The sequence below is a fragment of the Dactylosporangium sp. NPDC000244 genome (genome assembly GCF_040300725.1).
GTDB lineage: Bacteria > Actinomycetota > Actinomycetes > Mycobacteriales > Micromonosporaceae > Dactylosporangium.
In genome coordinates this window covers 110,104-165,699 of the sequence record NZ_JBEPEH010000027.1, presented here as the reverse complement: position 1 = coordinate 165,699, position 55,596 = coordinate 110,104, and the positions used below count along the sequence as shown (strand labels likewise).

The window sequence follows — 55,596 nt, the reverse complement described above, 5'->3', positions numbered from 1 at the left end:
CACGAACCGCCGCGGCCCGTAGTCGAGCACGAGCGTCCCGTTCGGGTCGAGGCCGAAGTCGGGCACCAGCCGGTCCGCGAGCTGCTCCGGCGAGAGGCCGAGGGCGTCGGCGACCTCGGCGATCTTCTCCTGCGCCCGCTCCTTCAGGCCGCGGAACTTCACCTTCTCCGCGATGCCGTGCAGGTGCATGAGCGCCACGTCGGAGCCGATCTCGGCGAGCACGTCGAGGCCGGCGACCGCGCGGGCATGGCCGCCCTCGCCGGGCCAGGCGCGGATCAGCGGCGCGAGCCGGCGCACGGTCTCGTCGTCGCCGAGGAACCCGAGCGCGTCGAGCACCCACGACTCCTTCGACGGGAACCCGGCGAGCTGCCAGCGCTGGAACAGCGACCAGGCGAACTCGGCGAGCGACTCGGCCGTGCACGTCCGGGTGACGACCGCCAGCCCCCCATACGGCTCGCCGAGGCGCGACATCGCCAGGATCGTCAGCACCGAGCCGGCGGCCGGGGCGGGCAGGCTGCCCGAGCCGTCGGCGAGCTCGATCGGCGTCAGCAGCGCGGGATCGGCCCACTCCGGCACCGCGGGCACCTTCGCCGGCAGCAGGTGCAGCGGGTCGGTCTCCAGCAGCGCCGCGATCCCCTCGGCGGCGGCCGGCCCGTAGTGCCCGGCCGCGGCCCGGATCGCGTCGGCGTGCCCCTCGCCGGCGAGGTAGTGCAGCGCCCGCTCCGCGTATCGCCGGGCGGTGCCCGCCTTGCCCAGCGCCGCCGGGACCAGTTCGCGCGCCGCGGCAGCCGGGTGCCGGCGCAGCCAGGCCGCCGCCGTGGGCCGCACCGACTTGAGCCGCCCGAACCACTCGGCCATCAGCGGCCCGACCGCCGGCCCGGTGAACGGCTGCAGCACCTGGACCATGGCCGCCGCGGCCGATGACGCTCCCGCGAGCGCGACCGGATACATCGCGGGCCCGTAGCGGGCGACCAGGCCCCGCAGCCAGTGCTCCGCGTTCCAGAACTCGCGCGGCCGCCACTGTTCCAGCAGCGGCAGCGTCAGGGCGTCCGGCGCCACCAGGAAGAACCCGGGCTCGTCGTAGGGGCGCGCCCGTCCCGTGCGAACCTCCTCGGCGAGGCGCTCGTAGTCGCGCCGGCCGTATGAGCGGTAGCCCTGCCCGGCCTTCTGCCAGGCCTCCTGCTCGCCCGCGACCCACTCCAGGGTCACGGGATCGGTGCACTGCAGCCCCGCGACCACGATCGGCTTGCGGGGCTTGCCGCCGGCGCTCCACGGCGGCGCGGCCAGCAGCGGCGGGACGGACTCGGCGGGGGCCTCGTGCACGGAGTCGAGCCGCGTGGTGATCGCGGTGATCCGGCGCGCGGCGACCTCGGGCAGCGTCGCGGCGACCTCGTCGGCCTCCGCCCGGTGCCGCACGACCTGCGTGCGCAGGAGCTCGCCGAGCACCACGCCGCGGGAGCCGGTCCAGGCCGCGGTGGCGAGCAGGCGGACGGCCCGGCGCGGGAAGCGGTCCGCGGCCTCGGTCAGGGCGAGGGATCCGGCCTTGGAGTCGGATCGTTCGAGCAGCGCGAGGAAGGCCTCGTCGGACGGCACCGCCGAGATCAGCGCCAGCAGCATGCGCAGGCCGTCGCCCCAGGATCCGTAGGTCGTCAGCAGGTCGAGGTAGACCGGCAGCCCGTCCGCGCCGAGGCCCTCGGCGACCGTGTAGAGGTGCTCCGGCGATCCCACGAGGTGGCTGGGCACGTAGCCGGTGAACAGCGTCCGCAGCCGGTCGGGCTTGGTGACGCAGGCGGTGAGCAGCAGCTTGGGCCACTCGTGCCCCTGCCGTCCCGTCAGCGCGCCCAAGTCACGGTTGACCCAGCCGTCCTCGGTCGCGACGAGGAAGGAGGCGACGGCGGCCTGATGCCACGCCAGCTCGCCGGCGCGCAGCTCGGCGAGGGCCGCCACCGCCGCCGCGAACTCCTCCTCGGGCGCCGCCGCGGCCGCGGCCCGGAGCCGGTGCAACAGCAGCGTCACGCCGTCGGCGTAGAAGTGCTGCGGGACGTCGTTGCGGCCGTATCGGGTGATCGGCGCAGGGCCGGCGTCCTGCCCGTAGCGCTGCTCGCGCTCGGCGATGAAGCGCAGCTCGACCAGCTCGACGGCGGCGCTGAGCGCGAACGCCAGCCCGCGCTCGCTGATCCACTGGTCGGCGATGGCCCGGCTCGTCTTCGCGTCGGTCTTCGGCTGCGGCCCGACCGCGAACACGGCGACGGCGGCGGCGCCGAGCGGTGTGCTGCCCGGCTCGCCGTCGAGATGGGCGAGGCCGGCCGCGGAAATGTCCGGCGGCGTTCTGGCGTGGGTGAGGCTCTCGCGGATGTCGGCCCGGCCCTGGGTGGCCTTGGCGACGACGGCCGCGGCGCCGGGTTCGGGCGCATACGGCACGGGCATCCCGCCCCGGCGCGGCAGCAGGTGCTTGCGCCACTCGGCCGGTGTGACGAACCGGTCCTCGCTCATCGCCTGTCGACCCCCTCGTGATCCGTCCCGACGGGCGACACACTAATGACCCCCACCGACATTTTTTCGCGGCGGTGCCCGCGACCTGCGGCAATGCGGATCCGGGCGGAGCGGTCCGACAAAGTCGCCAAATGGGGAAAATCGGATCCCGGGAAAAGTGTCGTACCGTCCTGTTACATCAGAGTCATGGGATTGCGGACCGTACGCGGGGTGAGCGTCGACGAGGCGCTACGGATGGTTCTCCTGTTGCCCGAGGTCGACCAGCGCCAGCACGGCAACCACCTCGGGTTCCGGATCCGGGACAAGGCGTTCGCGTACCTGTGCGCCGACGACCTGACCATGCTCGTGAAGGCGACCCGGGAGGAGCAGGCCGCGCTCGTGGAGGACGACCCGCGGGCGTACAAGAAGGCCCGCGCGTCCGGGCGGATCGGCTGGGTCCAGGTGCGGCTGCGCAAGGCCCACGAGGACGAGCTCGCCGACCTGATCACGGAGGCGTGGCGGATGACGGCGCCACGGCTCATCGTGGCGCGCGCCGACCTTCCGCTCTGCTGAACCCGCAGCCGCGGCCCTGAGCCGGTTCAGGTGGCGGAGACGATGGTCGTGATCAGGCCGGCGGCCAGAGCGGTGAGCAGGACGGCGGCCAGGGCGATGCGCCAGGTGAGGCGGATGGCCGCGCCGGCGTGAGCGGCGGTGTGCTTCATCCGCCGAGGGAAGCACGGCGGCCTGACGTCCGGCTGTGGTGAACCTGAAGTGCACCGATGGGAGCACTCAGATCCCCCGCGGGGCTGCCGAATCCGGCGGCGTGGACGTTCGGGTGCTCGGCACGATCGAGATCATCGACCCCGCGGACGCGGGCGCGCGGCGGCTGACCGGCGAGGATCTGCCCCGCCGGGCCCGGCAGGTGCTCGGGGTGCTCGCGGCGCGGCACGACCGGGTGCAGTCCAAGGACGCGCTCGCCGACGCGGTCTGGGGCGAGGAGCTGCCCGGCAACCACGCGGCGGCACTGGAGCACTACGTGTCGGTGCTGCGGCGGGCGCTGCAGCCCGGGGTGCCGACGTCGCGGTCGTTCATCGTGACGCGGGCGGGCGGATACGTGTTCGCCACCGACCGCGCCCGGCTGGACCTGGCCGAGCTGCGGGCGGCGGCGCGCACGGCCGAGGCCGAGCCGGACCGGACGGACGTGCGCGAGGAGATCGTGCGGCTCGCGCGGGATCTGCCGTTCGCCGAGGACGAGTACGCGGACTGGGCGGCCCCGGCCCGGGGCGAGGTCCGGGCCGCGCTCGTCGGGGCGCTGCTCGACCTGGCCGAACGGGGCGTCGACGGCGACCCCGGGCGGGCGCTGCGGCTGGGGCGGCAGGCGCTGGAGCTCGACCCCTATGCCGAGCGGGGCTACCGCGCGGTGATGCGGGCCGTGGCCGGGCAGGGGCGAAAGGACGAGGTGCTGCGATGGTACGAGCGGTGCGTCCGCGCGCTGACGGATGAGCTCGGGATCGCGCCCGCCGCCGCCACCACCGAGCTGCGGGACGCGCTCGTCGCCACGCTGGAGGGCGGGCCGCCGGCGTTCGACCGGCGGCGAGGGGACCGGCGGCGGGCGCCCCGCGACGCGACGGTGGCGCATGTACGGGAGCCGGCCGGGGATGGGCCGAGCGGGTTCGTCGGGCGCGTCGCCGAGCTCGAGGCGCTCGCGGCCGGGCCCGATGTCGTGCACGTCGCCGGGCCTGCCGGGGCCGGGAAGTCGGCGCTGCTCGGGCGGTTGCGGGAGCTGTACCCGGACGTGGTCGGGCTCGGGCGGGGCCCCGGGCCGGGCGGGGCGCTGCGGCTGGGGTGGCTGCGCACGGTGCTGCACCAGCTCGGGGCGCCCGCCGACGCGGTGCTCGACGCGGCCATGGCCGAGCGGCGCCACCTGCTGCCCGGCGAGCTCGACGAGATCGCCGGGCGGCTGCCGCGCGGAACCGTGCGGGCGGTCGTCGCCATCGACGACGCCGAGCACCTCGACGCCGACTCCGTCGCCGAGCTGCGGTGGCTGCGGGAGCGCGGGGTGCGGGTCGTGGTGTCGTACCGCTACCCGTCCGCGATCGCCGAGCGGCCGCTCGGGGCCCTCGACGCCGACCTCGTGCTGCGGCTGGCGCCGTTGACGGCGGCTGACCTGCCCTCCGACGTGCTCGAGGCCAGCGGGGGCATCCCGGGCCTGGTCACGGCGGCGCGGGAGCTCGGGCCGCAGCTGAGCGGCGAGGTCGCCATGCACCTGGCCCGGCAGCGGACCCGGTGGATGCCGCCGGCGGCGTGGGAGATCCTCCGGCTCACCGCGGCGCTCGGGTCGCTGCGGGTCGAGCAGGTGGCCGCGGCCGGCGGGCTGGAGCTCGACGACGTGCTCGGGGCCGTCGACCAGCTGGTGCACGCGCACCTGCTCGTCGAGGGGCCCGGCGGCCACGTCCGGCATCGCAGCGGGCTGGTGCGGACGGCGGTGGCCGCGCAGGTCTCCGCCGCCCGGGGCCAGCACCTGCGCGCCCGGCTGGCCTGAGCGGCGCAGCACCTGCGCGCCCGACTGGCCTGAACGGCGCAGCACCTGCGCGCCCGACTGGCCTGAACGGCGCAGCACCTGCGCGCCCGGCTGGCCTGAGCGGCGCAGCACCTGCGCGCCCGGCCGGCCTGCGCGCCCGGCCGGCCCCGTACAGTCGGGCTCGTGAGTCCGATCGAGCGATTCGGAGCGGCTACTCCGGACGCCAACCGGCCGATGCGGGCCGACGCCCGCCGGAACCGGGCTCGGGTGCTCGAGGCCGCCGAGTCCGTGTTCGCGGCCGAGGGCGTGGGAGCCCCCACCGAGGCGGTCGCGCGGCGGGCGGGCGTCGGCATCGGTACCGTCTTCCGGCACTTCCCCACCAAGGAAGCGCTGCTCGAGGCGGTGCTCGTCGAGCGGATGCGCACCCTGGCCGAGCACGCGCGGCGGGCGGCCGAGGACGACGACCCGCAAGCCGCGCTGTTCGGGTTCCTCGAGCACGTCGTGGAGCAGAGCGCCACGAAGCACGCGTTCGCCGACGCGCTCTCCGGGGCCGGGGTCGACGTCACCGAGGTCGTCCGGGACGTGCGCGCGGCGCTGCTCGCCGCCGTCGACGCGCTGGTCGCCCGGGCCCGCGCGGCCGGGGCGGTGCGGGCGGACGTCGGGGGCGCCGCGGTGGTCGCGGTGCTGGTCGGGGCCTCGCATGCGGCCATGTGGGCCCCGGACGAGCCGACGCGCGCCACCGCGATCAGGGTCATCCTGGACGGGCTGCGCAACGCGCCGTGACGCGGGAAATGCCGTGGCCCCCGCACGCAGGACGGCGCACAATCGGGTTCGATATGGAGTACCAGCAGTTAGTCAAGATCAGTAAGCGGATGTCCAAGGCACTCCGCCATGAGCCCGCACGGGTCGGGCTGACGCTCGACGCCGCCGGGTGGGTGCCCGTCGCCGAGTTCCTCGCCGCGATGCGCATCGATCGGGCCACCCTCGACGAGGTGGTCGACGGCAACGACAAGCAGCGCTTCGCCGTGGCCGTGGGCGAGGACGGCGTCGAACGCATCCGGGCCAACCAGGGGCACTCGGTCCCCGTCGAGCTGGGGCTGGCCGAGGCGGAACCGCCCGAAGTGCTGTTTCACGGTACCGGTGCCGCCGCCCTGGTCTCGATCCAGGCGACCGGACTCAACCGGGGCGGGCGTCACCACGTGCACCTGTCACCCGACACCGCGACCGCGCGCCGGGTCGGGGCCCGCCGCGGGGGCGCCATCGTGATCCTCACGGTGCTCGCCGGCGAGATGGCCCGGGCCGGGCACGTCTTCTACCGGTCGGACAACGGGGTGTGGCTGACGGACACGGTGCCGTCCGAATTCATCCGGACCGGCTGAGCAGCCGCTCCAGCAGCGCCGCCAGCGGCATCGACTCGCCGTCGCGCGCCCCCTCGCCCACGATGAGGCGCGGCGGCTGCGGGGTCGGGTCGGCCCCCACGAGCAGCGCCTTCGCCGACGACGGGACGAGCAGCGAGTAGTACTCCCCGTCCTGCGCGATCGCGATGGTGCGGGCGGGATTGAGGTACCACCCCCGCAGCGACGTGCGGTAGGACCGCCCGCTGTAGGAGCGCGCCCGCAGCGGCTCCGGCGCCGGGCCCGACGCGCGCGCGGCGGCCACGAACCCGGCGATCATGGCCCTGGCCTGCTCGGCCTCGGCCTCACGGCGGCGCTCGAGCTCGGCCCCGTGATGGGCCACCGCCCGCGCCCTCTGTTCCCGCCAATCGTCGGTCACGGCGAAACCCTATCCGGTCGCAGATCACACTCAGCGACCGCGCCACCGAGGGCCCCCGAGGCGTTTGGGATGCTAGAGGCGCCGCCTGCATTGCCTGAGTGAGGAGCACCCCGTGACCGCGACCTTCGATGATGAGGACGTGACCGGCTTCGGCGAGCTCGGGCTACGCGACGAGCTGCTCAAAGCGCTGGCCGGCCTCGGGTACGAGGAGCCGACCCCGATCCAGCGCGAGGCCATCCCGCCCATGCTCGCCGGAAGGGACCTGCTCGGCCAGGCCGCGACCGGCACGGGCAAGACCGCCGCGTTCGCCCTGCCGCTGCTGCAGCGCCTGCCCTCGCCCGGGGGCGACAACCCGTCCGCGCTGATCCTGGTGCCCACCCGCGAGCTGGCGGTCCAGGTGTCGGAGGCCATCCATCGGTACGGTCGCGACCTGGGCGTCCGCGTCCTGCCCATCTACGGCGGGCAGCCCATCGGCCGCCAGCTGCGCTCGCTCGAGTTCGGCGTCGACGTCGTGGTCGCGACCCCGGGCCGGGCGCTGGACCACATCGGCCGCGGCACGCTGCGCCTGCACGACCTGCACGTCGTGGTGCTCGACGAGGCCGACGAGATGCTCGACATGGGCTTCGCCGAGGACATCGAGGCGATTCTGGCCGAGACGCCCGAGGACCGGCAGACCGTGCTGTTCTCGGCCACGATGCCGCCGCGGATCGACGGGCTGGCCGCGAGCCACCTCAACGACCCGGTGCGCATCCAGATCGGCCGGGAGCCGACCCCCGCGGGTGAGGCGCCGCTCGTGCGCCAGGTGGCATATGTCGTACCGCGGGCGCACAAGCCGGCCGCCCTCGGACGCGTCCTGGACGTCGAGGCGCCCGGGGCGGCGATCGTCTTCTGCCGCACCCGCGACGAGGTCGACCAGCTGACGGAGACGCTCAACGGCCGCGGCTACCGGGCCGAGGCCCTGCACGGCGGCATGGGCCAGGAGCAGCGCGACCGCGTGATGGCCCGGCTGCGCAACGGCACCGCCGACCTGCTCGTGGCCACCGACGTCGCGGCCCGCGGGCTCGACGTGGAGCACCTCACGCACGTGGTGAACTACGACGTGCCGTCGGCGCCGGAGTCGTACGTGCACCGCATCGGCCGCGTCGGGCGCGCAGGCCGCGAGGGCGTCGCCATCACCCTCGCCGAGCCGCGCGAGCACCGGATGCTCAAGACGATCGAGCGCGTCACGAAGCAGCGCATCACGATCGAGAAGGTCCCGTCGGTCGCCGACCTGCGCGCCCGTCGCATGGAGCTCACCCGCGCCGCCCTGCACGAGAGCCTCATCGCCGACAACGGCCTCGAGCGCTTCCGGGTGATCGTGGAGTCCCTCGCCGAGGAGTTCGACCCGATGGAGATCGCGCTCGCCGCGATCAAGCTCGCCCACGAGTCGACCGCCGTCGGGGAGAACGACGAGGAGGAGATCCCGGACGTCACGCTGCGTCAGCCGCGGGAGTCTTCGCGTGACGAGCGCTCGAACCCCAACCGGCGGGTCAGCGTGCGCGACTCCGACGGCCGCGGCCGGGGCCGCGACACCGGCGGCCGGCGCGCCCCGACGGGCGGGATGACCCGCCTGTTCGTGGGTGCGGGCCGCGCGGCGGGCATCCGGCCGCAGGACCTGGTCGGCGCGATCACCGGCGAGTCGAGCCTGACCGGCCGCGACGTCGGGGCGATCGAGATCGCGGACCGCTTCTCCCTCGTGGAGGTCCCGGACGGCGCGGTCGACGAGGTCATCGACACCCTGCGGCGCACCACGCTGAAGGGCCGCCGCCCGGTCGTCCGCCGGGAGCGCCACCGAGCGTCCTGACCGGGGCCACTACCGCGACCCGGCGGCGTTGAGCGCCGCGGCGATGGGTTCGAGCGCGGCGACGAGCTCGTCGCGCTCGCCCGGCTCAAGGCCGGCAAGGGCCGCCGCGGCGAGATCGTCGGTGATCGCCTCGATCCGCGCCTTGGTCTCGCGGCCTTCGTCGCTGAGCCAGCCGTCGGCGCCGATGAGGCCGCGCTCGCGCATGCCGTCCACGACCGCGGCCAGCTGCCGGGCCGGCAGGTGGTGGACCCGGCCGAACTGCTCGGCGGGCATGCCCTCGGACAGGGCGTGCAGCACGTGGGCCTCCGTCCCGCCGATCCCGGCCGCGACCAGGGCGGCGATGTGACCGTCGCCGCGGTGCTCGCGCAGGAGGGTGGCCGCGTGCCAGAGCCGGGCGAAGGGCTCCTCGGGCACGGGCAGCGTGCGCAGGGCGGCGTACAGGACCCGCCCGTGCGTCGGGGCGTTCGTCGCCGCCTTGGTGGCCAGGTCGGCGGCGCGCTCGAGCGTGGGGGTGTCGCCGAGGATCCGGCGCAGCGCCGCGGCACAGCCCTGCTCGCGGGCGGCGATCGCCTGCTCGGGGGTGGTGATGTCCCAGATGTGGGGGATGTGACGGGCGACCTCGCCGGGGGCGAAGTTGTAGAAGACGGCGTCGACCACGGCGGCCGGCACCCGGCCCAGCGGGGCGGCGCGCCCGGCGAAGTAGGCGTCCCAGGTGTTGCGGAGGCCGAGCGCCAGGAGGGCCTGGTCCGGCTCGTCGGCGAAGTAGGTGACCAGGTGGATCGGCTCGACGAGCGCGTGCAGGTGGCGGGCGGTGGCGGCGGGCGCGGAAACCGTGGACTGCATCCGGATCATCTCCTGTGTTCGAGGTCCTGTGGGGCTGTTCGACCCTGCTACGAACAGCCCGGACCCGATCCGACAGCCCCGCCGAGACTTTTTTGGCGAGGTCGTTCAGGCACCGCTTCCCGCGCGACGGCCGCCTTACGAGCACAAGCGAAAAGCGAAGAGCGACAAACCATCAGGCCGCGAGCCTGACGTAAGCCGCAGCCTGCGGGCTACAGCTCCAGTGGCAGCTGCACGCCGTCCGGCAGGGTCAGCGTCAGGTCGGCCGCTGGGGTGGGGGCCGTGAACGACACGGTCTCGTCCGCCGTGGCGCCCGGCCGCAGGTCGAGTGCCGCCGGCTCCACGCCCAGGCGGGTCAGCGGCCGGCCGTCCGCCAGCACGTCGAAGCCCGTCAGGTGCTCGGTCGCCCGGCCCGTGTTCGTGAAGCGCACCGTGACCGACAGCTGCGCCCGGCCGAGCAGGTCCACGCTCGTGACGATCGCCGGGCGGGCCGCCGCGGCCGGGGCCGGTGGGGTGTCGACGGCCGCGGCCGAGGACGGTGCGAGCAGGCCTAAGGCGCCGCCCACCGCGATCCCGGCCGCCGCCGCCACCGAGACCGCCCGGATCGCGTCGCGTGCCAGGCCCATCGTCGCCCCCAAGTCGTCTGTGAGGGGCACAGCAGAACACGGCGGGCTGAGGTCCCGGTGTGGTGCGACTGAGGTGCGGGTTCAGGCCGTCAACCGGCCGGACGGTTTCTTGTCCTGCGCCGTCGGGCCCCACGACTCCAGCACCACGTCGGCCCCCAGCGACTCCTCGACCGTGCGGACCCAGTCGGTGACCGGCGCGTACCGGGGCTCGGCCGTGAGGAGGGACTGGGTCATCGCGGCCTGGCGGTCGAGGTCCCCGGGCTCGCCGACCCGCAGGAAGCTCGAGTCGCGGTACTCGGGGCAGTAGCGGCCGACGTCGAGGTCCAGGTGGGTCAGGACCAGGCCGTCCACGCCGCCGGCGGCCTCCAGGGCGTAGCGGTGCAGGGGGACGTCGAAGTAGCCCACGCGGAAGGGGCCCTGCCAGTCGTTCGTCGGGTTGTTCGGGTCGGTGATGCCCGGAATGTCCCCCGTCGGCAGGGGGCCGGCGCCGTGGCGCGTGGTCATCGTTCGCAGGACGCCCAGCCGGAAGACCGGCGCGTCGGGCAGCAGCGCGAAGGCGTTCGCGAACGTGGTCGTGCTCCACGTCGTGTACGGGTGGAAGCCGTGCCACTCGTCCAGCAGCACGCCCTGGGCGCCCTCGAAGACGCACGAGCCCGTCGGGCGGAAGCCGTCCACCAGCGTGACCGTCGAGGCGAAGCCCGAGAACGCCGGCAGGCAGGCCTCGACCGGCGGGCCGCCGGCCCCGAGGCGGTCCCGCAGCTGGGCCAGCTTGCGGCGCAGCACGGACGGGGACGCGCAGTCGCCGGCCCGCGGGGCGTCGTCGGGGTACCGCAGCGCGTACTCCATCGTCGCCCCCACCCCCATCCCGCACGACCCGTGCCGGTCCGCCCCGCGCGCCAGCTCGGCCGAGCGGTTCGCCGCGCGGTGGTAGGGCGTCGCGATCAGCGCCGAGCGGTCGACGGTCAGGCGCTGCCAGATGTCCGTCACGCCGAGCGAAACCAGGCCACAGGCCTCAGTGACGAGCGCGAGGGGGTCGACGACCATGAAGCGGGACAGGTGCGTGCGGACCCCGGGCCGCAGCGAGCCGGAGCCGAACTGGGCGAACGTGTGCTTGCGCCCGTCGGCGAGCACGACCGTGTGCGCCGCCTGTGCGCCCCCGTTGAACCGCACGACGGTGTCGATGTCGCGGGTCGCGCACAGGTAGTCCACGGTCGTGCCCTTGCCGCAGTCGCCGAACCCGAGGTCCACGACGATGTAGTGCATGGCGGTGGCTACAGCCGCTCGACGCTGACCGGGCCGGCCAGGTCCGCCGGGCCGGAGCCGTGCGCGAGCGGGGCGCGGTCGCCGCCGATGCGGGCCAGCGCCTTGCCGACCGTCCCGACTGTCGATGCCGAGGCCGAGCCGACCTCGCCCAGGTCCGCGAGGCCCTCGTCGAGGTCGATGCGGTCCTCGCCGAGGCCGATGGTCAGCGCGATGGTCTCGCACACCGCGTCGAGGTCGTCGAGCGCGATGACGTTCTGGCCGAGCAGGTCGCGCCAGAAGTCGAGGATCGCGGTGTTGCCCGCGTAGGAGGAGCCCGCCGGCAGGATGTAGTAGGTGTCGTACTTGCGCTGGACCTCGTCCACGATGGCACGCAGCGCGATCGCCTCGCCGAGCCGGTCGCCGATGACGGCGCGGACCTCGTTGGGCTTGACCTTCGGGTAGGCCTGCTCGTCGCCGATGATGAAGAGGTACCCGCGCTTGTTCCGCTTCTCGAGGCAGTCGATCGAGGTGTGGCGGGACATGAAGTACATCGCGAGCTCGTACGACTCCGTCATCTGGCCCCCGCCGCCGCCCTCGAGCACGAAACGGCCGAGGTCCTCGTCGAGGCGGTTGTCCGACTCGAACTGGCCCATCTGCAGCGGCACCCGGTCGCAGGTGGCGTCGCCGATGGCGCCGAAGAGGATCTGCGGGTCGGTCACGTAGCCCTTGCGCAGCAGCAGGCCGAGCAGCTGCGGGAGCTTCTGCTGCAGCACCCGCGGCACCGAGCCCATCGAGCCGGTGACGTCGAAGAGCACGGCGATCGCGACCGAGTCGGGGTGCTCGTCGGAGTCGCGGCTCTCCCGCGTGCCGACGCCCTTCGGGTCGAGGGCGGTGTGGACGCGGCGCGCCCCGGAGTCGCTGTAGGCGAAGGCGCTCGCGCCCGTGGCCCGTCGGTAGCGGTCGGCGGCGTCGTAGACGTCGGTCGACCAGGTTCCGCTTCCCATGAAGGTCTCCTAAAGCGTGAAGGGACGGAATGTGCGCGGCCCGTACAACCGGTGCAGCAGCTCGTCGAACTCGCCGAGCAGCTTCCAGGCGTCGTCGGGGCGCTGGCGGGTGGAGCTCAGCCGGCAGCCGTCGGCGAACCGGCGCAGCGGCTTCGGTGCGCGGTCGCCCATGAGGCCGGCCATCACACCGGCGGCCATGTGGATGTCGGTGCCGGGACCCGGGGTACCGCGGGACAGCACCTCCGGCGGGTAGTCGTCGCGGTGCCCGGGCACGATCGCGGCGATGTGCTGCGCGGGGTCGCTCGCGCTGTAGCACCAGTCGACGAGCACCACGCCGTGCTCGTCGGGCTCGATGAGCACGTGCTGCGGGACGATCGCCCCGTGCACGACCCCCGCCCGGTGCGCGAGGCCGAGCGCGACGAGCAGGCGGCGCCACATCCAGGCGGCATCGCGGGGGTCCAGGCCGTCGGGCCGTTTCCGCCGTACCTCCTGCAGACTGTGCAGCCGCGACGCCGACGTGGCGATGACGTTCGCGCGCCGCGTCTGCCCCGAGTCGGACCGGTGCCGGAAGGTCTCCACGAGCCGGGGCACGTACGGCAGGTACCGCGGATCCCCGTGCTCGGCCATCCGGCGCAGGGCCGCCGCCTCGCGGGCCATGAGGTCGTTGCAGGACGGGTCCCGGACGAGCTTCAGGTGGCCCTCGGGGATGCGGTACAGGTTGGCCAGGTCGCCGCGGTGGTCGAGGACGTCGGTGGGGTACGTGCCCCGGGCCGTGCGGATCACGCCCCGGTTGCGCCAGAGCTCGGACAGCCGCGCGAACGCCCGGGTGCCCTTCGGCCCCACGGCGTCGGGATGCACGAGCTTGGCCAGGATTCGGTACCGCCGGTGCCCGTCGTCGCCGCCGAAGAGCTCCGCGGCCGTCGAACGCTCGATGAGCGCGATGGCCTCGTCGGTGTTCACCGCAGCGTCTCCTCCCGGCTCGGCATCAGCAGCGCGGGGTGCAGGAGCTGGGCGTCGCCGGCGCGGTACAGCTTGGCGCGGGGCCCCCCTCGAGCCCCGCCCCGCTCGGTCGTGGCCCCGGTGCTCTCGACGAACCCGGGCACCGACAGCACCTTGCGATGGAAGTTCCCGGCGTGCAGCGGCTCGCCCCACACCGTCTCGTACACGGCCCGCAGCTCCGCGATCGTGAACTCCTCGCCCACGAACCGGGTCGCCAGCGGCGAGTACTCCAGCTTCGAGCGCGCCCGTTCGAGCCCGTCGGCGAGCACGCCGGTGTGGTCGAAGGCGAGCGCCTCCGGCCGGTCGTCCATCGCGATCCAGGCCGCCTCCCGCGCGTCGCTGCCGGACACCGGGTCGGGCAGGTGCGGGGCGAAGGCGAGGTACGCCACCGAGAACACGCGCATCCGCGGGTCCCGGTCCGGCGCGCCGTAGGTGCCGAGCTGCTCCAGGTGCAGCCGCCGGTTGGCGGTCGCGACCCCGGTCTCCTCGGCCAGCTCGCGGGCCGCGGCGGTGGGCAGGTCCTCCCACTCCCCCACGAACCCGCCGGGCAGCGCCCACCTGTCCTTGTCGGGCGGGCAGGCCCGGCGCACGAGCAGCACGTGCAGCCGCCCGTCGCGGATCGTGAACGCCACGACGTCGACGGTGACCGCGACCGGCGGATACCGCCGCGGGTCGTAGTTGGCCAGGAACTCGGCCTCTTCATCAGCCACGTCGCGTAGTCCTTCTCAGCTGGAGTCTTTCTCAACTTGAGTCTTACTCGATCTGAGAACAACCATAGGCCCACCCCGGCGAGCGCGCAACGCCGTTTTTTCTGTCGCCCGCCGGACACCCGAGCACCCCGCCGATCGTCGATGCTTGATCGGTGATCGGTGATCGGGATCGAGACGGCGTTGATTCAGCTCGGCCGGCTCGTGGTCCGCCCCGCGGTCACCCGCTGGCTCGGCGAACGGCGCAAGCGGGCCGAGCGAGAGCTCCCCCTCGCCGAGCTGATCAACCGCCGGGTGACCGACGAGTTCGCCCGCCGCAAGGTCGAGCGCGAGATCGAGACGATGGTCGACGCGGTCGCCGAGCGCCTGCAGCCGCTGCTCGCCACCCGGTTCGCGGGCGTGCCGGACCACGAGCGCGACGCCGCGCTTGCGAAGGCGACCCGCAGATCAGAAGGCACGACCGGGCCGCCGATTCAAACTCGTACGCCGCGCAGGGCTTGACCCGCAGATTAAGAGCCCCCTTGGATCGTCCTCGTCCGTCCGCGTGCGTCCTGTTAGAGCTGGCTTTCGGCCGCTTGCGCGGGATTGGAATGCTCTCTGTCCAGGCCGAGAGGGGCCCGTCCTGCGGCGTCCGAGCACCCGTGGAGCACCCGGTGTCGGCGCGCCGCGTCAGGTTTGCGCGTTGAGTAGGGCGGCGCGCCATGTTGCGAACCGGGCACGCAGCGCGGCCAGTGCCGGGCCATGCATGCCGTATTCGGCGAAGTCGTCGTCGAGCACCTTGGCCTGCCCGATCGCGTCGGCGAAGAGGCGGCGGTCGAAGCCGCTGTCCGCACGCTCCGCGAACCGTAGCAGCGTCTCGTGGTCGTAGCGGCCGGACTCGAGCGCGGCGTCAATGTCGATGAAGTCGCGGGCGAAGGCGCGGCCGTACAGTGCGGCCATCTTGTTCGCGATGGCGTCGTCGGGGTGCAGTACCGCGCCGATCGCCATGACGACTGGTTCGTTGGCGCGCCAGTCGACGCCCAGCTCGACCTTTGAGGTGTATTGTGCGTCGGTCACGGTGAGGCGGGCGAAGCGTGCCCTCGCCGATCGTCTGTGCCCAGCGTCGGGCCGCGCCACATTGACCCGTCATGAACTGTCCCGGTACGAGCGTGGCGTCCGGCTGCCGAGTGGATGGGTCCTCGCGGCCACGGCCGTCTGCCTCGATGTTCCGCTGGCCGTACTGGAGAATGAGGTCGCGAAGCAGCGCAGTCGGGCACGACTACTGCAAACCTTGTGACGCCTCCGTCGTTCGGCTGCCTGATCAGGTTCCGTCGGTATCATCGCGAGGTGGCTGATCCGATGCGTGTCGGGCTCGCGACGTTCGGTGGTGACGAGTTCGCGGTCCTGCACGACACCTGCGTACGGGCTGGGCATACACCGGTGGTGTACGTGTCGTGCCGATCGATGCGGCCGAGCGGCCCGGTTGATACTCATGCTGTCGCGACGACCGGCCGGATTCTTGAGGCCCTTCCGCCCGGGATGGACCTGCTCTTGCCAGGCACAGCCGGGGGGCTGGCCGTGGCGTTGACCGGGTACCGGCTCGATCTGCTGGTGGTCTACGGCTTCAACTGGAAGCTGCCCAGAGCTGTGCTGGACGCGCCTCGTTTCGGTGTCGTCAACATTCACACGTCGTTGTTGCCCAGGTACCGGGGGCCGGCGCCGGTGTTGTGGGCGATCCGCAACGGCGACGTGGGGACCGGGGTGACGATCCACCGGATGGACGAGCGGTTCGACGCCGGTCCCGTCCTCGCCCAGCGGGGCGGGATTCCGTTGGAGGAGGAGGTCACCCCCGAGCGGCTGTGGCCGCAGGTCCGGCCCGTGATCGCCGATCTCCTCGCGGTCGCGTTGGACCGGGTGGCGAAAGGCGACCCCGGCGTGCCGCAGGACGACGCGGGCGCGTCTTCGGCGGGGTTTCTTGAGCCGGAGTTCTCCACTGTGGACTGGTCACGGACCGCCCGGGAGGTGCACAACCAGGTGCGGATGTTCGGCTTCATGGGCCGGGACTACGCACCGGCCGCGCGAGTCGGCGAGGGGTGGCTGAAGGTGTACCGGACCCGTCTGGAGTCAGCGGAGGGTATCCGGGTCGACTGTGCGGACGGCCCGATCTGGATCGTCAAGTCCGAGCCGGTCGAGCCGCCCGTCATCGAGTCTCCAGCGCCTCGGTGATCCGCTGGCGCAGGGCGGCTGCCGCCGGATCATCGAAGTCGGCGAGTAGGTCGAGCGCCTCACCTCGATACGTTCGGGCCTGATCTACAGAGCCATCGCGGTCGATGGTGTTCGCGAGGTGATGCAGTGTCCGCGCCAGGCTCCACCGGTCGTCGAGGTCGCGGTGCGTGCCGGCGGCCGTGCGGTAGAAGTCCGCCGCCTCGTCGATGCGGCCCATGTCCTCGTACGCCTTGCCGGTGCCCTCGATGGCGAAGGCTTCGCGGCTGCGGTCGCCGAGCCGGCGTTGGATCGAAGCGGCCCGCTGACAGGAGACCGATGCTTCGGCGGGCTGCCCGGCGGCGCGTTGGACGTTGCCCAGTTCGACGAGCCAGTGCGCCTGCCATACCGGGTTCTCGTCGTCCTCAGCGATGACGAGCGCCTGGTCGATGCAGGCGCGTGCGCTGGTGGTATCGCCCAACTGCCGCTGCGCCCAGCACAGATGGAACAGCGCGTTGCCTTCGCTGGCGCGGTCACCGAGTTCACGGAACACCGGCAACGCCTCATGCAGTATCTCGACCGCTGGGTGGGGCTGGCGCAGTTCGCAGAGGGCCTCGGCGAGGTTGCTGCGCATAAGGACCTCCCAGCGGCGTTCTCCGAGGTCGTGGAAGATGGCCCGGCCTTGCTCGAAGTACGATCGCGCCGCAGCGAGCCGGCGGCGGCGCAGGCAGATCAGGCCGAGCGCGTTGATGGAGACGGCTTCACCGAATCGGTTGCCGATGGTCTTGCGGATGGCCAGCGCGGCGCGGTGGCTGGTCTCCGCGTCGTCGAGTCGGCGGGACTGGAAGTAGGCCCTGCCCAGGCTCTCCAGGGCTTCGGCCTGGCCGTTGCGGTGGTTGTCACGATCGGCGGAGTCGACGCCGATCCGGCTGGTGATGAGCCAGTCTTCGAAGGCGTTCTGGTGCATGTAGATGCCGCGCAGCACGGCAGCGAGTCGCCAGGCGGTCGCGTGTTGCCCCGCCTCGGCGGCGGCCCTGGTCGCGCCGACGAGGTTTGGGGCTTCGGTCTGGTACCACCGCAATGCGCTCTCATAGGTGTCGAACTCCAGGGGGACCACGTCGGCCGGGACGGGCTCGGTCACGTCGTACCCGTCGAACGGGGCGATGCGGGTCTGAGCCCCGTCGGCGGTGTGGAGATACCAGCCGAGGACCCGCCGTAGGACCTCGATCCGCGTGTCGGAGGATTCGAGGTGACGGACCTGGTCGAGGGCGTAGGCGCGTAGCAGGTCGTGGAACTGGTACCGGCCGGGCGCGGGCTGTTCGAGCAGGTGGGCGCCGACCAGGACATCGAGATGCCGACGGACCTGCCTGGTGTCGGCCCCGGCCAGTGCCGCGGCGGCGGGCAGGCCGAAGTCGTTGCCGGGATGCAGGCCGAGGAGCCGGAACAGTCGGGCCGCCGGCTCCGGCAGGGCCCGGTACGACCAGGCGAACACCGTCCGTACTGCGTCGGGATCGTCTTCTCCCTCGGCGGTCAGGGCATCCCAGAGCGCGGACTCGTCCCGCAGGTCGGCGATGAGCTCGTCCAGCGCCATCATCGGTCGGCTGGCGGCGCGTTCGGCGGCGATCCGCAGCGCCAGGGGTAGGCGGGCGCAAAGTCTGGCGAGCTCCACCAACTCGTGGCGTTGGTCTCGCCCCCGGTACCGTGCGGTCACGGTTCCCAGTAAAGCAACGGCGTCGTCTTCCAGCAGGACGTCCAGGCCAAGACGGAACGCGCCGTCGCGGGCGACCAGGCCGGACAGGCGACTCCGGCTGGTCACCATGGCCAGGGAGCCGGCGGTTCCGGGCAGGAGCGGCCGGACCTGCCCGGCGGTCGCGGCGTTGTCGAGGAGTACCAGCATGTTCCGGGTGGCCAGCAGCGAGCGGTACAGCGCCGCCCGATCCTCCAGATGCATCGGGATCGCGTTCGCCGGCACACCCAGATCGCGCAGGAACCGGTCGAGGACGTGTTCGGGGGTGACCGGCAGCCCGGGGTCGTAGCCGCGCAGATTCACGTACAACTGGCCGTCGGGGAAGTGGTGGCGGACGGTGTGTGCCCAGTGCAGCGCCAACGAGGTCTTTCCCACGCCTGCCGTGCCGGTGATGACGATGACGGGGGCGGCGAGCGGTTCGTCGCGGTCGTCCATCACGATGCGGGTGAGGGCCGCCAACTCGAGGTGCCGGTTGACGAATCCCCGTACGTCGCCGGGGAGCTGAGACGGTGTCACGGTGAACACGGCCTCGGACGGCACCTCGGAGCGGTGGAAGTGCACGCCGCCGTGCACGTCACGGGCCTGCACGACGTCACCGGGGCTGTTCGACGCCTCCAGCCGGTTGCTGTGATGCGTCGCGCCGTCGCGCTGGTCGGGCTCGTCGGTCGGCATCGGGTCAGCGACGGTTACGGTCGGCGCGGCGGGGGAAGCGGCGCGACGTGGCTGGCGAAGAACGAGTCCAGCGGCTGTCCGGTCTCGTACAGGTTCTGGATGAACCGCTGGCAGCGCACGATGAGGGCCCGGTCGGTGAATCGGCGCACGGACTCCAGCACGTCGTCATCGTCGTAGACGGCTTGGTACATCACGGTGCTGCCGAGGGTGTACAGCTCCGGGAGCGGGGCGTCGCGCTCGAACGCGGCAACTTGGTCCGGACCGATGACCCGCACACTGCCGCCGCATTCGTCGCGGATCTTCAGCGCGTGCAGCTCCCATTGCAGATAGGAGCTGATCGGTTCTTCGACGATCCGGATCCGCCGGGCGACGAAGCCGTGCTCCTCGACGCGGCGGTGATAGTCGAGCATGTCGCCACGACCGGCTTCGAGGATGCGCAGCGATTCTTCCCAGTCGCCTTTCGCGAAGGCGACCCAGCTGTCGTATCCGGGCTCTTTGAAGACCTGTTGGCGCTCCAGTTTCCAGAAGCCCAGCCCGGTGATCGACCAGAAGTGCTGCTCGAAGTCGGCGTAGTAGGCGTCCAGCTCCATCCGCTCGCCGACCGCGCCGTCCAGCGGTTCAGGCATCCGGGATGGCCGCCTTCGCCGCGAGGATGGTCTGCCGGGGGATGATCACAAGCCGCTCCCCAGGGTCGACGCTCACGCCTTCAGGCAGTCGGCCCTGATATGCCGTGCTCATGTCTGTTCCGATGACCGCGACGTCCCCGTTGTCGAGTTCCCAGATGTCCGGGCAGCTCGAATTCCCCGACGATTGCCCCAACTCGTGAGACGACTTGCCCAGGCGCCGGAGAAATGACGCCGAAGAATCCGCTGTCCATGCTTCGGCCACGGCACTACTCCCCGAAAGATCCAGCCGAAAATTACTCTGGGTGACGTTAACATGACAAATGTGCGAGGGTCAAATTTGATGGGTGGGCGTCTATGCTTGCCGGTGGCGTCAACCCTCCGCAACCTCTGGCGCGAACTCAGTCCACATCTGATCGCCGGACACGGCGGTGTGACCAACAGCGTCTACGGCATCGTTGAAGGCAATGTCGTGCAGGCGCGCGATGTACACGGCGGCATCACGTTCGGCGGTGCTGACCGGAGCGACACTGACGCGAATCCTCGAACGTAGGCAACGCAAGGGGTCTGCCAGTACGTGTTCGCCGTCCGTGACCTCTACGGCACGATGCAGCACGAGGGCGTCAAGGGTGGAATCCTGATCACCACCAGCGGTTACGGTCCGAGCAGTTACGAGTTCGCCAACGGCAAGCCGTTGCAACTCATCGACGGCAGCGGCTTGCTCTGCGATCTGCAGAGGATCACAGCATCCCGGCCCGCATTGTTCCGATAGCCAGGAAGCGGCCGCCATTGATGATCGTGTGCCGCTGAGAGGCTGCGCCCTCGATCTCATGCTCCAGCCGGTCGGTCTCCTGGTTTGCGTCGCTCACGGACGCCGCCGCGAGGCACGCTTGTTGACGGGCGGCGCGGGCTCGGTTCGAACCGCCTGGAAGCCCGAGTCGTCGCCGAGGTGGAAGAAGATGCGCCCGTCGAGGGTGCCGTCATCGGCCAGCACCGCCCAGCCACGGCCGCTGACTGGATCGCCCTCGTCGCTGCCCTCCCAGGTGAATTCGACACAGGGCCGCCCGTCGCGGATCACCTCACGGCAGTCCATCCACCCCTCCACGGCGATGAACCCGAACCGCCCGGTGCGGTCGCTGCCGAACTCGATGAACCCAGGAGCCACCAGGTCGATCGCGTCGGTGTCCCACAGCTCCATCGCCGCAACCCGCCATCGGCCCGTCAGGCTCATCGTCCGATCCTTCCGGGCAGTCGACGTGCGGTCCCGGGCTGGCTGCCGGAACCCTGCACTTCCTTTGTCGCATCGTATTGCAGCTGGAGTAGGGGTCTCAGGACACGGTGCCCGCGACCCACCCGTGCCGGCCGGTGTCAGCTGTGGCCGATTCGGGTTGGCACGGCTACAGCTCAATGTCTGGGATCTGTCCTGTTCGGCCTGGCCGCACTCGCACCACAGCCGGTACCCGTCCGCTCCGCTCGCGTCAGGACGGATATCGTGCGGGGCCGAGCTTGTCGCGCGACACGTGGACGTTTGGTCGCAAGATCTGTGGACGTCTGGCCGCTCATTGCGTGGGCAGATAGTCGTCGCCGGCGCCCGCACCTCGGTCTGTCTCGCTCATGAGGCTGCATCTGATCCGGGACGATGGCGTGGTGTTGATCGTGCGTGCGACGAAGAAGCTTCGCGACCGGATTGGTCCGCCGGATCTAGGCGGCGACGAGCAGTCCACGACGGTGCTCGGCGAGTGGTACGCGACCAGATTCGGCTGGCGGCCGGACGTCCTGCTCCTGGTCAACGAGCCGACGCTGCTGCCCGTGCTGCTGCCGCTGGCGCCGGCCGCGACCGCACTGTCCCGGGCCACCCACGATATCGCCGCGGCAATGGCCACCCATGGCGCCTCAGCCGCGATCGTCGCTGCCGAGCTCGAACAGATGCGAACGCACCGGATCGGTACTACCGCCAACCGCAGTGTCGTCGGGATCATGAACGAGTTCAGCCACCTCGCCGACGCCTACCGCGACCGGGACATGCAACCGAGCCTCGACGACCTGGCGGCACGGCTCGCGACCACACCCTGCAGCCCGCTGTACCGCACCCACATCAGTCCCGACCGCGCGTTCACCGCTCTCGTGCACGCGATCCCCCGCCGAGGCGACGCCCCGACGGCATGATCAACACCATCCATCCCGGACGCTGACGGACCGTTCCGGCCGCCCGCGGACCGGAGTGGGGGATCCCTCCCGGACGAGCACCCATGTCGCGACCCCGGTCGACCTCACCCCGCTGGCGGGCCGGAAACTGCTCGTCGTCCTGGCCCGCCGCCAGGAGGTTCGCGGCGTGGAGGACCTCGGGCCGGGGATCACCGTCAAGCGCGTGCCCGACTGACGTCACCGGCGCAGGACGGAGTGCACGACGCCGTCGGGGCGGATGACGACCGTGCGGCCGCGCAGCCAGCGGCGCACGGCCGCGTCCGTGGCCTCGACCGGGCGATGCTCGCAGGCCGGGGGCCTGCCGGTGTGCAGGACCACCCACTCGTCGTACGCCACGGGAGCCAGCGTCCCGACCAGCCTGCCGCGGCCGACGCCGGTCAGCTTGGGCGAGGTCGAGCGCAGGGCCAGGCCCTTCAGGCCCGGGATGCGCCAGATCGCGCCCAGGATCACCCGGCGCACGGCCGCCGCGCGGTCCTGGCCGCCCGTCATGGCCCAGCCGGCCACGATCGCGAGGCGGATCTGGGCGCGGACGTGCGGGACCCGTTCGCGCTCGTAGGAGTCGAGCAGGGCCGCGGCTCCCCCGGGGGTGGTCAGGTCGGCGGCGAGCTTCCAGGCCAGGTTGTACGCGTCGCGCAGGCCGGCCCCGAGGCCCTGGCCGATGAAGGGCGGGGTCTGGTGGGCCGCGTCGCCGAGCAGGAAGACGCGGTCCTGACGCCAGGCCGAGGCGATGGTCGCGCGGAAGGTGTACTCCGCCCGGCGCAGGATCTCCACGGGGCGGCCCCGCAGCCACGGGGCGAGCAGCGGTTCCAGGTCGAGGTCGGTCTCGCCGTCGAGGAGGCGGAACTCCCAGCGGTACCGTCGCGGGCCCAGCTCCATGAAGGTCGCCGCGCGGTGCGGGTCGCACACCTGGTGGACGCCGCCCCAGGCGTGCAGGTCCTCGGGGCAGACGCCGTCGACGACGAGCCAGCGCTCGGCGAAGCGCAGGTCCACCAGGTGCGCGCCGATGCGCTCGCGGACGGTGCTGCCGGCGCCGTCGCAGCCCAGCACGGCGGCGGCCGGCACGTCGACGAGGGCGCCGTCGCGCTCGTAGCGGACCGATGCCGACGAGACGCCGAGCACCGTGGCGCCGCCGACGAACTCGATGAGGGGCAGTTCGGCCATGCGCGCCCGCAGCAGGCGCTCCAGGTCCGGCTGGTCGAACATGTTCGCCTGCGGGTAGCCGTGCGGGCCGCCGCCGGGGGCGCGGTCGAACGAGGCCATCACCCGGTGCCGCGCGTCGAGCAGGCGCAGGCCCAGGCCGGGGCGGCTGATCCGCAGGAAGTCCCCGGCGACGCCCACGGCGTGCAGGATGCGGACCACCTCGTCGTCGACGTGGACGGCGCGCGGGAGGGCGTACGGCTCCTCGTAGCGGTCGAGGAGCAGGCTGGCGATGCCGCGCTGGGCGAGCAGGATCGCGGCGGTGACCCCGACCGGCCCCGCGCCCACGATCACAACCCGATCCACACGCTCAGGTTGCAACCGGAAAGTACTCCACGGCAACCGCGGGCCGGTCGATCAGTGACACCGTGCCGTCGTGGGTCCGCAATCGCAGCATCGCCACCAAGATCGTGGGGATCGCGATGCTGGTCGCCTCGATCTTCGCGGGCATCGCGGTGTACGGGCTGGTGAACCTCCGCGGCGTGGCGGCCCAGCAGGACGTGCAGTACCGCCGCGACGTCGTGGCGATGTCGCACATGGTCGCCGTGCGCTCCGCGGTCGGGCTGCAGATGGAGGCCGTGCAGTCGCACCTGCTCTCCCAGCCCGGCTTCTACCGCGACCGCTACGAGGCCACGATCGCCGACACCGACCGGCAGATCGACGCGCACCTCGCGGACCTGGCGCACATCGGGCTCACCAAGGCGGAGCTGCGCGAGCTGGAGCTGCTCAGCAAGGTCATCGGGCAGTACCGCACCGCCCGCGACACCGGCCTCGCGGCCAGCCGCCGCGGCGACCGGGACAACGCGGTCTCGATCGTGCTCGTGCGCTCCGAGTCGGTCGCGCGCACGGTGAAGACCAGGGCGGACGAGTTCCTGCAGCAGCTCGTCGGCACGGTCGCCGCCGGCAACCGGCAGATCGGCGAGCGCACGGCCCGGACCAGCCGCAACGTGACCATCCTGCTCGTCGTGGGCGGGGTGGTCGCGGCCGGCGTCGCGATCCTCGCCGCGCGGCAGCTGAGCCGGCCGCTGCGCCGGGCCGTCACCGTGCTCACCGCCGTGGCCGAGGGCGACTTCCAGCAGCACCTCGACCTCGACTCCAGGGATGAGGTCGGCCAGATGAGCCGGTCGCTGAACAACACGGTCGGCGTCCTGCGCGACGCGTTCGACCAGCTCAACCACCGCGCGTACCACGACGGGCTGACCGGGCTGCCGAACCGGGTGCTGCTGCGCGAGCGCCTGGAGCAGGCCCGCCACCGGCCGGACTCCGCCCTGCTGCTCATCGACCTGGACGGGTTCAAGCAGGTCAACGACGTGCACGGGCACGCGGCCGGCGACCATCTGCTCGTGGCGGTCGCGGACCGGCTGCGGGACCTGGTGCGCGGCGCCGACACCCCGGCCCGGCTCGGCGGCGACGAGTTCGCGGTGCTGCTCGACGGCGCCGACGATCCCGTGGTGGTGGCCCAGCGGCTGCTCGCCGCGCTGCGGGAGCCGGTCACGATCGGCTCCGTCCAGATCGTGCCGCGGGCCAGCATCGGCGTCGCGCGGTGGCACGGGCACGACGACGTCGAGGCGTTCCTGCACGACGCCGACCAGGCCATGTACGCGGCCAAGGCGAGCGGCAAGGGATGTGTGATGGTGGCGAACCCGGCCCCGGGGCCGGCCCTGGCGGCTTAAGATCAACTTGCCATGCGGTTCCGTGTCTTCCTTGTCGCACTGAGCCTGGTGCTGGCCGGTTGCGCGAAGAGCACACCGGCGGACCGGGCGGCGGACGCGTGCGCGCAGTACGCCGAGTACGGCAGCCACGCGGGCACGAAGGTCACGATGACCGGCCCGATCCGCAACGCCGAGGCGGACAAGCTCCTGCGCTCGTGGAACGACTTCGAGGACTGCACCGGCATCACCGTCGACTACGACGGCATCGCCGCGTTCGAGCAGGATCTCAAGGACCGGGCGGCCGCGGGGCACCCGCCCGACATCGCGCTGTTCCCGCAGCCGGGCCTCATCGCCGACATGGCCCGCGGCAAGGGGCTCAACCCCGTCTCGGCCGACGTCAAGGCGCACGTCGAGCGCTGGTGGTCGGCGGAGTGGCAGACGTACGGCACCGTCGACGGCGAGCTCTACGCGGCCCCGCTCAACGCGAACATCAAGTCGCTCGTGTGGTACTCCCCCAGGTTCTTCGCCGAGCACGGGTACGCGATCCCGGACACGTGGGCGCAGCTGATGACGCTCACCGAGCGGATCGCGGCCGACGGGGTGAAGCCGTGGTGCGCCGGCGCCGAGTCGGGCGCCGCGACCGGGTTCCCGATCACCGACTGGCTCGAGGACGTGCTCCTGCGCACGGCCGGGCCGGAGGTGTACGATCTGTGGGTCGCCCACAAGATCCCGTTCAACGACGCCCGGATCGTCGGCGCGCTGGACAAGGCCGGGGCGATCCTGCGCGACCCGCGGTACGTCAACGGCGGCTACGGCGGCGTGCAGTCCATCGCGACCGTGGCCATGTCCGAGGGCGGCCTGCCGATCCTGCAGAACGCGTGCGCCCTGCACCGCCAGGCGTCCTTCTACGCCAACGAGTGGCCGGACGGCACCCGGATCGGCCCCGACGGCGACGTCTTCGCGTTCTACCTGCCCCCGCTCGACCCGGCCCGGCCCCGGCCGGTGCTGGGCGCCGGCGAGTTCGCCGGCGCCTTCACGGACCGGCCCGAGGTGCGGGCCGTCGCGTCCTACCTCTCGACACCCCAGTGGGCGGATCACCGTGCCCGGCTCGGCGGGGCGGTCAGCGCGAACCGGGCCATCGACCGCGACGCGTTGCGCTCGCCGGTCGAGAAGCTGTCCGCGCAGCTGCTGACCGATCCGGGCACGGTGTTCCGCTTCGACGCCTCCGACATGATGCCCGCGGCCGTCGGCACCGGCACCTTCTGGACCGGGATGATCGACTGGCTCAACGGCAAGCCGACGAAGGACGTCCTCGACGCGATCGAGGCGAACTGGCCGAAGGACTAGGTGCGGGCCCTTTCGCCGCGAACCACCCTCGGAACACCCCGCCACCGGCGCGGATGCCGCGAGCATTCCGGGTAGGTCGGGTGCGTCCCCAATCAACCCGAGGGAGAAGCGCATGCCACTGGACAATCCGGCCGACCTGTTCCTCTACGAGCTGTCGGGCCTGTACGACGCCGAGCGCAGGAGCAACCAGCTCGTCGGCGAGATCCTCGGCCGGACCGAGCAGAGCCCCCTGGCCCAGATCCTGCGCGCCCAGCAGCAGCAGGGTCAGCAGAAGATCCAGAACCTCGAGACGTGCTTCGCGATGATGGAGGCCGAGCCCGAGGACGTCCCGTGCCTGACGGTGGACGGGATGCGCGCCGAGTTCCAGGCCTTCGCGGGGCAGGGCCCGTCGATGGAGGCGATGGAGATCTACACCGTCGACGCCGAGACGCGCCTGGCGCACATGGGCGTCGCGGCCTACCACGGCCTCATCGACAAGGCGCTGCTCATGGGCGAGGTGCAGTGCGCCCAGATCCTGCGCACCAACCTGGTGCAGCAGCAGGAGAACGCGGGCACCTTCGAACGCATCAGCCACGAGCTCGGGCAGCGCGTGGCCATGAACGTCTGAGAACGACTAGGTCAAGTCCCGCACCCCGACGACGACGCTGGTCTCGGTCCGCGGATCGGTGACCGTGCGCGGCCGGAGCCCGCCCGCGCGCAGCAGCGCGTGGGCGGTGCCCAGCTGCCCCGCGCCGGCCTCGGTGAGCAGCGCGCCGCCCGGGGCCAGCCAGCCCGCGGCCAGGGCGGCGACGCGACGCAGCACGTCGAGGCCGTCCGCGCCGCCGTCCAGGGCCGCGCGGGCCTCGTGCACGCGGAACTCCTCGGGCAGGTAGGCGATCTCGGCGGTCGGCACGTAGGGCACGTTGGCGAGCAGGACGTCCACGCGGCCGCGCAGGTCATCCGGTACCGGCGCGAAGAGATCGCCCGCGAAGACCTCGTCGGTCACGCCGGACAGGTTGCGGCGCGCGCAGCCGACCGCCGCCGGGTCCAGGTCGGTCGCGACCAGCCGGACGCCGCGGAAGCCCCGGACCACGACCAGGCCGAGGGCGCCGGTGCCGCAGCAGAGGTCGAGCACCGTGCCGCCGTCGCGCAGCAGCCCGCGGGCCGTGTCGGTGAGCAGCTGCGTGCGGTGCCGGGGGACGAACACGCCGTCGGTCACGGCCACCCGGACACCGGCGAACTCGGCGAACCCGAGCACGTGCTCCAGCGGGGCCCCGCCGACCCGGCGCGCGACCATCGACTCCAGGGCCGCGGGGTCGGACCCGGCCGCGAGGAGCTGGTCGGCCTCCTCCTCGGCGAAGACGCACCCGGCCGCGCGGAGCCGGGCGATCAGTGCGACCCGGTTCATGCGTTGAGGTACGCGAGGACGGCGAGGACGCGGCGGTTGTCGTCCTCGGACGGGGGCAGGCCGAGCTTGGTGAAGATGTTGGCGATGTGCTTGCCGATCGCCTTCTCGGTGACGAAGAGCCGGCCCGCGATGGCGGCGTTGGAGCGGCCCTCGGCCATGAGCCCGAGCACCTCGCGCTCCCGCGGGGTGAGCGCCCGGGTGGGGGCGCCGGCGTTGCGGGCGAGCAGCTGCGAGACGACCTCCGGGTCCATCGCGGTGCCCCCGGCCGCGACCCGCCGGACCGCCTCGACGAACTCGCCCACGGTGGCGACGCGGTCCTTGAGCAGGTATCCGACGCCGCCGCCGCGATCGGAGAGCAGCTCGCGCGCGTAGAGCTGCTCGACGTGCTGGGACAGCACCAGCACGGGCAGGCCGGGGACCTCGGCGCGGGCCGCGATCGCCGCGCGCAGGCCCTCGTCGGTGAACGTGGGCGGGAGGCGCACGTCCACGACCGCGACCTGCGGGCGGTGGCTGAGCAGGGCCGAGCGCAGGTCGGTGCCGTTGTCGACGGCCGCGACCACCTCGAAGCCGTACGCGCCGAGGAGCCTGATCAGCCCGTCGCGGAGGAGGGCGAGGTCTTCGGCGATGACAACACGCACGGCAGCTCCATCGTCAGCACGGTCGGTCCGCCCGGCGGGCTGTCGACGCGCAGCAGGCCGTCGAACGCGGCCAGCCGCCGCTCGACCCCGGCCAGCCCGGAGCCGGCCCGGGGCGCGGCGCCGCCCACGCCGTCGTCGCTGACGCTGCAGTAGAGGGCTCCCCCGAGGTACGACAACGATACCCAGGCGGCCCGGCCCCCGCTGTGCTTGGCCACATTGACGAGGGCCTCGGCGACGGCGAAGTAGACGGCGGACTCGACCGGCGCCGGGGGCCGGCCCGGCAGGTCGCCCTCGACGACGACGGGCAGCGGCAGGGTCAGGGCCAGCGCGCGCAGGCCGCCGATCAGGCCGCGCTCGGCGAGCACCGGCGGGTGGATGCCGCGCACGAGCCGGCGCAGTTCCGCCAGGGCCAGGCTGCTGGCCTCGCGGGCCTCGGCGATGAGCTGCTGGGCGGCGGCCGGGTCGTGGACGACCAGGTCCTCGGCCATGCCCAGGCTCATGCCGAGCGCGACGATGCGGGCCTGCGCGCCGTCGTGCAGGTCGCGCTCGATGCGGCGCAGCTCGGCCGCCTGCGCGTCGACGACGTCGGTGCGCGTCTGGGTCAGGGTGTCGACGCGGCGGGCGAGCACCGCCTTGCCGGTCGGGCCGAGGAGGCTGTGGTCGTACTTCGCCAGCGCCCACAGCAGCCACGGCGCCCCGTACAGCACGCCGGCCGTGATCAGGGCGCCCTGGAACGGCACCGACGCATAGCTGATCGGGTTCAGCGGCCAGGTGACGCCGTAGCCGGTGTCGTCGCCGGAGACGACGTTGGCGATGACCGGCAGCAGCACGACACCCTGCACGCCGTAGAGCAGCCCCGCCGGCGCGACCGCCCCGAACGCGACCCCCAGCGGTGCCCCGCCGACGAGCCACAGCAGGTCGCGCCAGGTCGCCGGGTCGCGCACCAGCCACATCCACCGCCGCGGCGAGCCGACGAACGCCCCGGCGGGCCGCGGGTGATACGGCGGCGGGATGTCGACCCCGCTCCACTCCCGGGCCAGCCGCCGGCGCCGGCCGGCGTAGGCGCGCACCATCATCTGGACGAGCGGGGCGAGCACGAGCCCGATTCCGGCCGCCGTGAGCGCGAACGAGACCACGGTGAACACGATGAGCACGATGTGGACCGGCAGCCAGAGAATGCCGGCGAACGCCACCCGCGCGACGCTGAGCAGCCCCCGGCGAGCGAACGGCCACGGCTTCATGCAGGCCATTCTTCTCGCCGGGAGCGCCGGGCGCAGTGGGGCTAAGCCCCTAATACAGGCCGCGCGCGTAGTTGCTCTCGGCGTAGTAGGCCTCGAGCTCCTCGACCGTCTCCGGGGTGTCCTGGACGCTCTTGACCAGGCTGGCGTGCGTGGGCAGCGCCTCCGGGGTCCAGGTCTCGGGCTTCCACAGCTTCGAGCGCATGAACGCCTTCTGGCAGTGGAAGAAGATCGTGTCGATGTCGACCACCAGGGCCAGGATCGGGCGGTGGCCCTCGACGACGAGCTCGCCGAACCAGGGCGCGTCGGTGAGCAGCCGGGCCCGGCCGTTGATCCGCAGCGTCTCCCGGCGGCCGGGGACGAGGTAGATGAGGCCCACGTGCGGGTTGGCGAGGATGTTGTGGAAGCCGTCGGCGCGCCGGTTGCCGGGGCGCTCGGGGATGGCGATCGTGCGGTCGTCGATGATGTGCGTGAACCCCGGCGGGTCGCCCTTCGGCGAGACGTCGCAGTTGCCGTCCGCGTCGGCGGTGCCGACCAGCACGAACGGGGAGAGACCGAGCCAGTCGCGGTCGGTCGCGCACAGGCGGTCGCGTTCCTTGGTCACGGCCCGGGGCATCGGCGACCCGAGCAGTTCCTCCAGTTCCGTCACCGAGGTGATCTGCATGGGGTCAGGATACTGCCGGTAACAATCTGAAACAGAGCGGATATTGTTCGGGCGAACGTGTGCCATTAACGTCGGCTCATGACGGGACAACGCACCGACGCCTACCGCGACGACCGCGCACACGTCTTCCACTCCTGGTCCGCCCAGCGCCTGCTCGACCCGGTGGTGGTCGAGGGCGGGCTCGGGGCCACGTTCTGGGACGAGGCCGGGACGCGGTACCTCGACTTCTCCTCGCAGCTGGTGAACCTCAACCTCGGCCACCAGCACCCGCGGGTCGTGGCCGCGATCCAGGAGCAGGCCGCGAAGCTGTGCACGATCGCGCCCACGTTCGGCAACGCGGCGCGCAGCGAGGCCGCCCGGCTCATCGCCTCGGTCGCGCCCGGGGACCTCGGGCACGTGTTCTTCACCAACGGCGGCACCGAGGCCAACGAGCACGCGATCCGCATGGCCCGCGGCACCACCGGCCGGCACAAGATCCTCGCCGCCTACCGCTCCTACCACGGCGCGACCACGGGCTCGATCACGCTCACGGGCGATCCGCGCCGCTGGGCCAACGAGCCCGCGATGCCGGGCGTGGTGCGGTTCTTCGGGCCGTACGCGTACCGCTCCCCCTTCCACGCCGAGTCCGAGGAGCAGGAGTCCGAGCGCGCCCTCGCCCACCTCGAGGAGGTCTTCACGCTCGAGGGCCCGCAGACGATCGCGGCGGTGATCCTCGAGTCGGTCGTGGGCACCAACGGCATCCTCGTGCCCCCGCCCGGCTACCTCGCCGGCGTCCGCGAGCTCTGCGACCGCCACGGCGTGCTGCTCATCGCCGACGAGGTGATGAGCGGGTTCGGCCGGTGCGGCGAGTGGTTCGCGGTCGACCGCTGGGGCGTGGTGCCCGACCTCATCACGTTCGCGAAGGGCGTCAACTCCGGCTACGTACCGCTGGGCGGGGTCATCCTCGGCCCGCGCGTCTACGAGACGTTCGCCGAGCGCCCCTTCCCCGGCGGCCTCACCTACTCCGGGCACCCCCTCGCCTGCGCCGCGGCCGTGGCCACCATCGAGGTCATGCGCGACGAGGCCATCCCCGAGCGCGTGCGCGACCTCGGCGAGCGGGTGGTCCGGCCGCGCCTGGAGAAGTTGCGCGACCGGCACCCGTCCGTCGGCGACGTGCGCGGGCTCGGCCTGTTCTGGGCGATCGAGCTCGTCCGGGACCGCGGCACGCGCGAGATGCTCGTGCCCTACAACGCGGCGGGCCCGGCCGCGAAGCCCATGGCGGACGTGATCGCCGCGTGCAAGCGCCGCGGCGTGTGGCCCTTCACGCACTTCAACCGCGTGCACGTCGTACCACCGCTGATCATCTCCGAGGAGGAGCTGCTCCAGGGCATCGACGCGATCGACGACGCCCTGGAGACGGCGGACGAGCACCTGGCGTAGCCAGTCTCCGTGCTAGGCCCTGGCGCAGGCCGCCCCGTTGAGGGTGAACTGCGCCGGGACCGCGTTCGTGCCGCTGTAGGTGCCCTGGAAGCCGAACTGCGCGTTGCCGCCGGCCGGGATCGTCGAGTTGTAGGACATCGCGGCCGCGGTCACCGCCTGGCCCGACTGCGTCACCGTGGCGTTCCAGGCGTTGCCGATCGTCTGGTTGCCGGCGAAGGTCCACTTCAGGGTCCAGCCGGTGATCGGGGCCGTCCCCGCGTTGGTGACCGTCACGTTGGCCGTGAAGCCGCCGCCCCAGTCGTTGAGCGTGTAGCCGACCTTGCAGGCGGCATTCGTCGACGGCGAGCTCGACGGCGAGGCCGACGCGGAGGGCGAACGGGACGCGGAGGCCGATGCCGATGGCGACGAGGACCTGGAAGGCGAGGCGCTCGTGGAGGTCGGGGGGTTGCCGCCGCTCTTGGCCACCATGAACGCGGAGTGCGCCTTGAACACCGACAGCTCCGGCGCGCCCTTCTTGACGCTGTAGTTGTCGCCGCCGGCCTGCCCGTCGGGGTACCACCAGAAGGCGCTGCCATCCGCGTCCTGGGCCTGCAGGTTGTTGTAGATCGAGGTCCACCAGGTGCTGCGGTCCACGCCCTGCGTGTTGAACTCGCCCAGGAAGAAGGGCTTGCCGACCACGGTGTGGGAGTCGGCGATCCAGGCGTTGATGAGCGTGTTCGTCTGGGCCAGGGTCAGGTTGGCCCAGCCCTCGTTCGGATACGGGTGCGCCGAGGTGAAGTCGATGTACGGCGACTGCTGGATGGCGACGAACGGGTTGCCCTCGTCGCCGCCGAAGCCGTACTTGGTGCCGTGGCCCTCCAGCCCGGCGTCGACCATGTGGTTGCCGTCGATGCCCTTGATGTAGGCGGCCATGGTGTCGACCCACTTGCGCAGCGTGGTCCCGTTGACGTTCTCCGCGGCGCCCTGGCCCTCGTAGCGCGGCTCGTTCATGAGCTCCCACGCGAACACGGCCGGGTCGTCCTTGTACTTGACGCCGGTGTAGTGGTTGGTGCGGTTGAGCGCGTACGACACGTAGTTCTGGTACTGCGTGAAGCAGCCCGGACACGCGGCCTGGTTGAAGAAGCGCCACCGGTTGGCCTGCCCCGTCGCCAGCCCCTCCCAGGACAGCCGGGTGTCGATGCCGCCGTACGCCTCCCAGTAGTTCTCGAAGACGGGGATCACGCGGATGTTGTGCTGCGCGGCCGAGTAGAGGATGTAGTCGAACTCGGCGAACTGCTGCTCGCTGTAGACGCCCTTGCTGGGCTCGAAGCCGTGCCAGGCCTCGTGGTCGAACATCCACGTGCGCAGGACCGTGACGCCGTCGGCGGCCATCTCGGCCATGTGGTTGTCGATGCGGGCCTTGTCCATCCACTGCGTCTCGGTGTCGCCGTAGCTGCCGCCGTACGTGAAGGTGTCGTAGACGTTGGCGCCGGCGAAGTAGTACGTGTGGCCGCCAAGGCAGAAGTGGATGCCGCAGCGGGAGACGAAGCCGGCGGTGGCGGCGGAGGCCCGCACGAGCGGCACCGCGACGACGGCTATGAGAACAGCGAAGACGGCCGCGAGCGCGAGCCGGGCGGGGGCTTTCATGGACACTCCTGGGCGTGGGCCTACTGAACCGCTTCAGTAGGCCCACGCCCAGCGAGCGCCGTCAACGTGCGGCGCGCCGATGAACGCGCGACATATACGAAGAGCTGAAAGTTACGCGCCGCCGGCCGTCAGGGTGACCGTCTTGGGGGCGAACGACGAGCCCGTGGTGTCCACGCCCGCGGCCTTCGCGGCGTCGAGCGCCTTCTGCATGTAGTCGTTGGTGTACGCCGACCCCTCGGGCTTCTTCTTGAGCACCGTGTCGCCGGTCTGGTTCTTCGTGGTCATCGAGATGTCCACGGTGCGCGTCCAGTCGGCCTCGTCGACCAGGCCGATGCCCTTCGACGATGGCCAGATGAGCTTGTTGACCTCGTTCATCTGCCACAGCTGGTGGGTCTTGCCGAGCTTGGAGCCCTTGGCCACCACGAGGTCGCGGCACTCCTCCGCGTTGTCGCGGCAGAAGGCCCAGCCCTTGATCGTGGCGGTCAGGAACTTCACGGTCTGGTCCTGGTACGCCTTGTCCTTGAGCTTCTCGGTGTTGGCCCACACGGCGTCCTGCAGCATCGAGGAGCCGACGGTCTTCCAGTCGATGATCTGGAAGTCCTCGGGCTTGTAGAGCTGGCCGGTGGCCGGGTTGGTGGCCTCGAGCAGCTGCGCGTACTCGTTGTAGGACATCGCCTGGGCGACGTCGATCTCCTTCTTCAGCAGCGCCTGCATGTCGAACTGCTGCTGCACCAGGGTGACGTCCTTGCCCGGGTCGAGGCCGGCCTTGGTCATGCCGGCGAAGAGCTCGAACTCGTTGCCGAAGCCCCAGTTGCCGACCTTCTTGCCCTTGAAGTCGGCCGGGCCCTTGATGTTCGAGCTGGCGAACGCGACCTGGTAGGTGCCGGAGCGGGCGAAGATCTGCCCGACGTCGGTGATGCCGGCGCCCTGTTCGCGCGAGGCGAGGGCCTTGGGCACCCAGGCCACGGCGTAGTCGGCCTTGCCCTGCGCGAGGACGGTCTGCGGCACGATGTCGACGCCGCCCTCCAGCAGCTGCACGTCGAGGCCCTGTTCCTTGTAGAAGCCCTTGTCCACGGCGGCGATGTAGCCGGCGAACTGGGCCTGGTAGAACCACTGCAGCTGCAGCTTCACGGTGGTCATGCCGCCGCTGGTCGTGGTGGTGGGGGAGGTGGAGTCGGCCGTGCCGCAGGCGGACAGGGCAAGCCCGGCCGCGACCACTGCGCCGATGATCGGCATTCTCTTCATTGGGGGGAACCTCCGTCAGAAACGGGACTTCCAGGGCATCGCGAGCCGCTCGACGAGCAGCGTGGTGAGGTAGAAGGCGAGCCCGAGCACGCAGGCGCCGAAGACGAACGCCCACGCCCGGGGGTAGGCGGTGAACGCGGCGGCCGAGGTGATCCGCGCCCCGAGGCCGTCCTGCAGGCCGCCGAAGTACTCGGCGACGACCGCGGCGATGACGGCCAGCGACGAGGCCTGCCGCAGCCCGGTGAACAGGTGCGGCAGCGCGCCCGGCAGGCGCACCAGGCGGGCGAAGGTCCAGCCGCCCGCGGCGTAGCTGTCCATGAGCTCGCGGTGGGTCGGGTCGACCTCGCGCAGGCCCCGCAGCGTGTTGATGAAGACCGGGAAGAACACGATGATCCCGGCGACCAGCCGGCGCGGCACGCTGCTGGTGGACTCGAACATGTTGTTGAGGATCGGCGCGAGCGCGATGATCGGCAGCGCGTTGAGCACGGCCGCGAACGGCACCGAGACCTCGCTGAGCAGTCGCAGCCGGCTGGTCGCGAGCGCCGCGAGGACCGCCACGACCGTGCCGCCGACGAGGCCGGCGAGCGCGTTGGCCCCGCTGGCCAGGGCCGCGTCGAGCACGTTGGAGCGCTGCTCGACGAGCTCGGCCCAGATCGCCGACGGGGCCGGCAGGATGAAGGGCGCGATGCGGCCGGCCCGGACGACGAGCTCCCAGCCGAGGAGCCCGAGGATGCCGACGAGCACCGGGGGCAGCACCCGCCTCATGACCGCAGGGCCTTGCGCACGGCGGTCACGTAGTCGAAGTACTCGGTGGACTGGCGGGCCGCCTCGTCGCGCTCGGCGAACGCGATGTCGATGGTCGCGGTGATGCGGCCGGGGCGGGCCGACATCACGACGACCTTGTCGGAGAGGAACACCGCCTCGGAGATCGAGTGCGTGACGAACACGGTCGACGTGCCGGTCGCCGCGCAGATCCGCAGCAGCTCGCCCTGCAGGCGCTCGCGGGTCATCTCGTCCAGGGCACCGAAAGGCTCATCCATCAGCAGCAGCGGCGGGTGTACGGCCAATGCCCGCGCGATCGCGACCCGCTGCTGCATGCCGCCGGAGAGCTGGGCCGGGTAGTGGCCGCCGAAGTCCGCGAGCCCGACCAGCGCGAGCATCTCCTCCGCGCGGGTGCGCCGCTGCTGGCGCGGGATCCGGCGCAGCTCCAGCGGCAGCTCGACGTTGCGCCGCACGGTCCGCCAGTCGAAGAGCCCGGCCTGCTGGAACGCGATGCCGTACTCCTGCTCGCGGCGGGCCTGCCCCGCGGGTTTCCCGGCCACGCTGACGGTCCCCGCGCTCGGCTCGATGAGGTCGGCGATGAGCCGCAGCAGCGTGGACTTGCCGCACCCGGAGGGGCCGATGAGGGAAACGAACTGTCCACTGTCGACGGTGAGGTCCACGTCGGAGAGGGCGGTCACTTCGTCGGGACGGCCCTGGTTGAACACTTTGGTGACACCCGCGATCGATACCGCGGTCATATGACGTTCACCTCTACCCGACGACGATGACGCATGAGGGGGAGTTCGAGCAGGCTGACGAACGCGGCGACGCACAGGCCGAGCAGGGCCGCGCCCAGCATCGCGGTGTAGACCTTGGCAGGGTCGGAGGTGGCCTCCCGGGAGTACTCGATGACGAGCCGGCCGATCCCGCCCCGGGTGCCGGTGGAGATCTCGCCGACGACCGCGCCGACGACCGCCGCCGCCCCGGCCAGGCGCAGCGCCGGGAACAGGAACGGCAGCGCGCTGGGCAGCCGGAGCTTCACGAACGTGCGCCACCAGCCGGCGGCGTAGCTGCGCATCAGCTCGACGCCGCTCGCCGAGGGCGACTGCAGGCCGCGCAGCAGCCCGACGGCCACGGGGAAGAACGCGAGGTACGCGGCGATCGTGGACACGGTCATCCAGTCCTGCCACGGGTAGGGGCCGAACGACAGCGCCCCGCTCCAGCCGGCCACCAGCGGCGCCAGCGCCACCAGCGGCACGGTCTGCGACAGGATCACGTAGGGCAGCAGGCCCCGCTCCACGACCCGGAAGCGCTGCATGAGCGCGGCGAGCACGAAGCCGATCACGACCCCGGCGGCGAAGCCGACCGCCGTGACGCCGAGGGTGAACAGGCACGCGTCGAGGACCACCCGCCAGATGGGCCGCCCGCCGGTGAGCTCGGGCCGGGCCAGGCGCTGCACGACGGTGTACAGATGGGGCATCGAAAGGTCGTCGGCGCGCGGGAGGATGCGCACCCCGAAGACCTTGGTGCCCTCGTCGTTGCCGACCGCCTTGTAGGCCTCCCACAGCAGGACGAAGGCGGCGACCCCGGCGAGGGCACCCAGGACTCGTCTCATCCGACGGCCGGGATGACATGCTCGCCGTAGGCGGCGAGCGTGGACTCCTTCGCGTCGTGCTGCAGGTACAGGGCGAACTGGTCCACGCCGAGCTCCCTGAGCTCGGCGAGGCGCTCGAGGTGGCGCTCGACCGGGCCCAGGATGCAGAACCGGTCGACGACCTCGTCGGGGACGAAGTCGGTGTGCGGGTTGCCGGCGCGGCCGTGCTCGGCGTAGTCGTAGCCCTGGCGGCCCTTGATGTAGTCGGTGAGCACGGTCGGCACGGCCCCGTCGGCGCCGTAGCGCTGGACGATGTCGGCGACGTGGTTGCCGACCATGCCGCCGAACCACCGCGTCTGCTCCCGCTGATGCGCGAGGTCGTCGCCGACGTAGGCCGGGGCGGCGACGCAGAACTTGATGGCCGCCGGGTCCCGGCCGGCCTTCTCCGCCGCCGCGCGGACCGCCTTGATCATCCAGGCCGCGATGTCGGGGTCGGCCAGCTGCAGGATGTACCCGTCGCCGACCTCGCCCGTGAGCGCGAGCGCCTTCGGCCCGTAGGCCGCGACCCAGACCTCGAGCCGGCTGTCCGGCGCCCACTCGAAGTGCAGATCCCGGTCGCGCAGGCGCACCGATCGGCCGTTGCCGAGCTCGCGGATGACCTGCACGCACTCGCGCAGTTCGGCGAGGGTGGTCGGGCGGGAGCCGAGCACGCGCACCGCCGAGTCGCCGCGGCCGATGCCGCAGACCGTGCGGTTGCCGTACATCTCGTTGAGGGTGGCGAACAGCGACGCGGTGACCGTCCAGTCCCGGGTCCCCGGGTTGGTCACCATCGGGCCGACCACGACCCGCTCGGTGTCGGCGAGGATCTTGCTGTAGATGACGAACGGCTCCTGCCACAGTACGTGGGAGTCGAACGTCCACACGTGGCTGAAGCCGGCCGCCTCGGCCTTCTTGGCCAGCTCGACCACGCCCATGGCGGGCGGGTCACACTGCAGCACCACCCCTACGTCCATATGTCACCGCACCTTCGGGAAGCCGAGGTCGATCTCGGACGTGGCCGGGTCCGGCCAGCGCGAGGTGACGACCTTGCTGCGCGTGTAGAACTGGATGCCTTCGGGGCCGTACATGTGCAGGTCGCCGAAGAGCGAGGACTTCCAGCCGCCGAAGCTGTAGTAGGCGACCGGGACCGGCACCGGGACGTTCACGCCGACCATGCCGCAGACCACGTCGTACTGGAACTGCCGCGCGGCGCCGCCGTCGCGGGTGAAGATCGCGGTGCCGTTGCCGTACTCGTTGTCGTTCACAAGTTTCAACGCCTGGTCGTAGGAGTCCGCGCGCACGACCGAGAGCACCGGGCCGAAGATCTCGTCGCGGTAGAGCGCCGAGTCCGGGTCCACCTTGTCGACCAGCGACGCGCCGAGGAAGAACCCGGGGCCGGAGCTGACCGCGGCCTCGCGCCCGTCGACGACGACCTCGGCCGAGCCCGGCTCGGCGAGGTAGCCGGCGACGCGGTCGCGGTGCTCGCGGGTGATGAGCGGGCCCATCTCCGCGGCCGGGTCGGTGGCCGGGCCGACCGCGATGCGGCCGATCCGCTCGCTGATCGCGGCGACGAGCGGGTCGGCGACGGCGCCGACCGCGACCACGACGGAGACGGCCATGCAGCGCTCCCCCGCCGAGCCGTAGCCGGCCGAGACGGCGGCGTCGGCGGCCGCGTTCACGTCGGCGTCGGGCAGGACCACCATGTGGTTCTTGGCCCCGCCGAGCGCCTGGACGCGCTTGCCGGCGCGGGTGCCGGCCTCGTAGACCGCCTTGGCGATCGGGGTCGAGCCGACGAAGCTCAGCGCCCGCACGTCCGGGTGCTCGATGAGCCGCTCGACCGCCTCCCGGTCGCCCTGCACGACGTTGAAGCAGCCGTCGGGCAGGCCGGCCTGGCGCAGCAGGTCGGCCAGCAGCAGCGAGGCGGACGGGTCCTTCTCGCTGGGCTTGAGCACGAACGTGTTGCCGCACACGAGCGCGTTGCAGAACATCCACATCGGCACCATCGCCGGGAAGTTGAACGGCGTGATGCCGGCGACGACGCCCAGCGGCTGGCGGATGGAGTACACGTCCACGCCCGAGCTGGCCTGCTCGCTGTAGCCGCCCTTGAGCAGGTGCGGGGCGCCCGCGGCGAACTCGATGTTCTCCAGGCCGCGGGCCACCTCGCCGCCCGCGTCGGCGACGGTCTTGCCGTGCTCGGCGCAGATGAGCGCGGCGATCTCCTTGCGGTTGGCGTCGACGAGCTCGCGGAAGCGGAACATGACCTCGGCGCGGCGGGACAGCGACGCGGCCCGCCAGGCCGGGAAGGCGGCGAGGGCGCTCGCCACGGCGGCGTCGGTCTCCGCGGCGGTGGCGGCGACGACGTACGCCTGCTGCTCGCCGGTGGCCGGGTCCCAGACCGGCAGCTGCCGGCCGCTGGTGCCTGATACGGCCTGCCCGTCGAGCCAGTGCCTGATCTCTCGCATCGATGCTCCTACAGCAGGTAGTCGGACAGTCCGCGGCGGACGAACCGTCCGTGGCCCTTGGTGCCGTGATAGGTGTCGCCGGACACGATCACGGTGCCGCGGGAGATGACGGTGTCGACCTTGCCGGCGACCTCGAAGCCCTCCCAGGCCGAGTAGTCCATGTTCATGTGGTGCGTCTCGACGCCGATGCGGGTGCGGGCCGCGGGGTCGTAGAGCACGATGTCGGCGTCGGAGCCGGGCGCGATGATGCCCTTCTGCGGGAAGAGGCCGAACATCCGCGCCGGGGTGGTGGCGATGGTCTCGACCCAGCGGGCCAGCGACAGCTTGCCGTCGACGACGCCCTGGTACAGCAGGTCGACGCGGTGCTCGACGCTGCCGATGCCGTTGGGGATCTTCGAGAAGTCGCCGATGCCCATCTCCTTCTGGTCCTTGAAGCAGAAGGGGCAGTGGTCGGTGGAGACCACGGACAGGTCGTTGGAGCGCAGGCCCTTCCACAGGTCGGCCCGGTGGCTCTCGTGCTTGCTGCGCAGCGGCGTGGAGCAGACCCACTTCGCGCCCTCGAAGCCGTCGGCGCCGAGCTGGTCCTCCAGGGTCAGGTACAGGTACTGCGGGCACGTCTCGGCGAACACGTTGCGGCCGAGGTCCCGGGCGGCGGCGACCTGCTCGAGGGCCTTGCTGGCCGAGAGGTGCACGATGTAGAGCGGGCAGTCGGCGGCCACCGAGGCCAGCCAGATCGCGCGGCTGGTCGCCTCGGCCTCGAGCGCCTCCGGGCGGGTGATGCCGTGGTAGAGCGGGTCCGTCTCGCCGCGCTCGAGCGCCTGCTTGACAAGCACGTCGATGGCCGGGCCGTTCTCCGCGTGCATCATGATCATGGCGCCGTTGTCCCGGGCCTTCTGCATCGCGCGCAGGATCTGCCCGTCGTCGCTGTAGAAGACGCCGGGGTACGCCATGAACAGCTTGAAGCTCGTGATGCCCTCGGTGGCGACCAGCTGGTCCATCGCCTTGAGCGAGTCGTCGTCAACGCCACCGATGATCATGTGGAAGGCGTAGTCGATGTGGCACTCGCCCTGGGTCTTCGCGTGCCACGCGGCGAGCCCGTCCTGGACCACCTCGCCGTAGCGCTGGATGGCGAAGTCGATGATGGTCGTGGTGCCGCCGAAGGCCGCGGCCCGGGTGCCGGTGTCGAAGGTGTCGCTGGCCTTGGTGCCGCCGAACGGCATCTCCATGTGCGTGTGGGCGTCGACGGCGCCGGGGATGACGTACTTCCCGGTCGCGTCGAGCACCTCGAAGTCACCCTCGACGGGCCCGTCGCCGGGCATGAAGATCGCCGAGATCTTCTCCCCCACCACGAGCACGTCGGCGGCGATCGGACCCTGCGGCCCGACCACCGTCCCACCCTTGATCAACAAGGTCGTCACGGCTGTACCAGCTCCCCGTAGGCGTCGGGACGGCGGTCGCGGTAGAACTGCCAGCGGTCGCGGACCGCGGCGAGCAGGTCCATGTCCAGATCACGGACGATGAGCTCCGGGTTGTGCGCGTCGCCGACCTCGCCGACGAACTTGCCCTCGGGGTCGACGAAGTAACTGGTGCCGTAGAAGTCGTTCTCGCCGAGGTCCTCGATGCCGGTGCGGTTGATCGCGCCGATGAAGTACTCGTTCGCCACCGCGCTGGCCGGCTGCTCGAGCTGCCACAGATAGGCCGAGAGCCCGCGGCTGGTCGCCGACGGGTTGAACACGATCTGGGCGCCGTTGAGGCCGAGCGCGCGCCAGCCCTCGGGAAAGTGCCGGTCGTAGCAGATGTAGACGCCGACCTTGCCCACGGCGGTGTCGAAGACGGGGTAGCCGAGGTTGCCGGGGCGGAAGTAGAACTTCTCCCAGAAGCCCTTCACCTGCGGGATGTGGTTTTTGCGGTACTTGCCGAGGTACTTGCCGTCCGCGTCCACGACGGCGGCGGTGTTGTAGAGGACGCCGGGCTGCTCCTGCTCGTACATCGGCAGGACCATGACCATGCCCAGCTCGGCGGCGAGGGCCTGGAAGCGCTCGGTGGTCGGGCCGGGGATCGACTCGGCGTACTCGTAGTAGGCGGAGTCCTGCACCTGGCAGAAGTAGGGGCCGTAGAACAGCTCCTGGAAACAGATGACCTTGGCGCCCTGGGCCGCGGCCTGTCGTGCGTAGTCCTCGTGCGCCTTGATCATCGATTCCTTGTCGCCGGTCCAGTTCGTCTGCACGATGGCGGCGCGAATCACGGTCATGGCTGCCCCTCTCTGGTCGGTCCACAGTGGCCGGTAGCGGGGATTGCCCGGCGGCAGACCGCCCTTGATCCCGGGTCGGATGCCGTAGGACACTAACGACACAAATCTAGGCGGACAATGGTCCAAGCGTTACAGAATGTTTCGGAGATGTAATTTGCTAGCGCTCATCACGGGGGCGGTGGACGACCGCAGTGCCCGGGGAATCGCCGCTGCCGTCAGCCGTCTCGTGACCGCCGGGGCATTGCCCGCCGGCACCCGCCTGCCGACCGTGCGCGACGTCGCCCGGGAGCTCGGGATCAGCCCGACCACGGTCAGCGAGGCGTGGCGCAGCCTGGCCCGCGCGGGCGCCATCCAGACCCGGGGCCGCTCGGGCACGTTCGTGGCCGGCCCGTCGGTGCCGCGGCAGCGGCTGCGGTACGCCCAGCTCGGCGCCCGCGTGAGCGAGCTGCGCGGCGGCCTGCTGCGCGACTACTCGACCGGCATTCCGGACTACGACCTGCTGCCGAGCCTCACCGAGGCGCTCAAGCGCATCGGCGACGCCCGGCTGACCACCTCCTACCTCGACGGCGCCGTGCTGCCGGGCCTGGAGGAGGTGCTGCGCGAGCGCTGGCCGTTCCCGCCCGAGCGGCTCACCGTGGTCGACGGCGCGATGGACGCCCTGGACCGCATCACCGGCGTGGTGGTCCGCTTCGGCGACCACGTGCTCGTCGAGGACCCGGCGTTCCCGCCGACGCTGGACCTGCTGGAGACCGTCGGCGCGACGGTCGTCGGGGTCGGCATCGACGAGCACGGCCTGCGCCCCGACGCGCTCACCGCGGCCCTGGCCGGCTACGAGCCCGTCGCGCTGTTCCTCCAGCCGCGCGCCCACAACCCGACCGGCGCCAGCATGACCCCGGCCCGCGCCGACAAGCTCGCCCGCATCCTGGCCCGCCACCCCGGCGTCACCGTGATCGAGGACGACCACGCCGGGGCGATCGCGACCGCCCCGCCGGTGAGCCTGGGCCGGCGGCTGCCCGACCGGACCGTGCACGTCGTCAGCTTCTCCAAGAGCCACGGCCCGGACCTGCGCCTGGCCGCGATCGGCGGACCGGCGTCGGTCGTCACCGCGGTCACGGATCGCCGGCTGCTCGGCCCCGGCTGGTCGTCGCGGCTGCTGCAGGCCGTTTTGCTCGACCTGCTCACCAATCCGGCGACGGTACGGCAGGTGGCCGAGGCCCGCGACGAGTACGCCCGCCGCCGCACCGCCCTGCTCGACGCCCTCGACGCGCGCGGGGTCACGGCCACCGGCGCCGACGGCATCAACATCTGGATGGCCGTCGCGAACCAGCAGGTCGCGCTGCTCACCCTCGCCGCACACGGGATCGCGGTGGCGCCCGGGGCCCCGTTCGAGGTGAGCCACCAGGACAGCGACCACGTGCGGATCACCGCCGGGCTGGTCCGCGACGACTTCGAGGCCCTCGCCGGCATCTTCGCCGAGGCGGCCGGCGGCGAGGTGCGCGGCAGCGGCCCGCGCGCGGCCAGCCATCCCCGCGGATGGCGGTGAAATCGGCAGTGCTCCCTTGACGGCCTTCCTCGCCAGACACTGGTGATGGTGCGTGATGGACGCGACAACCAGGCCCGCGCCCTGGCCGCGCGGCGCTCGGGCATGATGACCGGGTGAGGTACGTGGCGATCGGCGACAGTTTCACCGAGGGCATGGGGGACGAGCGGGCCGACGGTGTCCCCCGCGGCTGGGCGGACCTGGTCGCCGCCGGGATCGCCGAGGCGACCGGGGAGACGGTGCAGTACGCCAATCTCGCCATCCGCGGCCGCCTGCTGGGGCCGATCCTGGACGAGCAGCTGGACGTCGCCCTGGGCCTCGACCCGACGCCGACGATGCTGTCGCTCAACGGCGGCGGCAACGACATGATGCGCCGCGGCACCGACATGGACCACCTGCTGGAGCTGACGGAGATGGCGGTGCGCCGCACCTCGGAGGCGGGCGTGCGGATGCTCCTGCTCAGCGGCGCGGACCCGTCGGAGCACCTGCCCTTCGGCAAGGTGATCCACCGCAAGGGCACCATCCTGTCCGCGGCCGTCCGCGAGCTGACGGAGCGCTACGACGCCCTGTTCGTAAACGTCTTCGGTGACGAGGAGATCCGCCGCGCCCCGTACTGGTCCGCCGACCGCCTGCACCTCAACGCGGCCGGCCACCGCCGGGTCGCGGGCCTGGTTCTGACCGCGCTGGGCCACGCGACCACGGCCCACCGCATCGACCCCGGCCCGGCCCCGTCGAAGGGCCTGCTGGCCGAGGCCAGGTACTACCGCGAGCACGTCCTGCCCTGGGTGACCCGCCGCCTGCGGGGCCGCTCATCGGGCGACGGCCGCGCGGCGAAGTACCCGGCGTGGACCCCGATCGGCTGACTGTCCTCCTGGCTCGCTTCGCTCGCGGCGGGGGAGCTCCGCTCCACCCGCACCCCCTCAAAACCTGCGGAAACTCCCTCCAGCGCCGAAGAGTCATACGAAGGGCGGGCAGGCGGTCAGGAGCAGCCGCGGTGCCCCTCACAGCACGAGGGCGGCCGTCTGCTCGGCGATCGCGTGCTCCTCGTCCGTCGGGACCACGCACACCGCGACCCGCGACCCGTCGGGGCTGATGATGCGCTCGCTCGCCGCGTTGCGGGACTCGTCCACGGCGATGCCCCACGAGTCCAGGCCGCTCAGGGCGGCCGCGCGCACGGCCGGGGCGTGCTCGCCCACGCCCGCGGTGAACACGATCGCGTCGAGGCGGCCGAGCACGGCGTGGAAGGCGCCGACGTACTTGCGGATGCGGTGGCAGTACACGTCGAAGGCGAGGGCAGCGGCCGAGTCACCGGCTTCGCGGCGCTCCAGGATGGTGCGCATGTCGTTCACGCCGGCCAGGCCGAGGAGCCCGGCGTGGCGCTGCAGGGTGTCGTCGACCGCGGCGAAGTCCATCCCCGCGACGCGGTTGAGGTAGGCGGGCACGGCCGGGTCGAGGTCGCCGGAGCGGGTACCCATGACCAGGCCCTCCAGCGGGGTCAGGCCCATCGACGTGTCGACGCTGCGCCCGCCCCGCACCGCCGTGGCGCTCGCCCCGTTGCCCAGGTGCAGGACGATGAGGTTGAGGTCCTCGAGCGGCCGTTGGAGCAGGGCCGCGGCGCGCCCGGCGACATAGCCGCACGAGGTGCCGTGAAAACCGAAACGCCGGATGTCGTACCGCTGCGCGAGGTCACGATCGATGGCGTACGTGGACGCGGCGGGCGGGATGGTCGCGTGGAAGGCGGTGTCGAACACGGCCACGTGCGCCACGGCGGGGAGCTTCTCGCGGGCCGCCTCGATGCCCGTGATGCCCCCGGGGTTGTGCAGGGGGGCCAGCGGTACGAGCGCGTGCAACACCTCGAGCACGTCGTCGTCGACGACCGCGGGCGCGTTGAAGCGGGAGCCGCCGTGCACGATCCGGTGGCCGACCGCCTCGATCGCGGCGTCGCCGAGCCCGTCGAGCACCTGGCCGAGGGCGGCCGCGTGGTCCGGCACCCCGCCGGGCTCCCCGATCCGCTCGATCAGGCCCCGCTCCCCCGCCCCCGGATCGGCGAGATCCACGACACGAAACTTCACCGACGACGAGCCGCTGTTGAGCACGAGGATCATGCCAGGCAGACTAACGCCGTGGCCCGCATCGTGTACCTCGTCGAGCACGGACCCGACTCCGGCAAGTCGGCCGTGGCCCTCGGACTCGCCGAACTGCTGTCGCGCAAGGTGCCGCGGATCGGCGTTTTCCGGCCCGTCGCCCCCGAGTCGCAGGACGTTCTGCTGGAGTTGCTGCGCTCGCGGTACAACATCGGGGACGATCGCCTCTACGGGGTGACGTATGCGGAGGCGTCGGCGATGCTCGCGGCCGGGCGCGCCGAGGAGCTCGTGGGGCAGGTCGTCGAGCACTTCCGCCTGGTCTCCCAGCAGCACGACGCGGTCGTGGTCATCGGCACCGACATCGACGACGATCTCGCGTTCAACGTCCGCCTGGCCAACGAGTTCGGCGCGGTCGTGGTGTCCGTCGTCAACGGCACCGGCGCCGATGAGTCCACACTGGACTCGATGGCCCGCCAGGCCTACCACGCGCTGGCCGACCTCGACGCGACCGTCGCCGCCGTGGTGCTCAACCGCACCCCCGAGGCCGTGGCCGCGCCCAAGCTGCCGGTGCCCTGCTTCGTGATCCCGGACGTGCCCACGATCGGCGCGCCCACCGTGGCCGAGGTCGCCGCCCAGCTCGGCGCGAGCGTGGTGACCGCCGGCGGCGACCGGGACGCGGCGCTCGGGCGCGACGTGCTCGACTACGTCGTGGGGGCCGCGCAGGTGCCCGCCGTACTGAGCCATCTGACGCCCGACTGCCTGCTCATCACGCCCGGGGACCGCGCGGACCTGCTCGTGGCCGCGGGCGCCGCGCACGCGTCGGGCCTGGTGCCGCTGGCCGGGATCGTGCTCACGCTCGGCATCGCGCCCGACCCCGCGGCCCTGGGCCTCTTCGAGCGGCTCAACCCCGGGCTCGCGGTGCTGTCGGTGCCGAAGGCCAGCTACGACACCATCGCGTCGTCCACGCGCATGGAGCACCGCCTGAGCGCGGCCAACCCGCGCAAGGTCGAGGCGGCCCTGGGCGCGTTCGAGTCCAATGTGGACACCGCGGCGCTGGCCGACGTGCTGGAGCTGACGGCGTCGGCTCGGGTGACGCCGCTCATGTTCGAGTACGACCTCATCGACCGCGCCCGCACCGACCGCCGCCGCCTCGTGCTGCCCGAGGGGACCGAGGAGCGCATCCTGCGCGCCGCGGACATCCTGCTGCGCCGCGGAGTCGCGGACCTGACCCTGCTCGGCGACCCGGCGGTGATCCGGGCCAAGGCGCGCGACCTGAGCCTCGACCTCGGCGGCGCCACGCTGGTCGACCCGGTGACGAGCCCGCTGCGCGAGGAGTTCGCCGCGACCTACCGCGACCTGCGCGCCCACAAGGGCGTCACGTTCGACCTGGCCCATGACGTGGTGGCCGACGTGTCGTACTTCGGCACGCTCATGGTCCAGCTGGGCCACGCCGACGGCATGGTGTCGGGCGCGACCCACACCACCGCCGCCACGATCCGCCCCGCCTTCGAGATCATCAAGACCGTCCCGGGCCTGAGCGTCGCCTCGAGCGTCTTCTTCATGCTGCTGCCCGACCGCGTCCTGGTCTACGGCGACTGCGCGGTGAACCCCGACCCGGACGCGGAACAGCTCGCGGACATCGCCCTGTCCTCGGCCGACACCGCCGCCCGCTTCGGTGTCACGCCGCGCGTGGCCATGCTGTCGTACTCCACGGGCACCTCCGGCTCGGGCGCCGACGTCACGAAGGTCGCGGAGGCCACGGCCATCGTCCGCGCGCGGCGGCCGGACCTGCCGGTGGAGGGCCCGATCCAGTACGACGCGGCGATCGACCCCGCGGTGGCCGCGACGAAGCTGCCCGGCAGCCCGGTGGCCGGCCAAGCGACGGTCTTCGTGTTCCCGGACCTGAACACGGGCAACAACACGTACAAGGCGGTCCAGCGCTCGGCGAACGCCGTGGCGGTGGGCCCGGTCATGCAGGGCCTGCGGAAGCCGGTGAACGACCTGTCAAGGGGCGCGACGGTGAAGGACATCGTGAACACGGTGGCCATCACGGCGATCCAGTCCCAGCCCACGGCCCAGTAACCACTCCTCCCCCATCGCTTTCGCCCGCGCTGCTGGAGTTCGTACACCTCCGGCAGCGCACACTTGTCCGCTCGCTCTTGTCCGCCCGCACTTGTCCGCCCGCTCTTGTCCGCCCGCTCTTGTCCGCTCGCTCTTCTTCGCCCGCGGTCCTTCGGCACCGGGGTTATGCACCCCCGCCGCTCGCACCTCCCGCCCGCGCTCCTTCAACGCCGGGTTATGCACCCCCACATCTCCCGCCGGCGCTCCTTCGGCACCGGGGTTATGCACCCCCGCCCCTCGCACTTCCGGCCCCCGCTCCCCGGGAACTCACGGTCCCCCTACTCGGGCGGCATTGGGTTATTTGTCATACCTATGGGGCACGATGGGGAGATGATTGCGAGACTCTCGTCAGTCGTGCTGGACGCCTCGGACCCGCATGCCCTAGCCCGGTTCTACTCGGAACTGCTCGACCTGCCCATCACCAAGGTCGACGGCGACTGGATCGACATCGGCGACGGCGCCAGCCGAATCAGCTTCCAGCACGCCCCGAACCACATCCCGCCGCAGTGGCCGGACCCGAACTACCCGCAGCAACTCCACCTGGACATCTGGGTCGACGACATCGACGCCGCGGAGTCAAAGGTCCTGCGCATGGGCGCCCAGCTGCTCTCGTCCAAGGAGGAAGGCTTCCGCGTCTACAGCGACCCGGCCGGCCATCCCTTCTGCCTCGAGCACAGCTGAGCCCGCCGCCCCACGACCGCGCCCGGCTTGACCACCGCCCGCGCGACCGCCACCGCCCGCGCGCTCGTTATGGGCCGCGCGCACGCCGCCGCCCGCGCGCACGCCACGGCCGCGCGCACGCCACGGCCGCGCGCTCGCCACGGCCGCACGCTCGCCACGGCCGCACGCCTGCCGCCGCCCGCGCGCACACCGCCGCGCGCTCGCCACGGGCCCCGCTCGCCACGGGCCGCACGCCTGCCGCCGCCCGCGCGCACGCCGCCGCGCGCTCGCCACGGGCCGCGCGCCTGCCACCGCCCGCGCGCACGCCACCGGTCAGGCGGTGGCCACCTCGCGCCCGGCTAGCGGTCGACCACGCGGCGCGCCCACCGGCCGACGAACGCGATGACGCCGCGAGGCAGCCCCGGCCCTGCTGCACCGAGGGCTGCGGATTTCGCGGGGGCGGGCCCGCCTCATCGCATGTGAGCCGTGCCTGGGACCCGCCGCGACGTCTTCGACCGCGGCCGACTTACGGGTCGGCGGTGGCCTTCGCCGGGCAGCCGTTCTTCTGCTGCCACGCGTCGAGCTCGGCGACCGGGGACTTCTCCTTGCCGGCCTTCCAAGCGTCCAGGTAGGACCAGGGCCAGATCACCCCGCGCCGCGTCCACCAGTCGCCGGTCTTGGCGCACGCCGGGGACAGGCCGAAGTGGATGTGGCAGGCGCTCGCGTCGCCGGTGCGGCCGACCTTGGCCACTGGCTGGCCGGCCTGCACCACGGTGCCCGCCTCGATGCCGTTGTCGATCGACGCGAAGTGGGACATGTAGTAGCGGGCGCCGTCGTTGCCCAGGATCGACACGGACAGGCCGCCGCGGGAGGAGCCCTCGTTGGCCTTGGCGGTCCAGGTGTCGACCTTGGCGACCTCCAGGACGGTGCCGTCGACGGGCGAGAGGGCGTTCAGGCCGCAGTTCGCGATGATGTCGCTCGCCGGGTAGTCGTGGTGGTCGTGCGAGTAGGAGCCCTTGCCCTGCAGCGGGAACACGTGCTTCGTGGTTCCCCTGGGCGCCTCGCTGCTCGGGTTCGCGCCTAGCCCGGCGCCGTTGTTCGAGGCGGGTGCGCTCGGCACCTGGCGGCCGGGCGACTGCTGCGCCGCCGGTGCCTGGCTCGACGGGGCCGGGTCGTCGCCGCAGGCGGTCGCGCCCAGGGCCACCGCGAGCAGGGCCGCGCCGGCGAGCGCCGCGCGGGCCGAGCCGGTCCGATAGCGCGCCCGCGTACTCACTCGCTGGACAGACATCGCCCGCCACCCTACGCGCTGCCGTCAACCCACCCCAAGTCACCGCCCGGCCACTGCTCGCCGCCCCTCGACGCCCCCGTTCCGTGAATGCCGCGTGACCGATTTTTCGCCTGGCGGGGTATAAATCCGGCGCGGAGCGCCGGATCGATCAAGCGGGGCCGAGCGCTGAGGAACACACGGGCCGAGTGCCGGCGAAACGCGAGCCCGAGCGCTGAGGAACACGGGGCCGAGCACTGAGGAAGTGCCCGAGCATTGAGGAGCGGGGGCCAAGCCCTGCGGAACGCGGCCCCGAGCACTGGGAAGACGCGGCGCATGCAGGCCGTGAGCACGCAGGGCCAGCACGGCGCATGCAGGCCGTGAGCACGCAGGGCCAGCACGGCGCATGCAGGCCGTGAGCACGCAGGGCCAGCGCGGCGCATGCAGGCCGTGAGCACGCAGGGCCAGCACGGCGCATGCAGGCCGTGAGCACGCAGGGAAAGGGCCAGCGTGACGAGCGGCCCCGAGCGCAGGGAAAGAAGCGCCGCGAGTGGGTGCGGGGACGGCAGGCGCGTCAGTAGCGGGCGGCGTACGACGTCGGGGGCTCGCCGAACATGTTGGTGAAGTCGCGCGTCAGGTGGGCCTGGTCCGCGTAGCCCAGGTCGGCGGCCAGGGCGGCCCAGTCGATCGGGGTCCGTGCCGCCATCCGCTCGGTCACCTCGTGCAGGCGGAAGCGGCGCAGCACCCACTTCGGGCTCACACCTACGTGTTCGGCGAAGAGCCGCTGCAGGTGGCGTTCGCTGACCGCCCAGCGCGTCGTCAGCTGGTCGACCCGGCGCAGGTCGGGCGAGCCGGCGATCTCCCCCACCCGGCGGGCGGCCTCGTCGCCGGGTGGGTCCGGCCGCAAACCGGTCAGCAGGTAGTCGTTCAAGGCGTCCACCGGAGGTGCCGGCTCCTCATCAGCGGTCAGGTGGGTGAGGTCCAGCGGCGGGAGGTCGGCGAAGACCGCCTCGGCCGGGAGGGACCGGTCGGTGATCGTGTCCACCGGGGCGTTCAGGTAGCGGCGGAAGACGCCCGGGCGGAAGGCCACGCCCAGCACCGCCGCCCGGCCCGACAGGACTCTCGTCACACGGCCCCGGGCGACGCCGTGGATCATGGGCGGGCCGGTGGTGGAGAAGGTCAGCTGGACGTTCGGCCGCGGGACCATGAGCTGGGTGTAGTCCGGCTGGTCGCGCAGGTCCCAGCGGGCCCACCAGTAGTGGGAGATCAGCGCCGAGAGCTCCGCGGGCGGGGGTGCGAAGCCGTGGGACTGGAAGGACGACCAGGCTCCGGCCAGCTCGCGGCGGTCGCGCATCCGGCACATTTTGCCAGCACCAGCGCGTGGTGCGGTCTTGCCCCACGGAGGCCGGGATTTCTGGCGGGAGCGACGGTCCGCAGGTGACGCGGGCCCGAGCCGTGAAGCCCCAAAGAAGGAACGTCGGCCACATTATGCGGATATGTCGGATTTGTCGGCGGGGGTCGGCTTTACTGAACCGGTCACGAGAACAACGCGGAACCGTCGAGGGTGCCGGACAGCGCACACGGGGGACGACGGACGCCGCGGAGCAGCGGGTCCGGGGGGCAACGGCGCCAACCGGACCCGTTTCTGTTTGGTGTGGTGGCGGGGGCGTTGCGTACAGTTCCCGTCGTGACCTCGCACGACCCCCATGAAGAAGCCCCCGGCATCGATCCCGAGCGGCTGGCCATCTGCCTCGCCGTGTTCGAGGAGCTGGCCGAGCTGCCGCCCGAGCACCCCGACGTGCTGCGCGTACGGCGGGCCACCTCGCACCTCTACAAGCACGTCAAGCGGCAGCGCCGCAGTGAGCGGCGGGCCGCCGTCACCGAGAACGACCGGATCGTCACCGCGGCCACCGCGACCGGGGCGCCGGGGCGGATCGACGACGAGACGCAGGGCATCGCGCTGGTGTCGCCGACCATCGGGGCCACCGCGGGGCGGCTGAAGCGCGCCCGTTCGTGCTACACGTGCAAGACGCGCTACGTCGACGTCGACGCGTTCTACCACCAGCTCTGCCCGCCTTGCGCCAGGCTCAACCGGGAGCGGCGCGACCAGCGCGCGGACCTGAGCGGGCGGCGCGCCCTGCTCACCGGCGGACGAGCCAAGATCGGCATGTACATCGCGCTGCGGCTGCTGCGCGACGGGGCGCACACGACGATCACCACGCGGTTCCCCAACGACGCCGTGCGGCGCTTCGCGGCCATGGCGGACAGCGCGGACTGGCTGCACCGGCTGCGCATCGTCGGCATCGACCTGCGGGACCCGGCCCAGGTCGTCGCGCTCGCCGACGACGTGGCCGCGCAGGGGCCGCTCGACATCCTCATCAACAACGCGGCGCAGACGGTGAAGCGCGCCGCCGGCTCCTACTCGCACCTGGTCGCCGCCGAGTCCGCGCCGCTCATGCTCGACGGCCCGATGCCCGACGTGGTGACGTTCCACAAGACCGACGCGGAGCTCGTGCTCGAGTCCGGGCGGGCGGGCGGGCTCATCGCGCCGGACGCGCTCACCGCGCTCGCGCTGACCAGCCGGAACACGACCCCGGAGAAGATCGCGGCGCTCACCGCCATCGACGCGGGCGGGCTGGTGCCCGACCTGGCCTCGTCCAACAGCTGGGTGCAGACGGTCGAGGAGGTCGACCCGCTGGAGCTGCTCGAGGTGCAGCTGTGCAACGTCACCGCGCCGTTCATCCTGGTCTCGCGGCTGCGGCCGGCGCTCAAGGCGGCGAGCGCGCGGCGCAAGTACGTCGTGAACGTCTCCGCCATGGAGGGGCAGTTCAGCCGCCGGTACAAGGGGCCCGGCCACCCGCACACCAACATGGCCAAGGCCGCGCTGAACATGCTCACGCGCACGAGCGCCGAGGAGATGCTCAACGACGGCATCCTCATGACGGCCGTCGACACCGGATGGATCACCGACGAGCGGCCGCACCCGCAGAAGATGCGCCTGCACGAGGAGGGCTTCCACGCGCCGCTGGACCTCGCCGACGGGGCCGCGCGGGTCTACGACCCGATCGTGCGCGGCGAGCGCGGCGAGGACCTCTACGGCTGCTTCCTCAAGGACTTCGAGCCGTCGAGCTGGTGACCTACCGCAGCTGATACATGAGCATGAACTTGCCGACCTGGACCTCGTCGCCGTCGTTCAGGTTGGCGCTCTTGACCCGCTCGCCGTTGACGTAGGTGCCGTTGAGGCTGCCCAGGTCGAGCATCGAGTAGCCGAAGCCGCCGCCGTTGCGGTGGAACTCGACGTGCTTGCGCGACACCGTGTTGTCGTCGAGCACGATCTGGTTGGCCGAGTCGCGGCCGCAGCGCACCACGTCGCCGTCGAGGGCGAACTCGGCCCCGGCCTCGGCGCCCTTGCGGATCAGCAGCGTGGCGCGGCCCGAGGGCAGCTTCTCCATGTGCGCGGTCAGGTCCAGCGGCTGGGTCGGGCCCTCGGGCGCCTGGACCGAGGCCGTGTTGAGCAGCTCCTCGGTGGTCAGGATCGGCACGCCCCAGTGCCGGGCCAGCGCGATCGCCTCGAGCGGCGCCGCCGGCACCCGGATGCCCTGCCCCAGCACCAGCTGGAACGGCCCGTGCGCGGCCACGACCTCGATCGCCCGCAGCGGCGCGTTCAACGCCATCAGCGCGCGCTGGAACAGCTCCGCGCTGATGGGCTCGTCCATGCTGCGCGGGCCGCCCTCGACGGGCAGCTGCAGGTGCCGGCCCGTGGGTTCGTCCTTGAGCAGGACCACGGGACGGCTCTGCCAGGTCTGCGCACGCACACCCACCACGACGAGCTCTCGCATGCCCCGCCTCCCGAGTCCGTAGTCAAAGGCTGTCAACCCCTGTGCGCCTAACGGTACCGTGTCGGGCGACCGGCACCCTGGGCCGGTCAGGTGGAGGTCTATCGTCGGATCTGTCCGATCTGCCGCATCAGCCGGTCGACCTCGGCCGCCCAGTCGACCTGTTCGCCCCGGTCGCGCCGCGTTCGGGCGGTCCCGGCCAGCACGAGCTCGACGAAATCGGCTCCCGTCGTGAAGCCGACAGCAACTTCGGTCGCGATCTGCTGGTACTGCGGCGCCACCCAGAACTCGAACGCCTGCGACACGTCGCCCGAGTTGAGCCGGAAACCCAGCGTGCGCAGCGCCTCGAGGGCCGCGGCCTCGGCCGGGAGCGGGTGCACGGCCACGAAGTCCAGGTCGCCGGGGTCGTGGGCGAAGGCGACCTCGAGCTCGGTGCGCACCCCGACGGCCAGGCCGGGGACCCGCTCGCCATACACATGCGTGATCGGCGTTTCCAGCGGAAGAGCCAGCGTCATCGGTACGGCCCGAGCCTCCCCCGCCCGCAGCCGGAACTCCCCGGCCAGCTCGTGACGGCCCAGCTCACGGGTCTCGGAGCCGTCCCGGGTCACCAGGGTCAGCACGATCCGCTCGATCTCGACGTCGCGCTCGCCGCCGGTGAGGTGCACGGCTCCGGCGAGTGACTCCCCCGGGCGGCACACAGGATCATCGAGTACCGTATCGACGGCCGGGCCGCCCACGCCCAGCGCGGCGCGGCGCAGGCTCCGGAAGACCATGGCGGGCACACTAACACGCGGCACTGTAGGGTTGGATCGTGTCAAAGCTGCTGCGGATCGGGGAACTCGCGAACCAGGCCGGCGTGTCGACCCGCACGGTCGACTTCTACACCGGGCTCGGCCTGATCGAGTCGGCCGAGCGGACGGCCGGAAACTTCCGCCTGTACGACGCCTCCTGCATCGAGCGCATCGCGGCCATCAAGGCGCTGGAGGCCAACGGCGTGAGCCTGGCCGACATGGCCGGCGCGCTCGAACGCGGCGCGGGCGACCTCACCGGGCAGCTCAGCCAGGTGCAGGGCGACATCGAGACGCTGCGCGAGGCCGCCGTGCACGCCGGGCCGGCCGCGCACCAGCTCCTGCTCGCGCTCACGGCGCGGCTGCAGTCGCTGGTGCACACGGCCATCGAGCTGACCCAGAACCTGCCGCCGCTCGGCGGCTGAGCGCCTACGCCCTGATCTCCGCTCCGGCCTACGCCCGGACCAGCTCGGCGATACGCCGGCCGTGCTCGGCCGCGTGCTCGTGGCCGGTCTTCAGCAGCTCGGCGGCCAGCCCGCGCAGCGGCTCCATCGCCGGGTTGACGTCGGCGAGCGTCAGCTCCGCCTCGGCCACGTGCACGTCGAGGTGCAGCACCTCGGCGAGGACGCGCCGCACGTAGGGGCCGTTGTGGTCCCAGCCCTCCTTCGGCGTGCCCGGTCCGTAACCGCCGCCGCGGCTCATCGCGAGCACCGCCGGGCGCCCGGCGAGGGGGCGGTCGCCGTAACCGCCGAAGCGCTGGTTGAACAGGACCAGGTCGATCCAGGTCTTGAAGCTCGCCGGCACGCCCCAGTTGTAGAGCGGCACCGCGAAGACGTACGCGTCCGCGTCGAGCAGCTCGGTGGTGAGGCGGTCGACCAGCTCGAGCGCCTCGGGGGACTTCTCCGCCGCCAGCGCGTTGCGCGCCCACAGGTCGGCGGGCAGCGGTTCGAGCCCGATGTCACGGCGGGCCACGGTGGCGCCGGGGTGCTCGGCGAGCCAGGCCTGCTCGGCGGTGTCGGCGAGCGCGCGGCTCACGGACCCGGTCGTGCGGATGCTCGCGTCGAGACGGAAGAGATGCATGATGCGGTACCTCCACGGTGTCCTGCTGTACGAGAGAAAGTCTGCTTCACAGAACATCTGGTGGCAAGAGTGCGTGACCTGCTTATCATTGCTGACATGACGCACGCGGCTGACTCGCACGTCGAGCTCCAGGCGGACCTCGGCTGGGCGCTGGGCGTGCTGCTGCGCGGCTACGCGAAGGGCGCCCAGTCGGTGATCGCCGACGTGCCCGGCGGCCCGCGCGGCTACCAGGTCCTGACCTCCGCCGTCGACGGGGCGGCCTGCACCCAGCTCGCCCTGGCCAACAAGCTGGGCATCGACCGGACCGTCATGACCTACCTGCTCGACGACCTCGAGAAGGCCGGCCTGATCGAGCGCAAGCCGGACCCGGCCGACCGCCGCGCGCGGCGCGTCCTGGCCACCGAGGCGGGCCGCGCGACCCTGTGCGGCCTGCAGCGCAAGCTGCGCCACGTCGAGGACCGGGTGCTGGGCGCCCTGCCGGACGAGGACCGGGGCCGCTTCCGGGAGATGCTGCGGGCCGTGGCCGTCGACCTCGACGCCCACGACCCGCTGAGCGACGCCTGCTCCGTGGTCGAGACCTTCAGCGGCGTCGAACCCGCTACTCGGGCCCGCCGCTCTTCCAGTTCGGGTCGCGCCCGCTGAGCCCGAGCACGCGCGCGAACCACGGCGCGCCGCCGGCGACCGGGACCTCGGGCCCGTAGACGCCCATCGCCCGGCCCTGCTCGGCGGAGCGGGCGACCTCGGCGTACATGGCTTCGAGCACGTCGTCCCCGAACGCGATCGGCACGCCGAGCGCCCGCGCCAGGTCCCACCCGTGCAGCACGAACTCGCCGAGCACCATCCCGCCGACGAGATCCGCGGGCAGCTCGACCGTGGCCATGACCGTTTCGCCCGTCCACGCCCGCGGCTCACCCCACGCCGCCGCGAGCCGCTCGACCTGCGCGCGCACGTCCCCGTCACCGCCGCCGGGCGGCACCGCCTCCTTGCGCGCCGCCCCCTCGAGCGACGGCCCCCATTCGAGCAGGTGCGCACGCAGCGCGCGCACGTCCCACTCCCCGCACGGCGTCGGCCGGTCGAGGTCACCGGGCGTGATCCGCCCGAGGAGGTCGAGCATGACGGGGGCGGCCGCGACTGTCAGCTGGTGCTTGTCCATGCCCTCAACCTCTCGCACCGGCACCGGCCCCGTCTTGGACAAACCCGCCAGGCGCGTGGCGGGCGACCGGGCGCAGCCACGGCACGGCCAGCAG

57 protein-coding genes and 1 pseudogene (2 of these 58 cut by a window edge) are annotated in these 55,596 nt (G+C 72.1%); 22 read left to right on the top strand and 36 right to left on the bottom strand.

The genetic code is table 11. The features are described from left to right. A protein-coding gene (locus tag ABT369_RS34940; protein WP_350618541.1) for a DUF4132 domain-containing protein crosses the window boundary here: on the bottom strand, positions 1-2,493 show its 5' portion. Its footprint begins 876 nt before the window's first position; 2,493 of the gene's 3,369 nt are visible here — the first part of the coding sequence; the start codon lies at positions 2,491-2,493; its stop codon lies off the left edge, out of view. 186 nt (positions 2,494-2,679) lie between these two features. Between ABT369_RS34940 and ABT369_RS34935 the strand changes: the two genes are divergently transcribed. Further along, positions 2,680-3,045, top strand: coding sequence for an MmcQ/YjbR family DNA-binding protein (locus ABT369_RS34935; protein ID WP_350618539.1), 366 nt, complete (start codon positions 2,680-2,682; stop codon positions 3,043-3,045). A gap of 26 nt (positions 3,046-3,071) precedes the next feature. Here the strand turns inward: ABT369_RS34935 and ABT369_RS34930 are convergent, their stop codons facing one another. Next, positions 3,072-3,194 carry a hypothetical protein gene (locus ABT369_RS34930; RefSeq protein ID WP_350618537.1) on the bottom strand — a complete coding sequence of 41 codons (123 nt, stop codon included), beginning with the start codon at positions 3,192-3,194 and terminating at the stop codon, positions 3,072-3,074. 101 nt (positions 3,195-3,295) lie between these two features. Here ABT369_RS34930 and ABT369_RS34925 point away from each other — a divergent pair, with 101 nt between their 5' ends. From ABT369_RS34925 to ABT369_RS34915, 3 genes are all read left to right on the top strand, one after another. Next, positions 3,296-5,014 (top strand): AfsR/SARP family transcriptional regulator, encoded by a 1,719-nt coding sequence (locus tag ABT369_RS34925; protein WP_350618535.1) that lies wholly within the window; start codon positions 3,296-3,298, stop codon positions 5,012-5,014. Between the two features lie 162 nt (positions 5,015-5,176). Beyond that, positions 5,177-5,776, top strand: coding sequence for a TetR/AcrR family transcriptional regulator (locus tag ABT369_RS34920; protein WP_350618533.1), 600 nt, complete (start codon positions 5,177-5,179; stop codon positions 5,774-5,776). Positions 5,777-5,829: 53 nt separating this feature from the next. Further along, the gene (locus tag ABT369_RS34915; RefSeq protein ID WP_350618531.1) at positions 5,830-6,372 is read left to right on the top strand and encodes an RNA 2'-phosphotransferase; all 543 of its coding nucleotides are present in this window, start codon (positions 5,830-5,832) and stop codon (positions 6,370-6,372) included. On the opposite strand, the gene ABT369_RS34910 is transcribed toward ABT369_RS34915, so the two are convergent. Further along, positions 6,356-6,766 (bottom strand): hypothetical protein, encoded by a 411-nt coding sequence (locus ABT369_RS34910; protein WP_350618529.1) that lies wholly within the window; start codon positions 6,764-6,766, stop codon positions 6,356-6,358. The genes ABT369_RS34915 and ABT369_RS34910 overlap by 17 nt on opposite strands. A gap of 94 nt (positions 6,767-6,860) precedes the next feature. Here ABT369_RS34910 and ABT369_RS34905 point away from each other — a divergent pair, with 94 nt between their 5' ends. Continuing rightward, positions 6,861-8,609: a DEAD/DEAH box helicase gene (locus ABT369_RS34905; RefSeq protein ID WP_502891854.1), complete on the top strand. Its 1,749-nt coding sequence runs from the start codon at positions 6,861-6,863 to the stop codon at positions 8,607-8,609. Between the two features lie 9 nt (positions 8,610-8,618). Here ABT369_RS34905 and ABT369_RS34900 read toward each other — a convergent pair whose 3' ends face one another. The 6 genes from ABT369_RS34900 to ABT369_RS34875 all read right to left on the bottom strand — a co-directional run bounded on the left by ABT369_RS34900 (position 8,619) and on the right by ABT369_RS34875 (position 14,030). Continuing rightward, complete coding sequence (locus ABT369_RS34900; RefSeq protein WP_350618525.1) at positions 8,619-9,452, bottom strand: SCO6745 family protein; 834 nt, start codon at positions 9,450-9,452, stop codon at positions 8,619-8,621. A 209-nt stretch (positions 9,453-9,661) separates the two neighbouring features. After that, the gene (locus ABT369_RS34895; RefSeq protein ID WP_350618523.1) at positions 9,662-10,075 is read right to left on the bottom strand and encodes a hypothetical protein; all 414 of its coding nucleotides are present in this window, start codon (positions 10,073-10,075) and stop codon (positions 9,662-9,664) included. An 81-nt stretch (positions 10,076-10,156) separates the two neighbouring features. Then, on the bottom strand, positions 10,157-11,338 hold the full coding sequence (locus ABT369_RS34890) for an adenylosuccinate synthetase (RefSeq protein WP_350618521.1): 1,182 nt from the start codon (positions 11,336-11,338) through the stop codon (positions 10,157-10,159). Positions 11,339-11,346: 8 nt separating this feature from the next. Next, complete coding sequence (locus ABT369_RS34885; RefSeq protein ID WP_350618519.1) at positions 11,347-12,321, bottom strand: hypothetical protein; 975 nt, start codon at positions 12,319-12,321, stop codon at positions 11,347-11,349. 9 nt (positions 12,322-12,330) lie between these two features. Next, entirely contained in the window at positions 12,331-13,281 is a 951-nt protein-coding gene (locus ABT369_RS34880; protein WP_350618517.1) for a serine/threonine-protein kinase, read from the bottom strand. Continuing rightward, the gene (locus ABT369_RS34875; RefSeq protein ID WP_350618515.1) at positions 13,278-14,030 is read right to left on the bottom strand and encodes an NUDIX hydrolase; all 753 of its coding nucleotides are present in this window, start codon (positions 14,028-14,030) and stop codon (positions 13,278-13,280) included. The genes ABT369_RS34880 and ABT369_RS34875 overlap by 4 nt, the downstream gene beginning before the upstream one ends. Positions 14,031-14,189: 159 nt before the next feature. On the opposite strand from ABT369_RS34875, the gene ABT369_RS34870 reads away from it, so the two are divergent. Continuing rightward, positions 14,190-14,528: an NACHT N-terminal Helical domain 1-containing protein gene (locus ABT369_RS34870; protein WP_350618513.1), complete on the top strand. Its 339-nt coding sequence runs from the start codon at positions 14,190-14,192 to the stop codon at positions 14,526-14,528. A 168-nt stretch (positions 14,529-14,696) separates the two neighbouring features. Here the strand turns inward: ABT369_RS34870 and ABT369_RS34865 are convergent. Further along, positions 14,697-15,098, bottom strand: a pseudogene (locus tag ABT369_RS34865) (nucleotidyl transferase AbiEii/AbiGii toxin family protein); the annotation flags it as partial. Between the two features lie 201 nt (positions 15,099-15,299). Between ABT369_RS34865 and ABT369_RS34860 the strand changes: the two are divergent. Beyond that, a complete protein-coding gene (locus ABT369_RS34860) occupies positions 15,300-16,232 on the top strand; it encodes a methionyl-tRNA formyltransferase (protein WP_350618511.1) in 933 nt (310 codons plus the stop codon). Here ABT369_RS34860 and ABT369_RS34855 read toward each other — a convergent pair. The 3 genes from ABT369_RS34855 to ABT369_RS34845 are packed head-to-tail and all read right to left on the bottom strand — an operon-like array spanning position 16,207 to position 19,515. Continuing rightward, positions 16,207-18,627: an ATP-binding protein gene (locus ABT369_RS34855; RefSeq protein ID WP_350618509.1), complete on the bottom strand. Its 2,421-nt coding sequence runs from the start codon at positions 18,625-18,627 to the stop codon at positions 16,207-16,209. The genes ABT369_RS34860 and ABT369_RS34855 overlap by 26 nt on opposite strands. A 14-nt stretch (positions 18,628-18,641) precedes the next feature. Then, positions 18,642-19,217, bottom strand: a complete 576-nt coding sequence (locus tag ABT369_RS34850; protein WP_350618507.1) for a DUF6879 family protein — start codon at positions 19,215-19,217, stop codon at positions 18,642-18,644. 28 nt (positions 19,218-19,245) lie between these two features. After that, positions 19,246-19,515, bottom strand: a complete 270-nt coding sequence (locus ABT369_RS34845; protein ID WP_350618505.1) for a hypothetical protein — start codon at positions 19,513-19,515, stop codon at positions 19,246-19,248. 102 nt (positions 19,516-19,617) lie between these two features. On the opposite strand from ABT369_RS34845, the gene ABT369_RS34840 reads away from it, so the two are divergent. Together ABT369_RS34840 and ABT369_RS34835 are read left to right on the top strand one after the other, a co-directional pair. Next, positions 19,618-19,803: a hypothetical protein gene (locus tag ABT369_RS34840; protein WP_350618503.1), complete on the top strand. Its 186-nt coding sequence runs from the start codon at positions 19,618-19,620 to the stop codon at positions 19,801-19,803. A 24-nt stretch (positions 19,804-19,827) separates the two neighbouring features. Beyond that, positions 19,828-20,022, top strand: coding sequence for a restriction endonuclease (locus ABT369_RS34835; protein ID WP_350618501.1), 195 nt, complete (start codon positions 19,828-19,830; stop codon positions 20,020-20,022). Between the two features lie 93 nt (positions 20,023-20,115). Here ABT369_RS34835 and ABT369_RS34830 read toward each other — a convergent pair whose 3' ends face one another. Then, on the bottom strand, positions 20,116-20,481 hold the full coding sequence (locus tag ABT369_RS34830; protein ID WP_350618499.1) for a hypothetical protein: 366 nt from the start codon (positions 20,479-20,481) through the stop codon (positions 20,116-20,118). Positions 20,482-20,897: 416 nt separating this feature from the next. On the opposite strand from ABT369_RS34830, the gene ABT369_RS34825 reads away from it, so the two are divergent. After that, positions 20,898-21,416: a DUF6933 domain-containing protein gene (locus ABT369_RS34825; RefSeq protein WP_350618497.1), complete on the top strand. Its 519-nt coding sequence runs from the start codon at positions 20,898-20,900 to the stop codon at positions 21,414-21,416. 55 nt (positions 21,417-21,471) lie between these two features. Beyond that, entirely contained in the window at positions 21,472-21,630 is a 159-nt protein-coding gene (locus ABT369_RS34820) for a hypothetical protein (protein WP_350618495.1), read from the top strand. 2 nt (positions 21,631-21,632) lie between these two features. On the opposite strand, the gene ABT369_RS34815 is transcribed toward ABT369_RS34820, so the two are convergent. Continuing rightward, a complete protein-coding gene (locus ABT369_RS34815; RefSeq protein WP_350618493.1) occupies positions 21,633-22,958 on the bottom strand; it encodes a bifunctional 3-(3-hydroxy-phenyl)propionate/3-hydroxycinnamic acid hydroxylase in 1,326 nt (441 codons plus the stop codon). 62 nt (positions 22,959-23,020) lie between these two features. Between ABT369_RS34815 and ABT369_RS34810 the strand changes: the two genes are divergently transcribed. From ABT369_RS34810 to ABT369_RS34800, 3 genes are all read left to right on the top strand, one after another. Next, positions 23,021-24,325 (top strand): diguanylate cyclase domain-containing protein, encoded by a 1,305-nt coding sequence (locus ABT369_RS34810; RefSeq protein ID WP_350618491.1) that lies wholly within the window; start codon positions 23,021-23,023, stop codon positions 24,323-24,325. Positions 24,326-24,337: 12 nt separating this feature from the next. Beyond that, positions 24,338-25,651 (top strand): ABC transporter substrate-binding protein, encoded by a 1,314-nt coding sequence (locus ABT369_RS34805; protein ID WP_350618489.1) that lies wholly within the window; start codon positions 24,338-24,340, stop codon positions 25,649-25,651. A 112-nt stretch (positions 25,652-25,763) separates the two neighbouring features. Next, on the top strand, positions 25,764-26,258 hold the full coding sequence (locus tag ABT369_RS34800; RefSeq protein ID WP_350618487.1) for a YciE/YciF ferroxidase family protein: 495 nt from the start codon (positions 25,764-25,766) through the stop codon (positions 26,256-26,258). Between the two features lie 6 nt (positions 26,259-26,264). On the opposite strand, the gene ABT369_RS34795 is transcribed toward ABT369_RS34800, so the two are convergent. From ABT369_RS34795 to ABT369_RS34780, 4 genes are read right to left on the bottom strand one after another with little or no spacing between them, the layout of a single operon-like run. After that, positions 26,265-27,038, bottom strand: coding sequence for a putative protein N(5)-glutamine methyltransferase (locus ABT369_RS34795; RefSeq protein WP_350618485.1), 774 nt, complete (start codon positions 27,036-27,038; stop codon positions 26,265-26,267). Beyond that, positions 27,035-27,676, bottom strand: a complete 642-nt coding sequence (locus tag ABT369_RS34790; RefSeq protein ID WP_350618483.1) for a LuxR C-terminal-related transcriptional regulator — start codon at positions 27,674-27,676, stop codon at positions 27,035-27,037. Before ABT369_RS34790 ends, ABT369_RS34795 begins: the two co-directional genes overlap by 4 nt. Next, on the bottom strand, positions 27,628-28,917 hold the full coding sequence (locus tag ABT369_RS34785) for a sensor histidine kinase (protein ID WP_350618481.1): 1,290 nt from the start codon (positions 28,915-28,917) through the stop codon (positions 27,628-27,630). Before ABT369_RS34785 ends, ABT369_RS34790 begins: the two co-directional genes overlap by 49 nt. Before the next feature lie 49 nt (positions 28,918-28,966). Further along, a complete protein-coding gene (locus ABT369_RS34780) occupies positions 28,967-29,578 on the bottom strand; it encodes a pyridoxamine 5'-phosphate oxidase family protein (protein WP_350618479.1) in 612 nt (203 codons plus the stop codon). Between the two features lie 78 nt (positions 29,579-29,656). Between ABT369_RS34780 and ABT369_RS34775 the strand changes: the two genes are divergently transcribed. Continuing rightward, a complete protein-coding gene (locus tag ABT369_RS34775; RefSeq protein WP_350618477.1) occupies positions 29,657-30,997 on the top strand; it encodes an aspartate aminotransferase family protein in 1,341 nt (446 codons plus the stop codon). A gap of 12 nt (positions 30,998-31,009) precedes the next feature. Here the strand turns inward: ABT369_RS34775 and ABT369_RS34770 are convergent, their stop codons facing one another. The 9 genes from ABT369_RS34770 to ABT369_RS34730 form a co-directional block, all read right to left on the bottom strand. Next, a complete protein-coding gene (locus ABT369_RS34770) occupies positions 31,010-32,623 on the bottom strand; it encodes a cellulose binding domain-containing protein (RefSeq protein ID WP_350618475.1) in 1,614 nt (537 codons plus the stop codon). Positions 32,624-32,734: 111 nt separating this feature from the next. Next, positions 32,735-33,868, bottom strand: coding sequence for an ABC transporter substrate-binding protein (locus ABT369_RS34765; protein WP_350618473.1), 1,134 nt, complete (start codon positions 33,866-33,868; stop codon positions 32,735-32,737). 15 nt (positions 33,869-33,883) lie between these two features. After that, complete coding sequence (locus ABT369_RS34760) at positions 33,884-34,633, bottom strand: ABC transporter permease (RefSeq protein WP_350618471.1); 750 nt, start codon at positions 34,631-34,633, stop codon at positions 33,884-33,886. Beyond that, positions 34,630-35,388 carry an ABC transporter ATP-binding protein gene (locus ABT369_RS34755; RefSeq protein WP_350618469.1) on the bottom strand — a complete coding sequence of 253 codons (759 nt, stop codon included), beginning with the start codon at positions 35,386-35,388 and terminating at the stop codon, positions 34,630-34,632. Before ABT369_RS34755 ends, ABT369_RS34760 begins: the two co-directional genes overlap by 4 nt. After that, on the bottom strand, positions 35,385-36,245 hold the full coding sequence (locus ABT369_RS34750) for an ABC transporter permease (RefSeq protein ID WP_350618467.1): 861 nt from the start codon (positions 36,243-36,245) through the stop codon (positions 35,385-35,387). Before ABT369_RS34750 ends, ABT369_RS34755 begins: the two co-directional genes overlap by 4 nt. Next, positions 36,242-37,237 (bottom strand): TIGR03842 family LLM class F420-dependent oxidoreductase, encoded by a 996-nt coding sequence (locus ABT369_RS34745; RefSeq protein WP_350618465.1) that lies wholly within the window; start codon positions 37,235-37,237, stop codon positions 36,242-36,244. The genes ABT369_RS34750 and ABT369_RS34745 overlap by 4 nt, the downstream gene beginning before the upstream one ends. A gap of 3 nt (positions 37,238-37,240) precedes the next feature. Next, positions 37,241-38,725: a CoA-acylating methylmalonate-semialdehyde dehydrogenase gene (gene mmsA / locus ABT369_RS34740; RefSeq protein WP_350618463.1), complete on the bottom strand. Its 1,485-nt coding sequence runs from the start codon at positions 38,723-38,725 to the stop codon at positions 37,241-37,243. A gap of 8 nt (positions 38,726-38,733) precedes the next feature. Beyond that, complete coding sequence (gene hydA / locus ABT369_RS34735; RefSeq protein ID WP_350618461.1) at positions 38,734-40,143, bottom strand: dihydropyrimidinase; 1,410 nt, start codon at positions 40,141-40,143, stop codon at positions 38,734-38,736. Beyond that, positions 40,140-40,976, bottom strand: a complete 837-nt coding sequence (locus tag ABT369_RS34730) for a nitrilase-related carbon-nitrogen hydrolase (protein WP_350618459.1) — start codon at positions 40,974-40,976, stop codon at positions 40,140-40,142. Before ABT369_RS34730 ends, hydA begins: the two co-directional genes overlap by 4 nt. Positions 40,977-41,154: 178 nt before the next feature. Here ABT369_RS34730 and ABT369_RS34725 point away from each other — a divergent pair, with 178 nt between their 5' ends. Both ABT369_RS34725 and ABT369_RS34720 read left to right on the top strand, forming a co-directional pair. Continuing rightward, positions 41,155-42,519, top strand: coding sequence for an aminotransferase class I/II-fold pyridoxal phosphate-dependent enzyme (locus ABT369_RS34725; RefSeq protein WP_350618457.1), 1,365 nt, complete (start codon positions 41,155-41,157; stop codon positions 42,517-42,519). 113 nt (positions 42,520-42,632) lie between these two features. Beyond that, entirely contained in the window at positions 42,633-43,379 is a 747-nt protein-coding gene (locus tag ABT369_RS34720) for an SGNH/GDSL hydrolase family protein (protein ID WP_350618455.1), read from the top strand. A gap of 138 nt (positions 43,380-43,517) precedes the next feature. Here the strand turns inward: ABT369_RS34720 and ABT369_RS34715 are convergent, their stop codons facing one another. Further along, complete coding sequence (locus tag ABT369_RS34715; RefSeq protein ID WP_350618453.1) at positions 43,518-44,621, bottom strand: acetate/propionate family kinase; 1,104 nt, start codon at positions 44,619-44,621, stop codon at positions 43,518-43,520. An 18-nt stretch (positions 44,622-44,639) separates the two neighbouring features. On the opposite strand from ABT369_RS34715, the gene pta reads away from it, so the two are divergent. Next, complete coding sequence (gene pta / locus ABT369_RS34710) at positions 44,640-46,682, top strand: phosphate acetyltransferase (protein ID WP_350618452.1); 2,043 nt, start codon at positions 44,640-44,642, stop codon at positions 46,680-46,682. A 369-nt stretch (positions 46,683-47,051) separates the two neighbouring features. Next, positions 47,052-47,402 carry a VOC family protein gene (locus ABT369_RS34705; protein WP_350618450.1) on the top strand — a complete coding sequence of 117 codons (351 nt, stop codon included), beginning with the start codon at positions 47,052-47,054 and terminating at the stop codon, positions 47,400-47,402. 505 nt (positions 47,403-47,907) lie between these two features. Here the strand turns inward: ABT369_RS34705 and ABT369_RS34700 are convergent. Next, positions 47,908-48,669, bottom strand: a complete 762-nt coding sequence (locus ABT369_RS34700) for a M23 family metallopeptidase (RefSeq protein ID WP_350618448.1) — start codon at positions 48,667-48,669, stop codon at positions 47,908-47,910. 550 nt (positions 48,670-49,219) lie between these two features. Continuing rightward, entirely contained in the window at positions 49,220-49,999 is a 780-nt protein-coding gene (locus ABT369_RS34695; protein WP_350618446.1) for an AraC family transcriptional regulator, read from the bottom strand. Between the two features lie 333 nt (positions 50,000-50,332). On the opposite strand from ABT369_RS34695, the gene ABT369_RS34690 reads away from it, so the two are divergent. Then, positions 50,333-51,781: an SDR family NAD(P)-dependent oxidoreductase gene (locus ABT369_RS34690; protein ID WP_350618444.1), complete on the top strand. Its 1,449-nt coding sequence runs from the start codon at positions 50,333-50,335 to the stop codon at positions 51,779-51,781. A 1-nt stretch (position 51,782) separates the two neighbouring features. Here ABT369_RS34690 and ABT369_RS34685 read toward each other — a convergent pair whose 3' ends face one another. Continuing rightward, the gene (locus ABT369_RS34685) at positions 51,783-52,484 is read right to left on the bottom strand and encodes a bifunctional nuclease domain-containing protein (RefSeq protein ID WP_350618442.1); all 702 of its coding nucleotides are present in this window, start codon (positions 52,482-52,484) and stop codon (positions 51,783-51,785) included. A 98-nt stretch (positions 52,485-52,582) separates the two neighbouring features. Further along, on the bottom strand, positions 52,583-53,254 hold the full coding sequence (locus ABT369_RS34680; protein ID WP_350618440.1) for a sporulation protein: 672 nt from the start codon (positions 53,252-53,254) through the stop codon (positions 52,583-52,585). 38 nt (positions 53,255-53,292) lie between these two features. Here ABT369_RS34680 and ABT369_RS34675 point away from each other — a divergent pair, with 38 nt between their 5' ends. Further along, positions 53,293-53,694 carry a MerR family transcriptional regulator gene (locus ABT369_RS34675; protein WP_350618438.1) on the top strand — a complete coding sequence of 134 codons (402 nt, stop codon included), beginning with the start codon at positions 53,293-53,295 and terminating at the stop codon, positions 53,692-53,694. A gap of 28 nt (positions 53,695-53,722) precedes the next feature. Here ABT369_RS34675 and ABT369_RS34670 read toward each other — a convergent pair whose 3' ends face one another. After that, a complete protein-coding gene (locus tag ABT369_RS34670; RefSeq protein WP_350618436.1) occupies positions 53,723-54,349 on the bottom strand; it encodes an FMN-dependent NADH-azoreductase in 627 nt (208 codons plus the stop codon). 96 nt (positions 54,350-54,445) lie between these two features. On the opposite strand from ABT369_RS34670, the gene ABT369_RS34665 reads away from it, so the two are divergent. Then, positions 54,446-54,991, top strand: a complete 546-nt coding sequence (locus ABT369_RS34665) for a MarR family winged helix-turn-helix transcriptional regulator (protein ID WP_350618434.1) — start codon at positions 54,446-54,448, stop codon at positions 54,989-54,991. Here the strand turns inward: ABT369_RS34665 and ABT369_RS34660 are convergent. Next, positions 54,948-55,502, bottom strand: a complete 555-nt coding sequence (locus ABT369_RS34660) for a TIGR03086 family metal-binding protein (protein WP_350618432.1) — start codon at positions 55,500-55,502, stop codon at positions 54,948-54,950. The genes ABT369_RS34665 and ABT369_RS34660 overlap by 44 nt on opposite strands. A gap of 4 nt (positions 55,503-55,506) precedes the next feature. Beyond that, positions 55,507-55,596, bottom strand: partial view of an MFS transporter gene (locus ABT369_RS34655; RefSeq protein WP_350618430.1) — the end only. The gene runs 1,101 nt beyond the window's last position; the window shows 90 of its 1,191 coding nt (coding positions 1,102-1,191); its start codon lies beyond the right edge, outside the window; its stop codon occupies positions 55,507-55,509.

Coding starts and splice junctions, on each gene's coding strand:
- ABT369_RS34730 (WP_350618459.1), bottom strand. CDS start 40,976: ATGACCGTGATTCGCGCCGCCATCGTGCAGACGAACTGGACCGGCGAC.
- ABT369_RS34765 (WP_350618473.1), bottom strand. CDS start 33,868: ATGAAGAGAATGCCGATCATCGGCGCAGTGGTCGCGGCCGGGCTTGCC.
- ABT369_RS34800 (WP_350618487.1), top strand. CDS start 25,764: ATGCCACTGGACAATCCGGCCGACCTGTTCCTCTACGAGCTGTCGGGC.
- ABT369_RS34750 (WP_350618467.1), bottom strand. CDS start 36,245: ATGAGACGAGTCCTGGGTGCCCTCGCCGGGGTCGCCGCCTTCGTCCTG.
- ABT369_RS34935 (WP_350618539.1), top strand. CDS start 2,680: ATGGGATTGCGGACCGTACGCGGGGTGAGCGTCGACGAGGCGCTACGG.
- ABT369_RS34775 (WP_350618477.1), top strand. CDS start 29,657: ATGACGGGACAACGCACCGACGCCTACCGCGACGACCGCGCACACGTC.
- ABT369_RS34760 (WP_350618471.1), bottom strand. CDS start 34,633: ATGAGGCGGGTGCTGCCCCCGGTGCTCGTCGGCATCCTCGGGCTCCTC.
- ABT369_RS34855 (WP_350618509.1), bottom strand. CDS start 18,627: ATGCCGACCGACGAGCCCGACCAGCGCGACGGCGCGACGCATCACAGC.
- ABT369_RS34695 (WP_350618446.1), bottom strand. CDS start 49,999: ATGCGCGACCGCCGCGAGCTGGCCGGAGCCTGGTCGTCCTTCCAGTCC.
- ABT369_RS34850 (WP_350618507.1), bottom strand. CDS start 19,217: ATGGAGCTGGACGCCTACTACGCCGACTTCGAGCAGCACTTCTGGTCG.
- ABT369_RS34680 (WP_350618440.1), bottom strand. CDS start 53,254: ATGGTCTTCCGGAGCCTGCGCCGCGCCGCGCTGGGCGTGGGCGGCCCG.
- ABT369_RS34660 (WP_350618432.1), bottom strand. CDS start 55,502: ATGGACAAGCACCAGCTGACAGTCGCGGCCGCCCCCGTCATGCTCGAC.
- ABT369_RS34885 (WP_350618519.1), bottom strand. CDS start 12,321: ATGGGAAGCGGAACCTGGTCGACCGACGTCTACGACGCCGCCGACCGC.
- ABT369_RS34715 (WP_350618453.1), bottom strand. CDS start 44,621: ATGATCCTCGTGCTCAACAGCGGCTCGTCGTCGGTGAAGTTTCGTGTC.
- ABT369_RS34685 (WP_350618442.1), bottom strand. CDS start 52,484: ATGCGAGAGCTCGTCGTGGTGGGTGTGCGTGCGCAGACCTGGCAGAGC.
- ABT369_RS34755 (WP_350618469.1), bottom strand. CDS start 35,388: ATGACCGCGGTATCGATCGCGGGTGTCACCAAAGTGTTCAACCAGGGC.
- ABT369_RS34890 (WP_350618521.1), bottom strand. CDS start 11,338: ATGCACTACATCGTCGTGGACCTCGGGTTCGGCGACTGCGGCAAGGGC.
- ABT369_RS34795 (WP_350618485.1), bottom strand. CDS start 27,038: ATGAACCGGGTCGCACTGATCGCCCGGCTCCGCGCGGCCGGGTGCGTC.
- ABT369_RS34665 (WP_350618434.1), top strand. CDS start 54,446: ATGACGCACGCGGCTGACTCGCACGTCGAGCTCCAGGCGGACCTCGGC.
- ABT369_RS34915 (WP_350618531.1), top strand. CDS start 5,830: ATGGAGTACCAGCAGTTAGTCAAGATCAGTAAGCGGATGTCCAAGGCA.
- ABT369_RS34785 (WP_350618481.1), bottom strand. CDS start 28,917: ATGAAGCCGTGGCCGTTCGCTCGCCGGGGGCTGCTCAGCGTCGCGCGG.
- ABT369_RS34670 (WP_350618436.1), bottom strand. CDS start 54,349: ATGCATCTCTTCCGTCTCGACGCGAGCATCCGCACGACCGGGTCCGTG.
- ABT369_RS34930 (WP_350618537.1), bottom strand. CDS start 3,194: ATGAAGCACACCGCCGCTCACGCCGGCGCGGCCATCCGCCTCACCTGG.
- ABT369_RS34770 (WP_350618475.1), bottom strand. CDS start 32,623: ATGAAAGCCCCCGCCCGGCTCGCGCTCGCGGCCGTCTTCGCTGTTCTC.
- ABT369_RS34745 (WP_350618465.1), bottom strand. CDS start 37,237: ATGGACGTAGGGGTGGTGCTGCAGTGTGACCCGCCCGCCATGGGCGTG.
- ABT369_RS34780 (WP_350618479.1), bottom strand. CDS start 29,578: ATGCAGATCACCTCGGTGACGGAACTGGAGGAACTGCTCGGGTCGCCG.
- mmsA (WP_350618463.1), bottom strand. CDS start 38,725: ATGCGAGAGATCAGGCACTGGCTCGACGGGCAGGCCGTATCAGGCACC.
- ABT369_RS34900 (WP_350618525.1), bottom strand. CDS start 9,452: ATGCAGTCCACGGTTTCCGCGCCCGCCGCCACCGCCCGCCACCTGCAC.
- ABT369_RS34705 (WP_350618450.1), top strand. CDS start 47,052: ATGATTGCGAGACTCTCGTCAGTCGTGCTGGACGCCTCGGACCCGCAT.
- ABT369_RS34805 (WP_350618489.1), top strand. CDS start 24,338: ATGCGGTTCCGTGTCTTCCTTGTCGCACTGAGCCTGGTGCTGGCCGGT.
- ABT369_RS34700 (WP_350618448.1), bottom strand. CDS start 48,669: ATGTCTGTCCAGCGAGTGAGTACGCGGGCGCGCTATCGGACCGGCTCG.
- ABT369_RS34830 (WP_350618499.1), bottom strand. CDS start 20,481: ATGAGCCTGACGGGCCGATGGCGGGTTGCGGCGATGGAGCTGTGGGAC.
- ABT369_RS34895 (WP_350618523.1), bottom strand. CDS start 10,075: ATGGGCCTGGCACGCGACGCGATCCGGGCGGTCTCGGTGGCGGCGGCG.